Here is a 57058-nt window from a genome sequence, read left to right as displayed (position 1 = left end):
CGGCCAGAAGCATTTCGGCTGCCTTGCGGATTTGCCCGGAGTGCCCACGAACCGCCGGGCTGTAGGAACGCAGCTTGGCTTTTTTCGGGAAGACGTATTCGAATTTCTCGGCCGGGTTGGTCATGTCTTTCGGGATATCGACAACGACAGGACCAGGACGGCCGGATTGCGCCAGGTAGAACGCTTTCTTCATGACTTCCGGGATTTCCGACGCATGCTTGATCATGAAGCTGTGTTTCACGATCGGCCGGGAGATACCGATCATGTCGGTTTCCTGGAATGCATCGGTGCCCACCATGGTGCTCGGCACCTGGCCGGAAATGACCACCATCGGAATGGAGTCCATGTAGGCCGTGGCGATACCGGTGATGGCGTTGGTTGCGCCAGGGCCGGAAGTCACCAGTACTACACCGGCTTTACCGGTAGCACGGGCATAGCCGTCAGCCATATGGGTCGCAGCCTGCTCGTGGCGAACCAGGATGTGAGTCACTTCCGGCTCTTTGAACAGGGCATCGTATACATGAAGGAGAGCACCACCCGGGTACCCGTAGATATATTTGACGCCTTCGTCACGCAAAAAGCGGACGAGCATCTCACCGCCAGATAAAAGCTCCACGTTGTTCACCTCTAAAACGCCAGAATACCGCCCACATTGGGGACGGGTCTTAATAGGTTTACTTCTCAGCAGAGCATGAGCGACGGTGGTCGCCGACTACGTCAGCACTGACTGAGCAAGTATTGGGAGCGTCCCAAGTGTTGCGGGACTTTCCCACCCAGCGCGAGGTAACGCGTTGCGGGTGTAACAGGTCGGCGCGGATGTGCGCCTCATGCTCTGCTGAGCGGGCCTGCTTCTGGCAGTCCCTCTACAGCGGACTTTGGATTCTTCTGTTTCGCCCTCTGCAAGTCAAGCTGTCAATGTGCCTAATTCGAACTAAGCACATGAGAACGCAAGAAAAAATCGCCAAACGCGAGGTCAGATCAGTTGGATTGCGCAGTTTTGGCAAGAAATTGGCATGCGAACGCAGCGCCAGTTGCGGGCAGAGGGGATTTTCGGGGGAGACGAACGGTCACTACCGGCCTGCACCGGCAGTGTTCGCATCAGCGCGCAGCACTGATCAGCAGGTCGAATTCCTTGAGCAGGACCTGCAGTTGGCGATCCTTGCCGCCGAGGTTGCGACTGGCGAAGACCATTTCGGCCATCTCCTGGATACCCGAGGCATTCGGCAGCGGCAGACCCTGCTCAAGGATCATCTTCATGCGCGGCAGGAAGATCCACTGCAGCCATTGCTCGAAATCCAGGGTGTCGACCGAGAATGGCTCGACACTGGACAAGGCCTCTGCGCTGGGTGAAACCTCGTCCCACCAGCCCTGGACCCGCAACTCACGCTCGATCAGCAGTAACTGATCGGCGATCTTCGAAATACGTTCGTTCATCACAAGGTGACCTTGGCCTTCTGACGGGCCTGGGCAGCACCAGCAGCATCACCTTGCTGCTCGCGAGCCTGGGCGATCAAGCCCCAGAGGCTCGCCTGCAGGTCAGGACGGCCGTTGGCCAGCGTCAGGCCACGACGGGCGAACTGCTCGGCCTGTGGCGCGTCGCCCTGGGCCATGCGCACTTGCGCCAGGCGATAGAGCACCTGCGGTTCACGCGGGGCCACGCGCTGGGCACGCTCAAGGCTGGACGAAGCACCATTGAGGTCACCGCCGGCCTGTTGCTGCTGCGCAGTCGTGAGCAAGGCCAGGACCGGGCCATCCAGTTGCTCATCGGCGGACAAACCACCGCTGGCACTGCTGGCCGAGGGGATGCCGCTCGGCGTCGACGGCATGCTGTAACTAGTGCTTGGGGTCAGCGGACCGCTATCCACCGGGCCCGGAGTAATCGGCCCTGAACTGATCGGCCCCGGCGTGATCGGCTGGGTGCTGATCGGCGTCGAGGTGGTCGCGCCGGCGCCAGGAATCATCACCACCACGCCAGTGTCGCCCTGGGGAATGGCCTGGGTCTGTGCCTGTGCTGGGCGAGTCACCGTGGTTTTACGGAAGCCGCCATTGGCGGAGAGCCGCTCGCTGTTCGACACGGCAGTGCCGGAGTCAACCACCGGAATCGAACCTTGCTGCACAGTGGAACAGCCGCTGAGCAACGCCAGGGCGGTCACCGTCATCGCTGGAATAAACCACTTGTTCACTTGAAACCCTCTTTGCTTAATTCATCCAGCCCTTGACCCAATCCATCACCGACTCGCCGGTGGCGGGTTCGCTCCCGCCGCAGGCAGCGCCGGGAGGCGGCTCGCTGCCGCGAATATACGGCATCTGCACCGCGCCCGGGCAACTGGCATCCGAGCCCTGCCCGGTCCGCGAGTCGACCCAGGCCTGGACGATGTTGTCCGGCTGCGGCATATCCAGCGGCAACGGGTCGGCCTTGCGCATGAAACTGGTCCAGACCTGCAGTGCGCCGGTGGCACCGGTGAACGGCGTCTTGCCATTGTCGTCACGCCCCAGCCACACCACCGCCAGCAGGTCCTGACTGAAGCCGGCGAACCAACTGTCCCGCGAGTCGTTACTGGTACCGGTCTTGCCCGCCAGGGTCAGGGTCTTGGGCAGCACGTTATAGACCGAACTGCCGGTGCCTTCACGCATCACCCGCTGCATGGCGCTCTGGATCAGATAGATGGAAGCCGGATCAAAACGCTGCTGAATCTGGAACGGATAGCGCTTGAGCGGTTCGCCTTCGGCGGTCAACACGCTGCGAATCCCGCGCATCGGCGTATTGAAACCACCGTTGGCCAGGGTCTGGTACATGGTCGCCACTTCGATCGGGGTCAACCCGCCCGCCCCCAGCAACATCGACGGGAATGCCGGGAACTCACGGGTAACACCCAGTCGACCGAGGGTTTTCAAGACATTCGGCACACCCACTTCCAGACCCAGGCGCGCGGTCGACAGGTTGTAGGAATGAGCCAGGCCCTGATACAGGAACACCGTGCCGTGGGAGCGGCGATCATAGTTCTGCGGCTTCCACACCTGCCCATCAGCACCCTTCACCGAGAAGGCTTCGTCCGACAGCCAACTGGTCAAGGTGTACTGGCTCGGTTTCTCCAGCGCGGTCAGGTACACCGCCGGCTTGATCAGCGAGCCAATCGGCCGCACCGCGTCGAGCGCCCGGTTAAACCCGGCAAAACCGGCCTGTCGGCTGCCGATCATCGCCTGGACTTCGCCGGTTTCCGGATTGGTCACGACCATGGCCGCTTCGACTTCGTCGGAACCCTTGCGTCCGGCAAGGCGCTTGAAGGTGTCGTTGACCGACGCCTCGGCCTTCATCTGCAGGATCGGGTCGAAACTGGTGAAAATCCGCAGGCCCTCTTCGGTCAAGTCTTCGTCGCGATAATCCTCGCGCAGTTGACGCTTGACCAGATCGAGGAAGCCGGGGAACGAGCTGTCAGCCAGGCTGCCGCGCTTGGTCACGCCCAGCGGCATCTTTTTCGCCGCCGCGACCTGCTCGGCCGTGGCCACACCTTGTTGTTCCAACAGATCGAGGACCAGGTTGCGCCGCTCAAGCGCGCGTTCCGGGTAGCGTCGTGGGTTGTAGTAGGACGGCCCCTTGACCATGCCCACCAGCAGCGCCACCTGATGCAGCTTGAGTTCGGACAATGGCTGGCTGAAGAAGAACTGGCTGGCGAGGCCGAAACCGTGCACCGCCCGCTGGCCATCCTGGCCGACAAACACCTCGTTGAGGTAAGCCTCGAGGATTTCGCGCTTGTCGTAATGCAACTCGAGCAGCAACGCCATCATCGCTTCCGTCAGCTTGCGGCTGAGGCTGCGCTCGTTGGTCAAGTAGAAGTTCTTCACCAGTTGCTGGGTCAGGGTACTGCCGCCCTGGCGCATTTGCCCGGCCGAGGTGTTGACCCACACGGCCCGCGCAATCGATTTCGGTGAAACGCCGAAGTGGCTGTAGAAATCACGGTCTTCCACGGCCACCAGGGTTTCCAGGAGGAACGGTGGCACCTGATCGATCTTGATCAGGATCCGGTCCTCGAGGTTTTTCGGGTACAGCCCGCCGATCAGCAGCGGCTCGAGGCGCACCACCGAAAGTTTCGAACCGTTGGTCGCCGTCAGACCGGCCACGTAGTCACCGGAGAAGCGCACGCGCACCGGCTGTGCCTGCTCCATGCCTTCATAGAACTGGAAGCCACGGGTGTTCAGGTCGACGGTATTGCCGTTGACCGACGCCGCGCCCGGACCATTGGCCACGCTTTCACGGCGATAGCCCAGGGCATCGAGCTCGGTGAGGAAGTCGTCCTTGCTCAGCTTCTGTCCGACGAACAGTTCCAGCGGGCGGGCGTAAACCTTGGCCGGGATGGTCCAGCGCTTGCCGGAAAACTTCTCCTGCACCACGGCATCGAGGTACACGGCGAAGCCTGCCAGCACCACGAGGCCGACCAGACCGAGCTTCAGAGCCCAGCCTAGCCAAGGCCGCAGGCCATTGGAGGGACGTTTTTTTGCAGTACGGGGAGATCGGGTACGAGTCATGGCGGCGGATTATACGCACTTTATTCCTGATCAACATGAGCCCCGCGAGGTTTGCGTTGGCCCCGCATGCGGCCATAATGGCGCCCTTGAATTTTCCCAGACTCTGAAGGATCGCCCGTGAGCCAATCCCTGATCGCTGCGCTGCAAAACCCGGCCCTATACCCTCACCCGGTGGAGGGATTCCAGGTCATCGAAACGCACATCTCCTGGGTGCTGCTCACTGGCCCCTACGCTTATAAAGTGAAGAAGCCGATGAATTTCGGCTTCCTCGACTTCACTACCCTCGACGCGCGCGAGCATTTCTGTGGCGAAGAGCTGCGCCTCAACCAGCGCCTGACCCAGGACCTGTACCTGGAAGTACTGCCAATCACCGGCAGTGTCGAAGCACCACAACTCGGCGGCAGCGGCCCGGTGCTCGACTACGCCCTGAAGATGCGCCAGTTCCCCCAAAGCCAGTTGCTCAGCACCCTGCAAGCCAATGGCGAACTGACCACCGCCCACATCGATGCAATGGCCGAGCAAATCGCCCGTTTCCACCTCGATGCGCCACGGGTGCCGGCCGAGCATGAAGCGGGAACTCCGGACAGCGTCATGGCGCCGGTACGGCAAAACTTCGAGCAGATCCGCCCGTTCCTCAACGACAAGGCCGATCTGCTTCAACTCGACGCCCTGCAAGCCTGGGCCGAAAGCAGCTTCGAGCGCCTGAAGCCGTTGCTGGCCCAGCGCAAGGCGCAAGGCTTCATCCGCGAATGCCACGGTGATATTCACCTGGGCAACGCCACCCTGATCGATGGCAAGGTGGTGATTTTCGACTGCATCGAGTTCAACGAGCCATTTCGCTTCACCGACGTCTACGCCGACACCGGCTTCCTTGCCATGGACCTGGAAGACCGCGGCCTGAAGAGCCTTGCTCGGCGCTTCATGAGCCAGTACCTGGAGCTGACCGGCGACTACCAGGGCCTGGAGTTGCTGAACTTCTATAAAGCCTATCGCGCCCTGGTCCGTGCCAAGGTCAGCCTGTTCAGCATGCCCGCCGAGGCCAATCCGGTACAGCGCGCCACCACCCTGCGCCAGTACCGCAATTACGCCAACCTGGCGGAAAGCTACAGCACCATCCCCTCGCGCTTCATGGCGATTACCCACGGCGTCTCTGCCGTTGGCAAAAGCCACGTCGCCATGCGCCTGGTCGAGGCCCTGGGCGCCATTCGCCTGCGCTCCGATGTCGAGCGCAAGCGTCTGTTCGGCGCGCAGCAAGTCGCCAACGAACCGCACGCCGGCATCTACAGCGCCGAGGCCAGTGCCGCTACTTACTCTCGCCTGCACGAAATCGCTGGAGTGATCCTGCACGCCGGGTTCCCGGTGGTCATCGATGCGACCTACCTCAAGCGCGAACAACGCGACAGCGCCGCGCACATCGCCGAGGCCAAGGGCGCGCCGTTCCTGATCCTCGACTGCAACGCGCCACAGGCGGTGATCGAAAGTTGGTTGGCCCAGCGCCAGGCTGATCAGAATGATCCGTCCGACGCCACCCTGGCCGTGATCGCCAATCAACAAGCCACCCGCGAAGCCCTGACGCCAGCAGAGATTCTCTGCAGCAAGCGCGTGCAGACCAACGAAAGCGGAACCCTGGACACCGTCGTTGCGCAGATTCGCCAGCGCCTGCCCGGCCTGTAAGCATGATGGCGGCGTGAGGTCGCAACTGGCCTCACGCCCACCACACAGTGGCACTATACTGGCGTCATAAAATCAACGGATGACGCCCATGAGCCAGCCCAAACAGCTCGACACCCCGCTCTACGCCCTGCTGCACAAAGACGACATCGATGGATTCAACCGCGAACGTCCGCCGCAAGGCCCCATCGACATGGTCGGCGGTGACTTCCGCGGCCTCGACCTACGCACCCTGAATGCCGAAGGCATCGACTTTCGCGACGCTTACTTCCGCGCTGCCGACCTGCGCGGCATCGATTTTCGCGGCGCCTCCCTTGAAGGCGCCAGCCTGGCCCACGCGCAAATCTCAGGCGCGTATTTTCCGCCCGAGCTCTCGGCAGACGAGATTCTCATGTCGATGAATTTCGGTACTCGCCTGCGCTACCGCACCCGCTAACCCTCCCTGCTGTGTCCGGCGCAATCCTTGCCGCCGGACACATTGCGTCCCTTTAACGCCAACATCTGGCACATCGCCTTAGAAGCGTTTGCGTTCAAACCCACCAAAGAACCACGCTTTTCCTGCTGATGGCTACACTCCTCAGAGGTCCGCCCAACGCACTCTTCGCCCGTCGCAAGGAGGCTTGATGAATGACGAACTGCAACACCTGAAGAACCTCGGCAAGACATCTGCGCAATGGCTGCACGCCGTCGGCATTCACAGTGCTTCGGATTTGCGCCGTCTGGGGGCGGTGGATGCATACAGGGCGGTACGCACCCGCGGGTTCCGCGCTTCCAAGGTGCTGCTGTACGCCATCGAGGGAGCGCTGATGGACGTGCACTGGAATGACATCCCCGCAGAACGCAAGGAAGCGTTGAACAAGCAACTGGAAGCTATTTCATCACGCCACAAGAATTGATAGAGACCACCCGTACGCGGCACCGGCAAGAGTTTCAAACGAGCGTTTGGCGAAATCGAACAGAATTCAACAAACACTCGTTGACTTAGAAATGAGAATCGTTATGATTATCACAACTGATCGCGAGATCAGTCGATCTTCTGAAAGACCCTTGGTTCGGACTCTCAGATTATCTCCTCATTAGGCTAATCACGGTTATTTGACCCGGCTCTTGCCGGGTCTTTTTTTGCCTGGAATCTGACCCGGCGCCGTCGTTACTGGCGCATCTGCGCGCAGTAGTCCGGTGTTGGTCGAGCAGCGGTATACCAGGCGAAGTCCGCTGAACCCGGATCGAGCGCATCGCCCTTCTGCGCCAGGATCAGCACCCGTGGCGGCGGCGAGCCCAGATCCTGCACATGCAGCGGCACGCCGATATCCAGGCGGGCGTGATAGGCCCCGGCCAACAACATCGCCGGCGCGGGGGCTGCCAGCAAGCGCTCGGCCATATGCCGATCACGCTGTTGCTGTATGGCGAGCATCGGCGCCATCTGGCTCTCGGGCAACATTCCACAATGCGACTGACGAATCTGCGTCAGCAACACCTCGCTGACGGCGGGCGCAGTTGATCGCGGCCCTTCCATCACCGGTGGCTGACGATAGATTTGCCGAACCTGGGTCTTGGTCAGATTCGCTGCCAGCAAGGGATACGGTTGCGCCAGGGCGTAGCGAACGATCGGCCCATACAAGCTCCAGTCCCAACCCGACTGCCAGGCCAGCGCCTGCGGCAGATCCTGCGGCCATTGGTGCACGGGGGTACCGTGGACCTTGTCGACCGCGGCTTGCTGATTTTCGGTGAGCATTTCCAGCAACAGACTGCCTTGTACCCGCTGCTCCGCCAGCGCCTGCAACAACCACAGCTGCACCTGATGATGCTCTGGATTGTCGTGCTGTTCGCCGACAATCAGTCGAGGCTCGCCCGCCAGGCGTTCGACCAGCGCCTGCGGGCTCAACACCTGCCCACTGCGAAGATCGACAATCTCGCCACCTGGCACCTGCGCGACAGGTGCTACCACGTTTTGGCAAGCCGACAGCAGCAGCACCAGAACAATGACTAATCCACGCATGAATTCACCTCAGCGGGCAATGATCAGCGGATGCCCACGTTCCGGGTGCGCCTGCACCAGCACCTCCAGCCCGAAGACCGCCTTGAGTGACTCGGGGCGCAAGACCTGCTGCGGTGTATCCAGGGCATGTGGGCGCCCGTTGTCGAGGAGTAGGATGCGATCACAGTAGCGCGCCGCCAGATTCAGGTCATGCAGGATCACCAGCACCGCTGCGCCGTGATCGGCAAAGGCACGCACTGCTTGCAGGGTCGTATGCTGATGTAGCGGGTCGAGCATCGAGGTCGGTTCGTCCAGCAACAGCGTCTGCCCGGCCTCGCCCGGCCAGAGTTGCGCCAGCACCCGCGCCAGGTGCACCCGCTGGCGCTCACCGCCAGACAGTGCGGTGTAGCGACGGCCGCTCAAATGCCCGACGTCGGCAGCCTGCAGAGCGGCGACGATGATTTCGTCATCACGTTTGCGCCCGGTCTGATGGGGCAAACGGCCCATGCCCACCACTTCTTCGACGCTGAAAGCGAAGTCCAGGGTCGAGGTCTGCGGCAACACGGCGAGGCGCTGGGCCCGCTGCGCGCCGTCCCACTCACCGAGCTGGCGCTGGTCCAGCCAGACGCGCCCGTGATCGGCACGCAACTCGCCGCACAGGGCGCCGAGCAGGGTACTTTTGCCCGCGCCATTGGGCCCGAGCACGCCAAGCACCTCACCGGGCCGCACTTCAAGATTGAGGTCTGCCAGGACAATCTTGCGCCCACGACTGACCTGCACATTCTCCAACCGCAACATCAGGCGCGACCTCTGAGCAACAAAAACAGAAAGAACGGTGCGCCGATGAAGGCGGTGACGATGCCGATCGGCAACTCGGCCGGGGCCAGCGCCAGGCGCGCCAGCAGATCGGCGAACAACAGCAGGCTGCCGCCGGCGAGAATCGACGCCGGTAACAACACCCGGTGATCGGGGCCGGCCAGCAGGCGCACCAGATGCGGCACCACCAGCCCGACGAAGCCGATCATGCCCGCCGCGGCAACGGCAGCGCCGACTCCCAATGCGGTACAGAACACCAGTTCGCGCTTGAGCCGCTCGACATCGATCCCCAGGTGACTGGCCTCGGACTCGCCGAGCAGCAGCGCATTCAGAGCCTTCGCTCGACGCGGCAACCACAGCGCCACCGCCACCGTCACCAGCAGCAAGGGCCAAAGACGCTCATAGCTGGCACCGTTCAGGCTGCCGAGGTTCCAGAAGGTCAAGGTGCGCAAGGTGGCATCGTCGGCCAGGTAGGTGAACAGGCCCACCGCAGAGCCGGCCAGTGCAGTCAGGGCGATACCCGCCAGCAACATGGTCGCCACGTTGGTCTGGCCGTTGCGCCGCCCCAAGCGATAAACCAATGCGGTCACCGCCAGGCCGCCGAGGAAAGCGCAAATCGACAGTAGATAGGGACCCAGCGCGTCAGGCAGGCCACCCAACAAGGAGCCACCGACAATCGCGATGGCCGCGCCCAGCGCCGCTCCACTGGAGACACCCACCAGGCCGGGATCCGCCAACGGGTTGCGAAACAGCCCCTGCATGGCCACGCCGGACAGCGCCAGGACGCCGCCGACCGCCAGTCCGAGCAAGGTGCGCGGCAGGCGGATCTGGCCAAGAATCAACTCCGCCTGCTCCAGCCCTTGCGCGGGAAGCGGCACGCCGAGCAGACGCATGGCCGCGCGCATCGTGTCCAACAACGGCAAGCTAACCGGGCCGAGGGCCAGCGATAACCAGATCGCCAGCAACCACAGCAGGGTCAGGCCGACAAACAGCGAACGCGGCTTCACCAGAGTGGTCATTGAGTGGCGGCGGCCTTGGCGGACTCCGCCGGGTAGAAGCCGGCAGACAGCTTGACCAGGCTTTGCGGCAGGCGCGGCCCCAGGCCACCCACCAACAATGTCGGGTCCAGTTCCAGCACCCGCCCGGCCTTGGCCGCCGGCGTCGAGGCGAGGATCGGATTCTGTTTGAACAAGGCTGCGCGCGCGGTGTCACCGGTCAGCGCCCGGTCGGAAAACACCAGCACGTCCGGCGCCAATCCCGCCAGGGATTCGACCGAGAACGGCTTGTAGCCGCTGTGGGTCGCCAGGTTATGGCCGCCCGCCTGCTGCAGCAGCCAATCGGCAGCGGTGTCCTTGCCGGCAATCAACGGCTTGCCACCGGCATGACCCAGCAAGAGCAACACCCCCGGGGCCTTTTGCCGAGTCTGGGCCTGACTGACCCAGGCCTTCTGCTGCTCGAGCTGCTGTTGGTAACCCTGGAACAGGCGGGTGGCCTGCGCTTCATTACCCAGCAAACGGCCCAACTGATGTAGGTTTTTTTCCAGGGTCGGCAGGTCCGCTTGCGCCGAGAACAACTTGACCTGGACCCCAGCGGTACGAATCTGCGACACCACCGGCGGCGGGCCCATTTCTTCGGTGCCGATCAAAATCTGCGGGCGCAAACTCAATACGCCCTCGGCCGACAGTTGGCGCTGGTAACCAATGCTCGGCAAGGCCTTGAGTGACTCTGGATGCTGGCTCGTGGTGTCGACCCCCACCAACTTCGACTCGCCCCCCAGGGCCGCCACCCATTCAGACAACGCGCCTCCGGCACTGACCCAGCGTTGCGGCAATTCGGCAGCGGCGGCCACATGATTGACCAGAAGTCCGACACAGAGCGCAATAGCGCTGGTACTCAGGCGCATAACAGGGTTTCCTTTCAGGAGATTTCCCACACAATGACCGGCGTAATCTGTAAGCCCGGGCGAATCCTGCATTTGATAATTGTTAGCATTTGAACGTCAAGCACAGACACATTTGCTAACCAGCGTACTCGCCATTGACCCACGTCTTCGGCACTTGAGGATAGACATGAAGTTCCTTTGCAGCAGCGCGGAACTGGCCGATGCCAGCAGTCGTGGTTTTCAGATTGGCGAGAAGAACTTCTTCGCCGTGCGTCGTGAAGGACAGGTCTATGCCTACGAAAACCGCTGCCCACATCGCGGCATCAGCCTGGAATGGCAGCCGGACCAATTCCTCGATGCCAGCGCCAGCCTGATCCAGTGCGCCAGCCACGGCGCCCTGTTCCTGATCGAGAGCGGTGAGTGCGTGGCGGGGCCTTGCGCCGGCCAATCACTCACCGCCCTGGCGTGCCGTGAAGACGCCGCCGGCATCTGGGTGCAACCCTAGAGGTCAAGCAGCACCTGCAGGCGCCGATCAACGCGCACCTCCTCGGCATTCAGGCAGACGCCGTATGCCAGCACTTCAACCCCCGCCGTCTTGGCCTCGCGCAGGGCCGCGGCATAACCCGGATCGATTTCCACAGCCGGTCGCACTGCTTCGATGCCGGTCAGGTTGACGCAATACAGTTGCACCGCGCGCACCCCGTTGCGGGCCAGGCAAGCCAATTCACGCAAATGCTTGGCCCCGCGCTGGGTCACCGCATCCGGAAATGCTGCCACCGCTACGCCATCGAAGCCCAGGGTGACGCTTTTGACTTCAACGAACGCCGGGCCCTGTGGATAGTCGAGGCGAAAATCGATGCGACTGTTTTCCAGGCCGTAGGGCACTTCGCGCTTGAGCCCGGTAAAGCCGTTGAGCTCGTTGATCACCCCGGCACGCAGGGCCTCCTCGATCAGGGTATTGGCCCGCGCCGTGTTGACGCAGGCCAGGCGCCCTTGCGGGGTTTCGCTGATTTCCCAGGTCCCGGGCAACTTGCGCTTGGGGTCGTTGGAGCGGCTGAACCAGACTTGCCCGCCTTCAACCATGCAATTGAACATCGACCCGGTGTTGGGGCAATGAATGGTGAGCATCTCGCCGCCAACGGTTTCGATATCGGCAAGAAAACGCTTGTAACGTCGGATCAGCCGACCTTCTTCCAGAGGGGGATCGAAGCGCATCAGCCTTGCCAGCTCCGCAGACCGCGGGCAATCCGCTCCACCGCTTCGCGCAGACGCGGCAGGCTTTGGGTATAGGCGAAACGCACGTGATGCCCGGCCTGGTGCCGGCCGAAGTCCAGCCCCGGGGTGAAGGCAATGTGTTCGGTTTCGAGGAAATGCCGGCAGAAGGCAAAGGCATCGCCACCAAAGGCACTGATGTCCGCATACAGGTAAAACGCACCTTCCGGCTCCACGGCGATGCCAAAGCCCAGCTCGCGCAGGGCCGGCAGCAGAAAGTCGCGACGTCGGCCGAATTCGGCGCGGCGTTCTTCGAGGATGCTCAGTGTCGCCGGCTCGAAGCAGGCCAATGCCGCCTGCTGGGCCATGCTCGGCGCGCTGATGTAAAGGTTCTGCGCCAGCTTCTCCAGTTCGCTGACCGCACCTTGCGGCGCCACCAGCCAACCGAGGCGCCAGCCGGTCATGCCGAAATACTTGGAAAAACTATTCAGGACAAAAGCACTGTCGTCGACTTCCAGCACGCTGGCCGCATCGGTGCCATAGGTCAGGCCGTGATAGATCTCGTCCACCACCAGATGGCCGTTACGGCCCTTGATCGCCGTGGACAGGCCCGCCAGTTCGTCGCGAGTGAGGATAGTCCCGGTCGGGTTGGCTGGCGACGCCACCAGTGCGCCGACGCTGTCGTGGTCCCAGTAGCGCTCCACCAGGTCAGGGGTCAACTGGTAACGCACGTCGGGGCCGACCGGCACCAGTTGCGCCGCGCCTTCTACCAGCCGCAGGAAATGCCGATTGCACGGATAGCCCGGGTCGGCCAGCAGCCAGTGCTTGCCCGGATCCACCAGCAAGGCGCTGGCCAGCAACAGCGCGCCTGAGCCGCCGGGGGTGATGAGAATGCGCTGCGGATCGATGTTCAGGCCGTAGCGCTGCTGGTAGAACCCGGAAATCGCTTCACGCAATTCGGGAATGCCACGCGCCGCGGTGTAACGGGTTTTCCCCGCCGCGAGGGCGGCCTGGCCGGCCTTGATGATCGGCTCGGCGGTGGTGAAGTCCGGCTCGCCGATTTCCAGGTGAATCACGTCGTGGCCGGCCGCCTGCAATTCATTGGCGCGTGCCAGCAGGGCCATGACATGGAAAGGTTCGATAGCGCGGCTGCGCGCACTGTAGGGCTGAGCCATTAGCCTTCCTTCAACGGGGTAAAAGAAACGATTCTACCCAAGCACAGGAACGAGCGAGAACCTATTGCGGTCACAACACCAAGGTTCAGCGTCATGGAGCCCAAACGCAAGGCGCAGGATTGACTAAAATCATTATTTGATCAGGTCTCCAGAACCGCCAGACCAGGCTTTGCAACCCTTTGCAAGGCTTGGGGGCCGCAGCCTCGACATGAGGGAGTAGCGCGGCCGGATTTGATCTGGTAAGTTCGCCCGCTTGCAGTCGCAGGGCCGGCAGGTGTCGGTGATGGAGCAATCCTGCGCAATGGATTACAAGAGTAGAGGCGGTCCATTTCATGCCCACCCAAGCAAAGCAACAGCAGAATCAGGCAATCAGCGGCTTCGAACCTTACGTGCCGAAGGCTGGTGAAGAGTACATGGGCGCACCGATGCGCGCGCACTTCACCAAGATCCTGAACAAGTGGAAACAGGACTTGATGCAGGAAGTCGACCGTACCGTTGACCACATGAAAGATGAGGCAGCCAACTTCCCTGACCCGGCCGACCGTGCCAGCCAGGAAGAAGAATTCGCCCTCGAGCTGCGCGCCCGCGATCGCGAGCGCAAGTTGATCAAGAAGATCGACAAGACGCTGGAGCTGATCCAGGACGAAGAGTACGGCTGGTGCGAGTCCTGCGGCATCGAGATTGGCATCAAGCGCCTCGAAGCCCGCCCGACTGCCGATCTGTGCATCGACTGCAAGACCTTGGCTGAAATAAAGGAAAAACAGGTCGGCAAGTAATTCTCGACTTGAATGAAGAACGGAGCGTGCGAACGCTCCGTTTTTGTTTCTGCCGTCCTGCACACCCCGAAAAGTAGCTTCGCCGCCATGACCGCCAAAACCTCCCCCGCCTACATCGGACGCTTCGCCCCAACGCCCAGCGGCCATCTGCATTTCGGCTCGCTGGTGGCGGCGCTGGCCTCCTACCTGGATGCTCGTTCGGTCGGCGGGGGCTGGCTGCTGCGCATGGAGGACCTCGATCCGCCGCGCGAAGAACCTGGCGCCCAGGCGGCAATCCTCAAGGCCCTGGAAAGCTACGGCTTCGAGTGGGACGGCGAAATGATTCGCCAGAGCGATCGCCACGAAGCCTACGCGCAAGTCCTCGGTCAACTGTTCAACCACGGCCTGGCTTACGCCTGCACCTGCTCGCGCAAACAACTGGAGCCCTACCACGGGATCTACCCGGGCTTGTGCCGCAACGCCGGGCACGCCAGCGAAGACGCAGCGATCCGCTTGCGCGTCCCGGAGCTGGAATACCATTTCATCGACCGCGTGCAGGGCGAATACCGCCAACACTTGGGACGTGAGGTCGGCGACTTCGTGATTCGCCGCCGCGACGGGCTCTATGCCTATCAACTGGCGGTGGTACTCGACGACGCCTGGCAAGGCATCACCGACATCGTCCGCGGAGCCGACCTGCTCGACTCGACGCCGCGCCAGCTGTACCTGCAGGAGTTGCTCGGCCTGCCGCAACCGCGTTACCTGCACCTGCCGCTGATCACTCAACCGGATGGCAACAAGCTCGGCAAGTCCTACCGTTCGCCGCCGCTCACCGAAGATCAGGCCACGCCTTTGTTACTCCGCGCCTTGCGCGCCCTGGGGCAGAACCCCGACGTGGAACTGGCGGATGCCCCCCCCGCCGAACTGCTCAAGTGGGGCATTGCCCATTGGGACGCCGACCTGATTCCTCGCACCCTGACACTCCCCGAAGCGCAATTACGCTGACTAAGCTTGCAGGTTGGCGCCCATCCGTTACCATCGCCGCACGTTTTCGGGCACGCACACAATAAAGAGAGGCCGGGATGTACATCTATCGCTTGGTCCTGCTGCTGGTCGTGGGGATCTACCTGTTCTCCCCCGCCATCATGGACTGGTGGATCGACGCCACGGGCGCCTGGTATCGCCCGTATCTGCTGTGGCTGATCCTGATCGTCGTGACCTTCATCCTGCAGAGCCAAAAAGATGCCGATGAGCTTTAGCCTGACCCAGATGATCCTGATCAGCGCCGCGTACCTGGCGGTGCTGTTCGGTGTTGCCTGGATCAGTGAACGCGGAATGATTCCGCGGGCGATCATTCGCCACCCGCTGACCTACACCCTGTCCCTGGGCGTCTACGCCAGCGCCTGGGCGTTCTACGGCACGGTCGGCCTGGCCTACCAATATGGCTACGGCTTTCTGTCGAGCTACCTCGGGGTATCCGGCGCCTTCCTGCTGGCGCCGGTGCTGCTGTATCCGATTTTGAAGATCACCCGCACCTACCAGCTGTCATCCCTGGCCGACCTGTTTGCCTTTCGCTTTCGCAGCACCTGGGCCGGCGCACTGACCACCATCTTCATGCTGATCGGCGTCTTGCCGCTGTTGGCCCTGCAGATCCAGGCGGTGGCCGATTCGATCGGCATCCTGACCCGCGAACCGGTCCAGCATCGGGTGGCCCTGAGCTTCTGCGCGCTGATCACCCTGTTCACGATCTTCTTCGGTTCGCGGCACATTGCGACCCGGGAGAAACACGAAGGCCTGGTGTTCGCCATCGCCTTTGAATCGGTGATCAAGCTGATCGCCATCGGCGGCGTCGGCCTGTATGCCTTATATGGCGTATTCGACGGCCCGCAACAGCTGGAACTCTGGCTGCTGCAGAACCAGACCGCCCTCGCCGCCCTGCACACGCCGCTGCAGGAAGGTCCATGGCGCACCTTGTTGCTGGTGTTCTTTGCCTCGGCCATCGTGATGCCGCACATGTATCACATGACCTTCACCGAAAACCTCAACCCGCGCTCGCTGGTCAGCGCCAGCTGGGGCCTGCCGCTGTTCCTGCTATTGATGAGCCTGGCGGTACCGCTGATTCTCTGGGCCGGCCTGAAACTGGGCGCCAGCACCAACCCGGAATACTTCACCCTCGGCATCGGCATCGCCGCAAACAGCAAGGCACTGGCCTTGCTGGCGTACATCGGCGGCTTGTCCGCCGCCAGCGGCCTGATCATCGTCACCACCCTGGCGCTGTCCGGGATGGCCTTGAACCACCTGGTCCTGCCGCTGTACCAGCCGCCCGCCGAAGGCAATATCTACCGCTGGCTGAAATGGACCCGCCGGGCGCTGATCGTCGCGATCATCATGGCCGGCTACGGTTTCTATCTGATGCTCGGCGCCGAACAGGACCTGGCCAACCTCGGCATCGTCGCCTTCGTCGCGACCCTGCAGTTCCTGCCGGGCGTGCTGTCGGTGCTGTATTGGCCGACCGCCAACCGCCGCGGCTTCATTGCCGGCTTGCTGGCGGGGATCCTGGTCTGGCTGGTGACCATGCTGTTGCCGTTGGTGGGTAATCTGCAAGGCTTCTATATACCGCTGCTGAACATGATCTACGTGCTCGACGACACCAGCTGGCACATGGCGGCCATCGCCTCGCTGGCGGCCAACGTGCTGATGTTCACCCTGATCTCGCTGTTCACCAACGCCAGCAGCGAGGAAGCCAGTGCGGCCGAAGCCTGCGCGGTGGATAACGTGCGCCGTCCGCAACGCCGCGAACTGCATGCGGCCTCGCCCCAGGAATTCGCCACACAGCTTGCCAAACCACTGGGCGCCAAGACCGCGCAAAAGGAAGTCGAACAGGCCCTGCGCGACCTCTACCTGCCGTTCGACGAACGCCGCCCCTACGCCTTGCGCCGCCTGCGTGACCGGATCGAAGCCAACCTCTCCGGCCTGATGGGGCCCAGCGTTGCCCAGGACATGGTCGAAACCTTCCTGCCGTACAAGGCCGGCGGCGAAAACTATGTCACCGAAGACATTCACTTCATTGAAAGCCGCCTCGAGGACTATCACTCGCGCCTGACCGGCCTGGCCGCCGAACTCGATGCCCTGCGCCGCTATCACCGCCAGACCTTGCAAGAGCTGCCGATGGGCGTCTGCTCCCTGGCCAAGGATCAGGAGATCCTGATGTGGAACAAAGCCATGGAGGAGCTGACCGGGATCGCCGCGCAGCGCGTGGTCGGCTCGCGCCTGAGCACCCTCGGCGAACCGTGGAAGGAGTTGCTGCAGGGCTTCATCAATCTGCCGGATGAACACTTGCACAAACAGCACCTGACCCTGGAAGGCCAGACCCGCTGGCTGAACCTGCACAAGGCGGCCATCGACGAGCCCCTCGCCCCGGGGAACAGCGGCCTGGTGCTGCTGGTCGAAGACCTGACCGAAACCCAGATGCTCGAAGACAAACTGGTGCACTCCGAACGCCTGGCCAGTATCGGGCGCCTGGCCGCCGGGGTGGCCCACGAGATTGGCAACCCGATCACCGGCATCGCCTGCCTGGCGCAAAACCTGCGCGAGGAGCGCGAAGAGGACGGTGAGCTGACAGAGATCAGCGGGCAAATTCTCGAACAGACCAAACGCGTCTCGCGCATCGTGCAATCGTTGATGAGTTTCGCCCACGCAGGCAGTCACCAGCACAACGACGAACCGGTGTGCCTGGCCGAAGTGGCCCAGGACGCGATTGGCCTGCTGGCCCTGAACCGGCGCAATTTCGAAGTGCAGTTCTACAACCTGTGCGATCCCGAGCATTGGGTCGATGGTGACCCACAGCGCCTGGCCCAGGTGCTGATCAACCTGCTGTCCAACGCCCGCGACGCATCGCCCGCCGGCAGTGCGGTGCGGGTAAAAAGCGAAGCCAGCGAACACACGATCGATCTGATCGTCGAAGACGAAGGCAGCGGTATCCCGTCGAGCATCAAGGACCGATTGTTCGAACCCTTCTTCACCACCAAGGATCCTGGCGAAGGCACCGGTCTGGGCCTTGCACTGGTCTATTCCATCGTTGAAGAGCATTATGGACAAATCACCATCGACAGCCCGGCTGACATTCAAAGCCAACGCGGCACCCGTATCCGGGTGACCTTACCGCGTCATGTCGAAGCGACGTCCGCTGTGAACTGAGACCGTCGAGAGAATTGAATCAATGCCGCACATTTTGATCGTCGAAGACGAAACCATTATCCGCTCCGCCTTGCGCCGCCTGCTGGAACGCAACCAGTACCAGGTCAGCGAAGCCGGCTCAGTGCAGGAAGCACAAGAACGCTTCAGCATTCCCACCTTCGACCTGATTGTCAGCGACCTGCGCCTGCCCGGCGCACCGGGCACCGAGCTGATCAAGCTGGGCCAGGGCACACCGGTGCTGATCATGACCAGCTACGCCAGCCTGCGCTCTGCGGTCGACTCGATGAAAATGGGCGCGGTGGACTACATCGCCAAGCCCTTCGACCACGATGAAATGCTCCAGGCCGTTGCGCGGATCCTGCGCGACCGACAAACGGCGCAAAGCGTGGCCAGTGAACGTCCCGCCGGCAAGACGAGCAACGGCAGTGAAAAGCCGGGCGTCGACAACAGTAACGGCGAAATCGGCATCATCGGTTCCTGCCCACCTATGCAGGACCTGTACGGCAAGATCCGCAAAGTCGCACCTACCGACTCCAATGTGCTGGTCCAGGGCGAATCCGGTACCGGTAAAGAACTGGTGGCCCGCGCCCTGCACAACCTGTCGCGTCGGGCCAAGGCGCCAATGATTTCGGTGAACTGCGCAGCGATCCCGGAAAGCCTGATCGAGTCCGAGTTGTTCGGCCACGAAAAAGGCGCATTTACCGGCGCCAGCGCCGGCCGCGCCGGACTGGTGGAAGCGGCGGACGGCGGCACCCTGTTCCTCGATGAAATCGGTGAGCTGCCGCTCGAAGCCCAGGCCCGCCTGCTGCGTGTGCTGCAGGAAGGCGAAATCCGTCGTGTGGGCTCGGTGCAATCGCAGAAGGTCGATGTGCGCCTGATCGCCGCGACTCACCGCGATCTGAAGAGCCTGGCAAAAATCGGCCAGTTCCGTGAGGACTTGTATTACCGTCTGCACGTGATCGCCCTCAAGCTGCCGGCCCTGCGCGAGCGTGGCGCGGACGTCAACGAGATCGCCAACGCCTTCCTCGCTCGCCAGAGCGCGCGCATCAATCGCACCGACCTGAAGTTCGCCGCCGATGCCGAGCAGGCAATTCGTCACTACAGCTGGCCGGGTAACGTGCGCGAACTGGAAAACGCCGTCGAGCGTGCGGTGATCCTGTGCGAGAGCCCGGAAATCTCCGCCGACCTGCTGGGCATCGATATCGAGCTCAGCGACCTGGAAGAAGACGAATTCATCGGCCTGGCCCCGCAGCAGGGCAGCACCAGCAACGCCAGCCACGAGCCGACCGAAGACCTGTCCCTGGAAGACTACTTCCAGCATTTCGTCCTCGAGCACCAGGATCACATGACCGAGACCGAACTGGCCCGCAAGCTGGGGGTCAGTCGCAAGTGCCTGTGGGAACGCCGTCAGCGCCTGGGTATTCCGCGGCGCAAGACCGGTGTCGCCAGCGAGAGCTGAACGTTACCTGACGCTTGAGCGGGTAACAGTTGTAAATGTGAAAAAACTGTTACCGCAGTTTTTTCCGTAACAAAAGCCGGGGCTTACGGTAACGAAGCCCCGGCTTTTTTTGCCCTGAAAAAACCTGCCTAACCGGCCTGACCCCTTGTTTCATTGGCCTTCACAAAAGTTGGCACGGCTTCTGCTATATGTTTGGTACAAGAACAATAACAAGCAACGTACAAGACAATAAAAATAAGACGAATCGACTCACGCACAATAAAAACAAGACGGCGAGAGGCGTAGCTAACTGATTCTTTTGGAGAAGCGTTGCATTTGGGGCTTGCCCCGCAACCAGGCCGAGAACAACAAAAACTGCCCTAAGGCAGCGCCTGAACTGGTTGGATCGACAGATCATTGCAGCACAGCGATCAAAGCAATCCGTTTGCTCTTGGCTCCCGATTGGGAGGGTCATGCAGGAAAAACCTCATGACATGGGCGTTACACAAAAACAAGAAGCCCAAAACCATAATAAAAATAGAGCACGCAACTACTTCTGGGGGAGCTTCGGCTCCCCTTGTAGTTTCTGCGATTTACCCAGAAACCCAGTCCCTACCCCGCATGTGAAGCCTGTAGCTCAAGGCTCGACGCTTGTTCCTACACCATCCCTCGACTAAATGCTAGAATCCCCGCCCATCATGCGGTCATTCTTCGTTATGGCCGAACATTCCTTCAAACAGTGCATCCCATGCTGAAGAAGCTGTTCCAGTCATTCCGTTCTCCCGCGCGTCGTACGCAACACATCCGCAGCACGCCTGAAGTGCTCAACAGCGGCCAACATTCGCTGCAGCGCGCCCAGTTCAGCCGTTACGCGGTAAACATCGTCGAACGCTTGCAGAACGCCGGTTATCAGGCCTACCTGGTCGGTGGCTGCGTGCGCGACATGCTGCTCAATATCACGCCCAAGGATTTCGACGTCGCCACCAGCGCCACGCCGGAGCAGGTTCGCGCCGAGTTTCGCAACGCGCGAATCATTGGTCGTCGCTTCAAACTGGTGCACATCCACTTTGGTCGCGAAATCATTGAAGTCGCGACCTTCCGCGCCAATCACCCGCAAAACGAGGACGAGGAAGACAGCAACCAGTCCTCGCGCAACGAAAGCGGGCGCATCCTGCGCGATAACGTCTATGGCACCCTGGAAGAAGACGCGCAACGCCGCGACTTCACCATCAATGCCTTGTATTACGATCCGGTCAGCGAGCGCATTCTCGATTACGCCAACGGCGTGCACGACATCCGCAACCACCTGATCCGCCTGATCGGCGACCCGACCCAGCGTTACCAGGAAGACCCGGTGCGGATGCTGCGCGCCGTGCGTTTTGCCGCCAAGCTGAACTTCGGCATCGAGAAGCACACCGCCTCGCCGATCCGCAACCTGGCGCCGATGCTGCGGGAAATTCCTGCCGCACGTCTGTTCGAAGAAGTGTTGAAGCTGTTCCTTTCCGGGCATGCCGCCGACACCTTCGAAATGCTGGTCGACCTGCAATTGTTCGATCCACTGTTCCCGGCCAGCGCCGAAGCACTGGAGCACAACCCGACCTACACCCACACCCTGATCAGCGAAGCCCTGATCAACACCGACCTGCGGATCAAACAGAACAAGCCGGTGACTCCGGCCTTCCTGTTCGCTGCCCTGTTGTGGCCGGCGCTGCCAGCCCGGGTGTTGCGTTTGCAGGATCGTGGCATGCCTCCGATCCCGGCCATGCAGGAAGCCGCTCACGAACTGATCGCCGAACAGTGCCAGCGGATCGCCATTCCCAAGCGTTTCACCATGCCAATCCGCGAGATATGGGACATGCAGGAGCGCCTGCCACGGCGCAGCGGCAAGCGTGCCGACCTGCTGCTGGACAATCCGCGTTTCCGGGCCGGCTACGATTTCCTCCTGCTGCGTGAAAGCGCCGGCGAGCAGACCGATGGCCTGGGTGATTGGTGGACCGACTACCAGGACGCCAACGACAGCGAGCGCCGCGACATGATTCGCGACCTCAGCGGCAAGGAAGACGGTGCCAGTGGCGCACCGCGCAAACGTCGTCGCAGCGGTGGTGCCAAACGTAAACGCGCCGCTGGCGCACCGAGTGCGTCGGGCGAGTAAGGTCATGGAACGTATCTACATCGGCATGGGCAGCAACCTCGCGGCCCCCGCCGAACAACTGCGCAGCGCCGTCCAGGCGTTGGCGCAGTTGCCCCGCACCACCCTGGCCGGCGTCTCGGCCTTCTATCAAAGTGATTCCCTGCTGCCGGGCCAGCCGCGCTATACCAACGCGGTTGCCGCACTGGACAGCGAGTTGGCGCCACTGCAACTGCTCGATGCACTGCAGTCCATCGAAAACGACCAGGGCCGCGAACGCCTTGAACGCTGGGGCCCACGCACCCTCGACCTGGACATCCTGTTGTTCGGTGACCAACTCATCGACGTACCACGCCTCAAGGTTCCGCATTACCAGATGCAGGAGCGGGCTTTCGTGCTCTACCCCCTGGCCGAACTGGCCCCGGCGGACCTGCAACTGGCAGACGGGCGACTGTTACGCGACCTCCTGAGCGCCTGCCCGTTCGTCGGGTTGGAGCGCTTGCCGCCGGTTTGAAAGGGCCCGGCCGACAAGGCCGGCCTACCCCAAGCCCTGCTGAATCGCATCAGTAACGCCGGTAACACCTGCGCTGTCACCTTGCGGTAACACATCCAATTGACTTCCCGAGTTCTCCTCACGACTATAGGCGTCCCGCTGCCGCCAACACGGCACCAAAGGGCGCAATCCAGGCTTTTCAAGCACGACAAAAGAACGTGCGCCTGAGTAAATGAAGAATCACGCGCGTTACTCGCAGTAGTTTTCCAAGCGCCTGAACGAGGAACCATTTCATGCCAGCTATTACCCTCACCACCCTGCAGACCCTCAAGCAGAAAGGTGAAAAAATCACCATGCTGACCTGCTACGACGCCACTTTTGCCCACGCCTGCAATGAGGCCGGTGTTGAAGTGTTACTGGTGGGCGATTCCCTGGGCATGGTCCTGCAAGGTCATGACAGTACCCTGCCGGTCACCACCGCCGAGATGGCGTATCACGTCGCCTGCGTCAAACGCGGCAACAGCGACGCGCTGATCCTCGCCGACCTGCCATTCATGGCCAACGCCACCGTCGAACAAACCCTGATCAACAGCGCGACCCTGATGCAGGCCGGCGCGCACATGGTCAAGGTCGAAGGTGCGTTGTGGCTGGCCGAGTCGATTCGCCTGCTGGCCGAACGCGGCGTACCGGTCTGCGCCCACATGGGCCTGACACCACAGGCGGTGAATATCCTGGGAGGCTATAAAGTCCAGGGCCGCAATGAAAACCAGGCCCGCCAGATGCGTGCTGACGCTATCGCCCTGGAACAGGCCGGCGCAGCGATGCTGCTGCTCGAATGCGTGCCGAGCGAACTGGCCCATGAAATCACCCAGGCGGTGAAGATTCCGGTGATTGGTATCGGTGCCGGCAACGCCACCGACGGCCAGGTACTGGTCCTGCACGATATGCTCGGCCTGTCGCTGACCGGTCGCGCGCCGAAATTCGTGAAGAACTTCATGGCCGGCCAGGCAAGCGTCCAGGCCGCCTTGAGCGCCTACGTCAGTGAAGTCAAGGCCGCGACCTTCCCCGGCGCCGAGCACGGATTCTCCGCATGAATACTGTCAAGACCGTACGCGAACTGCGTGCCGCGGTAGCCCGTGCACGCAGCGAAGGCAAGCGCATCGGCTTCGTGCCAACCATGGGCAACCTGCACAGCGGCCACATGGCACTGGTGACCAAGGCGGCGCAGCGGGTGGATTTCGTGGTGGCGAGCATCTTCGTCAATCCGCTGCAGTTTGGCGCTGGCGAAGACCTGGACAAGTACCCACGGACACTGGCGGCCGATCAGGAAAAACTCCTGCAAGCCGGCTGCCATTTGCTGTTCGCACCGAGTGCCGAGGAAATGTATCCCGACGGCATGGCCGGCCAGACCCGCGTCAGCGTCCCGCACTTGTCCGAAGGCCTGTGCGGCGCCAGTCGCCCCGGGCACTTCGAAGGCGTGGCGACCGTGGTCAGCAAGCTGTTCAACATGGTCCAGCCTGACCTGGCGGTGTTCGGCCAGAAAGACTTCCAGCAACTGGCGGTCATTCGAGCGCTGGTGCACGACCTGAACATGCCGATCCAGATCATCGGCGAGCCGACTGTGCGTGCCGCCGATGGCCTGGCCTTGTCCTCGCGCAATGGTTTCCTCGACGAAGAGCAGCGGGCAGTGGCGCCGGTGGTGTATCGCACCTTGAGCAACATCGCCGAAGCCATCCGCCAGGGCGAGCGCGACTTCCCGGCATTGATCAGCGCCCAGTTGCAACAACTGGAAAGCGCAGGCCTGCGTCCGGATTACCTGGAAGTGCGTCACGCCCTGACCTTGCGCCCAGCCACGGCACAGGATCGCGACCTGGTGATTCTGGTGGCAGCGTTCCTCGGCACCACACGGTTGATCGACAACCTGCACCTGAACCTCGACACCCCCGCCTGATCATCGCCCATCTCAGGGGGAGCCTTGCTCCCCCTGATGCTTGTCGCCTGCCAAAGATCGCCATTCAGCCATATTGCCGCCTCCATGACCTTCGGGCACACTGCCCGCCGTTCGATTTCGACCAGAGAAAACACCCATGCACGCCATCATGCTCAAGGCCAAGCTGCACCGCGCCGAAGTGACTCACGCTGTGCTCGACTACGAGGGCTCCTGCGCCATCGACGGCGAGTGGCTGGACTTGTCCGGGATCCGTGAGTACGAACAGATCCAGATCTATAACGTCGACAATGGCGAGCGTTTCACCACCTACGCCATCCGTGGCGAAGCAGGTTCGCGGATGATTTCAGTCAACGGGGCCGCCGCCCACAAGGCCAAGGTCGGTGACCGAGTGATCATCTGTGCCTACGCCCACTACAGCGAAGCCGAGTTGCTCAACTTCAAGCCGCGCATGTTGTACATGGCACAGGGTAACGAACTGAGCCACACCAGCAATGCCATCCCGGTGCAGGTCGCCTGATCCTCTCCCGCACTGCGCAGACCGAAACCTCGCCTGCCTGGTTCTGTGCAGCGCCGACAAAGCCAAGACAGATCCGCCGGCGAGGTTTACTGTTGTCGCCCTGCACTATTTAATCGTCTATTCGCAGCTTTCACCGGACAACGCCTGTCGCCCGACAGCACATTCCGGTTTTTTCAGTGTCCTAAAGGCAGTTCAAGTAAAAGGAAACCCGCAGCGATGGCGTACTACCGCACTCCTCAAGACGTTACCGCTCTGCCAGCCTGGCAGGCGCTGAATGATCACCGCCAAGCCATGCAGGATTTCAGCATGCGCGAAGCGTTCAATGCCGACCCGCAGCGTTTCAACCAATTCACCCTGAGCAGCTGTGGGCTGTTCCTGGACTACTCGAAAAACCTGATCAGCACTGAAACCCGCAACCTGCTGGTGGGCCTGGCGAACGAAGTCGGCCTGCAGGACGCAATCAAGGCGCTGTTCAGCGGCGAAATCGTCAACGCCTCCGAAGGCCGCCCGGCCCTGCACACCGCCCTGCGCCGCCCGGTCGGCGACAAGCTGCTGGTCAATGGCGTCAACGTGATGCCGGACGTGCACAAGGTGCTGAACCAGATCACTGACCTGGTCGGCCGCATCCACGACGGCCTGTGGCGCGGCTACACCGAAAAACCGATCACCGACGTGGTGAACATCGGTATCGGTGGCTCGTTCCTCGGTCCGGAGCTGGTCTCCGAAGCGCTGCTGTCCTACGCCCAGAAAGGCGTGCGCTGCCATTACCTGGCGAACATCGACGGCAGTGAGTTCCACGAACTGACCATGAAGCTGCGCGCCGAGACCACGCTGTTCATCGTCTCGTCGAAATCCTTCAACACCCTGGAAACCCTGAAGAACGCCCAGGCCGCTCGCGCCTGGTACCTGGCCCAGGGTGGCTCGGAAGCCGAGCTGTATCGCCACTTCATCGCCGTATCGAGTAACAATGCGGCGGCGGTCGCGTTCGGTATCCGAGAAGAGAACATCTTCCCGATGTGGGACTGGGTCGGCGGCCGTTACTCGCTGTGGTCGGCCATCGGCCTGCCGATCGCCCTGGCCATCGGCATGTCAAACTTCAAGGAACTGCTGTCCGGTGCCTACACCATGGACCAGCACTTCCAGAGCGCTCCGTTCGAACAGAACATGCCAGTGCTGCTGGCCTTGCTCGGCGTGTGGTACGGCAACTTCTGGGGTGCGCAGAGCCACGCGATCCTGCCGTACGACCACTACCTGCGCAACATCACCAAGCACTTGCAGCAGCTGGACATGGAGTCCAACGGCAAGAGCGTGCGCCAGGACGGCACGCCGGTCTCCACCGACACCGGCCCAGTGATCTGGGGTGGCGTCGGTTGCAACGGCCAGCATGCGTACCACCAGTTGCTGCACCAGGGTACCCAGTTGATCCCGGCCGATTTCATCGTGCCGATCGTCAGCTTCAATCCGGTTTCCGACCACCACCAGTGGCTGTACGCCAACTGCCTATCCCAGAGCCAGGCACTGATGCTCGGTAAAACCCTCGGCGAAGCTGAGGCAGAGCTGCGTGACAAGGGCATGCCCGAAGACCAGGTGCAGAAGCTGGCCACGCACAAGGTGATTCCAGGCAACCGCCCAAGCAACACCCTGGTGGTCGAGCGCATCAGCCCGCGTCGCCTCGGCGCACTGGTGGCGTTGTACGAACACAAGGTCTTCGTGCAAAGCGTGGTCTGGGGCATCAACGCCTTCGACCAATGGGGCGTGGAGCTGGGCAAGGAACTGGGCAAAGGCGTCTACAATCGCCTGGTCGGCAGCGAAGAAGCACCGGCCGATGATGCGTCCACCCAGGGCTTGATCAACTACTTCCGCGGACGTCACCGCGGTTGATTTGACGGTAGTCCTGTAGCGAGTACCAGCCTTGCGGGCCGGGTGTGCCAACGAGCGATCGCGCTGTCGTTGGCACACCCGGCCCCGCAAGGCCCACAGCTAACAAGGAGCCGTCATGTTCGATATCAGCACCTTCCCCAAAGCCGACGCCGTGCGCCGGGCTGCACAACTGAGCCAGGACGACTATCAGCGTCTGTACCGCGAATCCATCGAACACCCCACTCAGTTCTGGGCCGAACAGGCCACCCGCTTCATTGACTTCAGCGCCCCCTGGCAAACCGTCCAGCGCTACAACCTGAAGACCGGTGAGGCCACCTGGTTCTCCGGCGCAATGCTCAACGTCAGCCACAACTGCATCGATCGTCACCTGGCAAAACGCGCCAACCAGACCGCGATCATCTGGGAAGGCGACGACCCCGCCGATTCGCTGCGTATCACCTATCAACAGCTGCACGATCACGTCTGCCGCCTGGCCAATGTGCTGAAAAGCCGTGGCGTGAAAAAAGGCGACCGCGTGTGTATCTACATGCCGATGATTGCCGAAGCTGCCTACGCCATGCTGGCCTGCTCGCGCATTGGCGCCGTGCATTCGGTGGTGTTTGGCGGCTTCTCTCCGGATTCCTTGCGCGATCGCATCCTCGATGCCGATTGCCGCACCGTCATCACTGCCGATGAAGGCGTGCGCGGCGGCAAGAAAATCCCCCTCAAGCGCAACGTCGACCAGGCCCTGCGCAGTTGCCCGGCGGTCAGCACGGTGGTGGTGATCCAGCGCACGCAAGGCGATGTCGATTGGGTCGAGGGTCGTGACCTCTGGTATCACCAGGCCAGCGCTGCTGCCAGTGCTCAGTGCCCGCCAGAACCGATGGGCGCCGAAGACCCGCTGTTCATCCTCTACACCTCCGGCAGCACCGGTAAACCCAAAGGCGTGTTGCACAGCACCGCGGGCTACTTGTTGCAAGCAGCGATGACCTTCAAGTACGTGCTCGACTACCGCGACGGCGAGGTGTTCTGGTGCACCGCCGATGTCGGCTGGGTGACCGGCCACAGCTACATTGTCTATGGCCCCCTGGCCAACGGCGCGACCACCCTGATGTTCGAGGGCGTGCCGAATTACCCCAGCAGCTCGCGCTTCTGGCAGGTCATCGACAAGCATCAGGTCAACATCTTCTACACCGCCCCGACGGCCTTGCGCGCGCTGATGCGCGAGGGCGCCGGCCCCTTGCAGAACACCTCGCGCAGCAGCTTGCGACTGCTGGGCAGCGTCGGCGAGCCGATCAACCCGGAAGCCTGGGAGTGGTACTTCAACGCGGTGGGCGAGCAGCGCTGCCCCATCGTCGACACCTGGTGGCAAACCGAAACCGGCGGCATCATGCTCAGCCCGCTGGTCAGCGCGCAACGGATCAAACCCGGCTGCGCAACCCGGCCAATGTTCGGCGTACAACCGGTGCTGCTCGACGAACAGGGCAAGGAAATCAGCGGCCCCGGCAGCGGCGTGCTGGCGATCAAGGCCAGTTGGCCGGCACAGATCCGCACGGTCTACGGTGACCCGCAACGGATGGTCGACACCTACTTCAAACCCTACCCCGGGTACTACTTCACCGGAGACGGCGCGCGCCGCGACGAAGACGGCGACTACTGGATCACTGGACGCATCGACGACGTGATCAACGTTTCCGGGCACCGCATCGGCACCGCCGAAGTCGAAAGCGCGCTGGTGCTGCATGACCGCATCGCCGAGGCCGCCGTGGTCGGTTACCCCCACGACGTCAAAGGCCAGGGCATCTACGCCTTCGTCACCCCGATGAACGGTGTCGAACCCGACGAGGCCCTCAAGCAACAATTGCTGGCGCTGGTGAGCAAGGAAATCGGCAGCTTCGCCAAGCCGGACCTGATCCAGTGGGCACCCGCCTTGCCGAAAACCCGTTCAGGCAAGATCATGCGGCGCATTCTGCGCAAGATCGCCTGCAACGAACTGGACAGCCTCGGCGATACCTCGACCCTGGCCGATCCCAGCGTGGTCGAGGGACTCATCGACAAGCGCTTGAACCCGTAAACTGGCGCGGTCAGCCACCGCGCTGCTACCCCTTTGTCACCACCGAGTTGTCATGGAATTCATCCGTACCCGTATCGAAACCCAGATCATGAGCCTCACCGGTCTTTCCCTGGGCAAGCTCGATCTGGAAAACCCCAAGGGCGACCCGGGCCTGTTCGGCCCGGACTCAATCAGCTGGCAAGTCCACGGCGACTTCAGCAGCATGCTGATTGGTGGCATCAGCGCCCTGATGCTGCAAGCCCTGCATCCGCTGGCGCTGGCCGGGGTCTGGGATCATTCGAACTTTCGCCAGGACATGCTCGGACGCCTGCGCCGTACCGGGCAATTCATTTCCGGCACCACCTTCGGCTCACGCCAGGATGCCGAGTGGCTGATCGAAAAAGTCCGCACCATCCACTTGCAAGTGGTCGGTACCGCCCCCGACGGCCGCGCCTATGCCGCCAGCGATCCGGACTTGCTGACCTGGGTCCATGTCGCTGAAGTCAGCAGCTTTCTCGCGGCCCATCTGCGCTACCGCAACCCGGATCTGACGCCCAGCGACCAGGACCGTTATTACGCCGAGATCGCCTTGATCGCCGAACGCCTGGGCGCCCGTGAAGTCCCTCGCTCGCGCCAGGAAATCGCCGACTACCTCGAGCGAATGCGCCCACAACTGCTGTGTGACGAACGCAGTCGCGAAGTGCTGCGCCTGCTGCTGAACGCACCCGCCCCCAGTCGCCTGGCCAAACCTTTTGGCGGGTTGATGATGCAGGCCGGTATCGACCTGCTGCCCGACTGGGCCAGCGCCATGCTCGACGTCAGCCAGAGCCCGTTGCAACGTAAGCTGATCCGCGCCAGCGTCAGGCGCAGCGCCCCCATGCTGCGCTGGGCGGTGCGCAACGGTTCGGTGCAGCGGGCCAGGCGCCGGATGGGTTTGTTGAAATGAATCTACGCGCAATCCTGTTAAACTCGCGCGCCAAATTCCCAGCAAGGCGCGCCCCATGTCTTCCTTGAACCAGGCGCTGCGCGCCGCACTCGATCATCGCCAGGACCTGCTCGCCGAGCTGCACCAGCAGGGCACCGACTGCTATCGCCTGTTCCATGGCAGCCAGGAAGGCGCCGGCGGCCTGACCATCGACCGATACGGCCCGCAACTGCTGGTGCAGAGCTTCCACCAGACGCTGCAGCGCGAAGACTTGTTGGCACTGCATGCGAGCGTCAATCAACACCTGCAACTGGACACTTTGCTAGTCTACAACGACCGTTCCCGGGGCAACTCGCGCATCGACCGTGAAGACAGCGTGTACCGCGCCGATGACGCCGCCCTTGCCGATCTGGTGGGCCATGAGTGGGGCCTGAACTACCGGGTCCGCGGCCGTCACGCCGGGCAGGATCCGCTATTGTTCCTCGACCTGCGCAATGCCCGTGGCTGGGTCAAGGCCCACAGCCACAACAAGAGTGTGCTGAACCTGTTTGCCTACACCTGCGGTGTCGGCCTCAGTGCTGCAGCCGGTGGTGCGCGCGAAGTGTGCAACCTGGACTTTGCCGAGGGCAACCTGGCGGTCGGCCGCGAGAACGGCCAGCTCAATCCGCAACTCCGCGAAATGCAGTTCGTGCAGTCCGACTACTTCCCGGCCATTCGCCAGCTGGCCGGGCTGCCCATCAGCCAACGTCGCGGGCAAAAGCTGCCAAGCTACCCACGCCTGGAACAGCGTCAATACGACCTGGTCCTGCTTGACCCACCGGCCTGGGCGAAAAGTGCATTTGGCACCGTCGACCTGCTGCGCGATTACCAAAGCCTGTTGAAACCGGCGCTGCTGAGCACCGCCGAAAATGGCGTGCTGATCTGCTGCAACAACCTGGCGAAAGTCGCCATGGACGACTGGCGCGAGCAGGTACTGCGCTGTGCAGAGAAAGCCGGGCGTCCGGTACGCGAGTGGCAAGCGCTGCCTCCAGCCGCTGATTTCCCCTCGATGGACCAACAGCCGCCGCTGAAAACCCTGATTTTGCAGCTCTGAAGCGTGTAGGAAGAATCTGAACAATCCTGATCGAGGTCATTGCTTCGGAACCAGAATCGCGTGCCATACTCCAAGGCACTTCCGATTCAGATAGATGAAGCCGCACATGCCCAAAGGATTGATTCGCGCCGTCGGCGCCTTGTTGACTGCTGTCGCCCTCTACAGCTTGCTGGGGTTTCTGATCTTGCCGGGGATCGCCCTGCGGATCGCCAATCAACAATTGGCCCATTACGCAGCGGTGCCAGCGAGCATCCAGCGCATCGAGCTCAATCCCTTCAGCCTTGAACTCACGGTGTGGGGCCTGAATATCGGCGAACCGGGCAAGGAGCAGGTGGCTTTTGAACGGTTATACGCCGACCTGCAGATTGACAGTCTGTGGACTCACGCCCTGCACCTGGCCGACGTGCAGCTGGACAAACCGAAAACCGAGATCCTGTTCAGCAAGGATGGCAGCCTCAACCTGACCCAACTGTTCAAGCTGCCCGCCAGCGAACCTACTCCCGTCGACCCACAGGCAAAACCGTTCCCGCTGCGCATCGATCGCATCAACCTGGCGGGTGGCAACCTGCACTTTGAGGACCTGCGTCCCAGCGAGCCGATCGAGTTTCTTTACGACGACCTCACTTTCGAGCTGAAAAATCTCAGCACGCTGCCTGACGACAACGCCGAAATGAACCTGGTGGCGATCGGCCCCAACGGCGGTCAGATCGACTGGAGCGGCAAGGTCAGCCTGGTGCCCATCACCTCCGAGGGCACCCTTAAAGTCACCGATGGCAAGATGAAAGCCTTCTGGCCCTACGTCCGCGACGCGGTGCCATTGGTGCTTGAAGACGGCACCGTCAGCCTCAGCACCGACTACACGCTGAACCTGAGCAAGGAAACCGAACTGCTGCTGAACAACACCTCGGTGAGCATCGCGCCTTTCGCCATCAAGGCCCCGGACGGACGGCCGCTGGCTCGCCTGGAACGTCTGGACATCAGCGAGACCACGGTCGACCTGGCCAGGCAGCAAGTGATCGTCGGCAAGATCCGCAGCCAGAAACTCGAAACCTGGGCCGCCCGCGAAGCCGATGGCCAACTCGACTGGCAGAAATTGTTCGCCAGCCAGCCGGCCAAGCCAGCCGCCAAAAAGGAGGCAACCACCGCACCGGCGGCTGCCGACTCACCTGCGCCCGCCGCCCCCAGCAAGCCCTGGCAGGTGCTGCTCAAGGACGTCGAACTGCGCAATTACCAGGTGCACCTGGCTGACCGCCAGGTGAAACCGGCCGTGACCCTGGAACTCGGCCCGCTGAACCTGGACCTGAAAAACTTCGACAGCCTCAACGGCTCGCCTTTCAGCCTCAAGCTCGAAAGCGGGCTGGGCAAGCAAGGCAAGATCCTCGCTGAAGGCGAGGTCAACCTGGCGCCGGTCAGCGCCAAACTCAATGTGCAAACCCGCGATATCGACCTGCGGGTGGCCCAGTCCTACATCAGTCCTTTCATTCTCCTGGAGCTGCGCTCCGGCATGCTCGGCAGCGACCTGGCCGTCAACCTGAAAAGCACCGAGCCGCTGGCATTCAGCGTCACCGGCAAGGCCCAGGTCGATCAATTGCACACCCTCGACACCCTGAAATCCCGCGACTTTCTCAAATGGCAAAAGGTCATGGTCGAAGGGCTGAATTATCAGCATGGCGACAGCCTGTCGATCGACCGGATCAACCTGCAGCAACCCTACGTGCGCTTCATGATCAACGATGATCGCACCACCAACGTCGATGACCTGCTGATCCCGCAACCGGCCGACAGCACCAGCAAGTCCACCGCGGGGGCAAAGCCGGCGGCCGGCCAGGACAAACCGCTGGGCATTCACATTGGCGCGATTGCCATCAACGACGGCTCGGCGAACTTCGCCGACTTCAGCCTGACGCCGAACTTCGCCACCGCCATCCAGCAACTCAACGGCCAGATCGGCACCATCGATAGCCGCCAGCAGAAACCGGCCAGCGTCGACGTCAAGGGCAAGGTCGACCGCTACGCTCCGGTGACCATCAAGGGCAGCGTCAATCCATTCGATCCGATGGCGGCGCTGGACATCGCCACCAGTTTCAAACGGGTCGAACTGACCACCCTCACGCCTTACTCCGGCAAGTTCGCCGGTTACCGGATCCGCAAGGGCCGGCTCAACCTCGACCTGCATTACCTGATCACCAAGGGCCAGCTCAAGGCGGAAAACAAAGTGGTGGTGGAGCAACTGGAGCTGGGCGAGAAAGTCGACAGCCCGGACGCGGTCAGCCTGCCGCTGAAGCTGGCGGTGGCCTTGCTCAAGGACGTCGATGGCAAGATCTCCATTGAATTGCCGGTGACCGGCGACCTCAACAACCCGCAATTCAGTGTGATGCCGATCGTCTGGCAAACCCTGCGCAACCTGATCGTCAAGGCGGCGGCTGCGCCGTTCAAATTGATTGGTGGGCTGATCGCCGGCGGTGGCTCGGAAGACCTCGGCACAGTGGCTTTCGCGCCTGGCTCCAGTGACCTGAGCAAGGACGCCGAAGGGGCACTGGTCAAACTCGCCAACGCCCTCAAGGAACGTCCGGCCCTGCGCCTGGAAATCGAAGGCACCGCCGCGCAAAGCAGCGACGGCCCGCTGATTGCCGAGCAGCGTCTGGAGCGGGAATACCAGTACAACTACTACAAGATCCTCCAGCGCCGCGGCGACAAGGTGCCGGCCCAGGCGTCATTGCTGCAAGTGCCTGAAAGCGAGAAAACCCCGCTGCTTGAAGGTATCTACCGCACCCGCCTGAAAGCTCAGCCACCGGCTGAATGGACCGATCTGGGCAAGGAAGAACGGACGGCGAAGATGCGTGAAGGGGTGATCAAGTTCTGGGCCTCCAGTGAAGTCCTCCTGCGCCAACTGGGCCAGGACCGCGCCAGCAGCATCAAGGATTATCTGGTGGACAAGGGCCAACTCGCTGATGACCGGGTGTACTTCATCGACGCCAACCTCGGCCAGGCCGAGAGCGATGGCAAGGTGATCACGCCGATGCATCTGGACGCTGAGTAATCGAGTTTCTCATCGCCAAATAAAACGGGCCCCGACAGGGGCCCGTGGAGCCACATCCCTGTGGCCAATCGCATGAATACTGGAACTGCGGCAGGTGGATAACTCGGCTCACCTGCCGCGCCTTCTCCCAGTCCAGGCGAGAAGCCTTGGCGATTACTCGGCTTTCAGGCCGTCAGCCGAAACGGCGGTGACGCCCTTGATGTTTTTCGCGATCCGTACGGCGGTGGCTTTCTGCGAATCAGTCACAGCGGTGGTCGAGGACAGCGATACCACACCTTTGTTGGTTTCTACCTTGATATCGGTGCCTGGGATGCCTTTCTCAGTCACCAGGTCAGCTTTGACCTTGGTGGTGATCCAGGTATCGGAAGTCGCTTCCTTGGCTTCGGTCATTTCACCGGCAGCCAACACCATAGGCGACTGAGTGGTTTGCGGGCTCTGTGCAAAGGCTGCGTTAGCCATGGTCAGGGTCAGAGCGGTAGCAGTTGCAGCAGCGATAGCGAGCTTCTTCATACGGGTAACTCCTGTTTTTTTTCAGAAAAACTGCTGTGTGCCATCTCAGCAGGGTTACCCGTAATATTGCGAAGGCTGTGCCAACTTCGAACTTATTAATAATTCCTTTAAAATCAATAGCTTAAGAATTCAGGCAAAACGCCGGATCATGCATTTTGCATGACCCGGCTAAACTTGACATGCAAGTTGCAGGTTTCAGCGCAGGCCTAAAGCCATGAAATGCTGCAAGTTTCTGCCAAGACCGAGATTCAGCTTTCGCTCGCGGTACAGCCTTTGGGTGAGAGGTCCGCGGCGACGGAGGTTGCACAGCTCCAGCCACCACTTCCAGTGCGCGACAGGGTGATGGTTTTGTTCAGGACCGGACCGGGCGCATTCAGTAGCGTGCAGCCAATAGTGCCGGCGCCTGCCGCTGCGGTACCCGTCGCCGTCAGCGTGCAATGGCTGGTGGTCGGTGGCGCACCGAGGCGCGCCAGGGTCGGGTCGTCACCTTGATTGATGACATCCTCGAACGGCACTTTCAGCGCGGCGATCTCCGTCAGCCCCGCCGTGACCTTGGCTCGCGCCTGATATTGGGAGTACAGCGGCAATGCGACAGTTGCCAGAATCCCGATGATTGCCACCACTATCAGCAACTCGATCAAGGTAAATCCCTTCGAAAGCTTCATGACTTCTGCTCCTTGCATGAGATGAAAGCAAATGCTCCCCAGCGCTCAAAGCACAGCCCATGCCAAGGCGCTGCCCCCTTGCAGGCGGGCGCTACAAGCCGCTGCCTGCTGAGTCGGGAGCCTGATAAACCGCACTAACTGACATTTTTTGTCACCGCAAAGCCGCCCACTCCCCTTATCCCTTGGCTAGGCTTGCGCACATTTGGCCAATCAAGGATTGATCCATGGCGAGCGCGACGAGCAGTACTTGTGTCTACACATGGGAAGGTATCGACAGAACCGGTAAAGCGCTCAGCGGTGAGTTGCGCGGTCAGTCCCCGGCCCTGATCAAGACCCGGTTGCGCCAGCAGGGCATCACCCCACGCAAGATACGAAAGAAATCCACGCCCTTGTTCAGCGTCCGCTCACGCATCACCCCCCACGACATCACGCTCTTCACCCGACAGTTGGCGACCTTGATCAAGGCCGGCGTGCCTTTGTTGCAGTCGTTCAGCATCATCGGCGAGGGCTTCGACCATCCCGGCATGCGCAGCCTGGTGGATGGCTTGAAGCAGGAGGTCGGCGGGGGCAGCAGTTTGTCCACGGCACTACGCCAGCAGCCTCGCTACTTCGACGAGTTGTACTGCAACCTGATCGACGCCGGGGAACAGGCCGGCGCGCTGGACAGCCTGTTGGAGCGCATCGCCAGCTACCGGGAGCGGCAGCAGCACCTGCGGACGAGAATCAGCAAAGCCATGACGTACCCGGTAGCGGTGGTGCTGGTGGCGGCTCTGGTGACCGGCATCTTGCTGGTGCAGGTGGTGCCGCAATTCGAATCAATGTTTGCCGGGTTCGGTTCAGAGCTGCCAGGTTTCACGCTGCTAGTGATCGGCCTTTCCGAATTCCTGCAGCGCTGGTACGGGCTGCTGCTCGGTGGACTGGGCGCCAGCGTAGTGGCCGCGCGCTTTGCCCACGGACGTTCACCCAGGCTACGCGACTGGCTGCAAAGGCAGTCCTTGAGGCTGCCGGTGCTGGGCAGTCTGCTGCGCAAATCGGCAGTCACCCGTTATGCGCGCACCCTGTCGATCACCTTTGCCGCCGGCGTGCCCCTGCTGCAGGCATTGACCGCCGTCGCCGGGGCCACCGGCAATGGGCGCTACAAATGCGCCGTGCTGCGCATCCGTGAGGACGTCGCCACGGGTATGCATTTGCATGGTGCAATGCAAGCCAGCGGGGTTTTCCCGCACATGGCCATTCAAATGACTGCCATCGGCGAAGAATCCGGCGCATTGGACGCCATGCTCGACAACGTCGCGAGCTACTATGAAACGCAAGTCGACACCCTGGTCGATCAACTCACCAGCCTGATGGAGCCGCTGATCATGGTGGTGCTCGGTGTGATAGTCGGTGGCCTGGTGATTGCCATGTACCTGCCCATTTTCCAACTTGGCTCTGCGATCTGAACATGCCCTTGAGTGAATTCCTGACCTTTTACCCGACCGCCTTCGTCATCGTTGCCCTGATTCTCGGACTGGTGATCGGCAGTTTTCTCAACGTGCTGGTCTGGCGCCTGCCGAAAATGCTCGAACGCGATTGGCGCCAGCAGGCGCGCGACGTCCTTGGGCTCGCCGAAGAAGTGGCGCAGTCGACCTATAACCTGATGCTGCCTCACTCCCATTGCCCACACTGCGCCCACCCGCTGCGTGCGCGGGACAACATTCCGCTGCTCAGTTATCTGTGGCTGCGCGGGCGCTGCGCCCATTGCCAGGCGCCGATCAGCGCCCGCTACCCGCTGGTCGAACTGGCCTGCTGCCTGGTGTCGGGATTCGTCGCCTGGCACTTCGGCTTCGGCTGGCAGGCTGGCGCCATGTTGCTGATCAGTTGGGGCTTGTTGGCGCTGAGCCTGATCGATGCCGATCACCAGTTGCTGCCGGACGTGCTGGTACTGCCGTTGCTGTGGCTGGGGCTGATAGTCAACGCCGGCGAACTGTTCGTACCGCTAACGGACGCGCTATGGGGTGCAGTTGGAGGCTACCTGAGCCTTTGGACGGTGTATTGGCTGTTCAAGCTGCTCACCGGCAAGGAAGGCATTGGCCACGGCGACTTCAAGCTGCTGGCGCTGCTGGGGGCGTGGGGAGGCTGGCAAGTGCTGCCGCTGACCATCCTGCTGGCGTCGCTGGTGGGGGCGGTGCTCGGGTTGCTCTGGCTGCGCCTGAACAGGGTGAGTGCGGCTAGCCCGATCCCGTTTGGCCCCTATCTGGCAATTGCCGGCTGGATTGCGCTGCTCTGGGGTGGTCAAATAACCGACTTCTATTGGCACTTTGTCGGCTTGAAATGAATACCCCTGTGGAAAAACCCTGGATTCTTGGCCTCACCGGCGGCATCGGCAGCGGCAAAAGCGCGGCGGCGCAGCACTTCATCGACCTGGGCATCCATACCGTCGATGCCGATCACGCCGCCCGCTGGGTGGTCGAGCCTGGACGCCCGGCCCTGGCGCAGATTGCCGAACACTTCGGTGACAGTGTGCTGCAGGCCGATGGAGCGCTCGATCGGGCAGCGCTGCGGCAGTTGATCTTCGATATCCCCGACGAACGCCGCTGGCTGGAAAAACTCCTGCATCCGCTGATTGCCGGGGAAATCGCCGCGCACCTGGCGCGCGCGCAATCGCCCTATGCGATCCTCGTTTCACCCCTGCTGATCGAGTCCGGGCAGTACGCCATGACGCAACGGGTGCTGGTAATCGATGCGCCGCAGGATTTACAGATCCAACGCACCTTGCAGCGCGATCAGACCAGCGAGCAGCAGGTCCAGGCGATCCTCAAGGTCCAGGCCAGCCGCGAAGATCGCCTTCGCCATGCCGACGATGTGCTGGTCAACGACCGCGACCTCGCCTGGCTGCACGGCGAAGTCGAGCGCCTGCATCACTTTTACCTAACTTTGCGTGGAGGCCAGTCATGAGCCAACCCCTGACCGTCGAATGCCCAACCTGTGGCGCCCCTGTCGAGTGGACAGCCAGCAACATCAACCGGCCCTTCTGCTCGGACCGCTGCAAACTGATCGATCTCGGGGCCTGGGCCGCCGAGGAACACAAGATCCCGGTCAGCCCGGATGCCGAGGACGACCTGTTCAGCGACGACCTCGAACCTCGCCACTAAGGCCGCATGAACGGATAATCCTCGCCGTCATCGAGGTTCTCGGCGAGAAATTGCAACTCGTCGGCCAGGTCCTCGACACTGCGCAACGCCCTGCTCTGTTGCACCACCGCACTGAGCAGGGCGCGCAGACTCAACCCCGGTTCGAAACCGGCAGCCTCAGCCGCCGCCAGGCTGTCGCTCACCTCTTGTCGCGCCCACTGATACACGCCCATGCCGATGCTCCCCACGGTTTTTTCGCAGCATAGGTTTGGCTGCCTGGGCGGCCCTTGATCAGGATCAACGCTTGTCATCGTCCTTCCACGGTGCCGACAGGTACCGCGTGCGGTTGAAGGTTTCCAGCCATTCAGGGCAGAACACCACCAGCGCGCTGATGACCATGCCGTTGATAAAGGCTTCGGGGAAGATGATCAGCCACAGGTAGCCGACAAAATCCTCCAGCCATTCCGGCAGGGCGAAACGCTCGTCGAACCACAGCACCCCCAATCCCAACAACAGGCACAACAAAGCCGACAGAGCTGCAGCAAAGAACCCCGAACAGAAGATGTAGACGAAGGGATTACGCGGCTGAGCGCGCTCGACCAGGATCGCGCAGCTTTCCGTGACCAGCACCGGCAAGGCAATCAGCAAGGCGCCATTGACGCCCATGGCCGCCAGGTCCTGACGGCCCAGCAACACCAGGCCAATTTGCGCCACCAGTCCACCGACCAGCGCCAGCGGCCAGTCCAGCAGCAAGGTCACGGCGGTCATGCCGATAAAGTGGTAGGACACCCCGGTGTCGAAATCGCGGCGCACCAACCACAGCATGAACAGGGCGAACACCGTGCCGAACAGCAGGTGCTGGCGCCGGCTGTCGCTGAACAACTCGACCCAGGGCGCTCGCGCGGCGGCCCAGATCAGCACCGGGACGTAGATCAGCCAACCAACTACCAACGTTTCCGGCGACAGCAACTGGGCAGTGATCATTCTTCAGCCAACCGAACTGCAGAGCAGGCTTTCACATCGGACTCCTTGCCGAACGTCAGAGGCCTTGAGTCTACACCCGCCTCGTCGACCTCAGGCCCAATGCCTGGAATCAGTCATGACCGCCTCATGCTCGGCGAACAATCCCGGCAATTCGACCTTGAGGAAGTCCACCCAGGTGCGCACCTTGGCATCGAGGAAGTGCCGCGACGGATACAGAGCGTAGACATGGCGTTCGCGCGCCCGCCAGTTCGGCAGCAGGCGTACCAGAGTGCCATCACTCAGGGGCCGGGTTGCGGTGTAGAACGGCAGCAGGCTGATGCCCATGCCCGCCTCGGAGGCCTTGACCATCGACTCGGCGACGTTGCACTGAAAGGTCTTGGTCGGGCTGATGGTGTATTCGTCGTGCCCGTCATGCAGCTGCCATTGATCGCTGTACAACGGATCGACCATGCGCAGGCAGCGATGCTCGTCCAGCGCCAGCGGGTGCTGCGGTACGCCGTGGCGCTGCAGGTACGCCGGGGCCGCGCAGGGCACGCTGTAGATCTGCCCGAGGGTCTGGGCAACCCGTTGCGAATCCTCCAGCTCATGGGCGATGGAAATCACCACATCGTGCCCCTCCTCCAGCGGATCGGGGTTGCGTTGCGACAGCGTCAGCTCGAACACCACGTCCGGGTACAGCTCGCCGTAGCGGGCGATCAGCGGCGTGATCAGCACACCAAGGCCATTCATGCTGTGCACCCGCAGCCGTCCGCTGGGCTTTTGATGGGCGCCGCGAGCCTCCTCTGTCGCTTCTTGCATATCCTCGAGTATTTGCCGGCTGCGCTGCAGGAAGCGCTCACCGGCCTCGGTCAGACTGAGCCGGCGGGTAGTACGCTGTAACAGCCGCGCCTGCAGGTGTTGCTCCAGATCCGCGACCAGGCGCGAGACTTGAGCTGTGGATAAGTCGAGCGCATCGGCGGCGGCAGTGAAACTGGCGCAATCCACCACGCGGACGAACACCCGCATGCTGTTGAGTAAATCCACGGCCCCTCCCAGGGTTGAGACTGTTACGTTTCCTGTAAGACTGCATCAGGCTTTCGCCTCTTTATCGGCTGCTGGCGACGATCGAAAATGACTCCATCGAATTCAATTCAGGAGCACATCACGATGAAAGCCTTGCTCAGCCTGTTCCTCACGGTGGTCGCCACTTCGGCCCTGGCCGCCGGTAATGAACCCGCCGCCACGCCTTATGATCCGGCACAGCCGCTGGACATAGCCCGGGTGATCTCCATCAGCGACACCTCCAATGCCTGCGGCGTAGTACCCTCCACCATGGTTTACGTGGACCCTCAAGGGCAGACCCACCGGGTAACTTATCAGGTCATGGGCACCTGCAGCGGCGCATGAGAGGGTCGAGGTGCAGCCGAGGCCGTATCAAGGTTATTACCTTCGATGTAACGCAGGGTTCTGGGCAGACACGTTGCGCTTAGCCGGCGGGCTTTTTCTCGGTGCTGGATTGAACATCAGGCCCCGTGCGCCGCACCCCCAGCAAAAAGTGCGTGAGCATGCCGAAAATCAGCCCCCAGAATGCCGCGGACAAGCCGAACAACGACATGCCCGAGGCCGTGGCGAGAAAGGTCACCAGCGCCGCCTCGCGGTCATTCGGCACTGCCATGGCACCGGTCAGCGCTCCGGCAATTGCGGCGAACAACGCCAGGCCGGCGAGCGCCGCGATCAACTCCCTGGGAAAGGCCGAGAACAGCGAAACCAGAGTCGCGCCGAAGATTCCCAGCACCAGATAACACAACCCGCCGACGACACCGGCCACATAGCGTTTGCGCGGATCCTCGTGGGCCTCGCGGCCAGTGCAGATGGCTGCGGTAATCGCCGCCAGGTTCAGGCCGTGACAGCCGAACGGCGCGAGCAAGGCCGAGCCCAGGGCACAGCTGGCAATGATCGGACTGGCCGGGGTCGAATAGCCGCTGGCACGCAACACTGCCATGCCCGGCACAAACTGCCCGGTCAAGGCCACCATCACTAATGGCAAGGCGATGTTCAAGGTGGCGCTCAGGCTGAACTGCGGCGTGATCCACACCGGCGTGGCAAAGCCGACTACCAGGGCATCACGGTGCAAGTCGCCACTGAAAAAGGCAATCGAACAGCCCACCAGCAGCACCATCAACACCGCGTAACGCGGCATCACGCGCTTGCACAGCAGGTAGGTGGTAAACATCGCCAGTACCAGCAGGGGCTTGCCTTGCAGTGAGACAAACAAGCCGGTGCCGAAGCTGAACAGAATCCCCGCCAACATGGCCGCGGCAATCGCCGCCGGCAGTTTACTGATGATCCGATCGAACGCGCCGCAAACCCCGATCAGCAGGATAATCAGGCTGCTGACCAGGTACGCCCCCACCGCCTCTGCCATCGAAATCCCCGGCAGCAACGCCACCAGCAGGGCCGAACCCGGCGCCGACCAGGCGATGATCACCGGTACCCGGTAACGCAAGCTCAGGCCGATCCCCAGCAGCGCGCTGCCGATGGAAATCGCCCAGACCCAGGATGAGAGCACTTCCCGAGACAAATGCGCAGCGTCAGCCGCCTGGAAAATAATCACCAGCGGACCGGCATAGGAAATCACCGTGGCGATGAATCCGGCGACCGCGGCCGACAGGGAAAAGTCTCGCGATAGTGCACGCATGGTTCAGGTACCGCTCGGCGACAGGTTGGCGGGCATGCCTTTGACGGTGCGTTGGCTGCTGATGGCGAATACCGTCATCGCCAGCGCCGCGACCGCCCCGGGCAAGGCGAACGCTATGAAATTGGCTTGCAGCGGCAGATTGATGCCCAGCAAGGCCCCGCCCAGCAACGGGCCGACGATCGCCCCATTGCGCCCGATGCCTGACGCCCAGCCCAGGCCGGTGGAACGAATGGCCATCGAATAGAACTGCGCGGCGCAGGCATACAGCAGGATCTGCGAACCAATGGTGGTGGCGCCGGCAATAGCGATCAGCAAATACAGCAGCGCCATCGGGCTATTGAAGCCCAGCAGGGTGATCGAAACTGCCGCGATGGCAAAGAACACCGCCAACACCCGCGGCAGGTTGAGCTTGTCGCCAAGCACTCCGCCACCTACCGCGCCGAAGATCGCTCCAACATTCAGCACCAGCAGAAACGACAGGCTGGAACCCAGGCTATAACCGGCATTGGCCATCAATTTCGGCAACCAGGAACTCAAGGCGTAGACCATCAGCAGGCAGCAGAAAAACGCCAGCCACAGCATCAGCGTGCGCAGCGCCCGACCCTCGCGAAACAGTTGCAGGACTGGAGTCCCGCTGCCCTTCACTTCATTCATCTGCAGTTCATCATTGGCTTGGGCGACGTAGCCCGGGTCAACCCGTTGCAGCACCTGGCGCGCCTCTTCGATACGACCCTGACGCAGCATGAACCCCACCGATTCGGGCAGGAAGTACATGATCAGGGGCAGCAGCAACAGCGGCAGTATTGCCACGTAGAACACCGACTGCCAGCCGAAACGGGGGATCAACACGATACCGAGCCCGGCAGACAGCATACCGCCCACCGAGTAACCACTGAACATGATTGCCACCAGGGTGCTGCGGATTTTTTTCGGCGCGTACTCGTTCATCAGCGCCACCACGTTGGGCATGACCCCGCCAATCCCCAGGCCGGCAATAAAGCGGCAGATGCCAAATTCGCCGGGATTGCGCGCGAAGCCGTTGAGCACGGTAAATCCGCTGAACAGGATGACGCACAGGGTGATGGCTTTCTTGCGCCCGATGCGGTCCGACAACGGGCCGAAAAACAGCGCGCCGAACATCATCCCGAACAGCGCATAACTGCCCAGCGCGCCGGCCTGCAGCGGGCTCAGGCCCCATTCCTGCATCAGCATCGGCAGCACCACGCCGTAGATCACCAGGTCGTAACCATCGAAGATGATGATCAGGGCGCACCAGAACAGCACCCTCCAGTGAAAACGATTGAAACGAGCGTTATCGATAACCTTGTGTACGTCGATCGTGCGCATGGCATCTGTCTCTTGTTGTTGTTTTTTTAACAGCCTCGGTCACACGGCAAGCGTGCGGGTGACCGAGGGTAATGGCGTCGTAGACGAGCCAATATCCGCTTTGCGCAGATCGCTATCCGTTTTGTGCAGTGGTTGCTGGCAGAAAAAACGCTCCGTTGCAACTATCAGAACTGATAGCACGCTGGTCGGAAAACACCTGCAACCCCAGTCAAACCAACTAGAACTCCTACTTGACTGAAGGGATCGGTTTTTCAAAGTGACAGGGTCAGTAGTTCATGACGATGAGCGGAGCCCGCACCCTCAGGACGATTCCACCCCGCTTAGAGTAGGGATACGCCATGCGCCGCTACCGCCGACTGACCACCCTCCTGCCCTGCGCAGCCGCCCTGCCCGCTTCGCTCCTGCTGCTTGTCAGCCCCACGGTGCAGGCGGCGTGCACGCTGATCGCGAGCCCCGGTGACAGCAGCTATACCTGCGACAGTGGCACCAGCGGCCCGCTGACGGACCTCACAGGTAACAACAACCTGTCTTTTCCTGCCAGTGGAACGGGCGTGGTCAACGGCAATGTCACGTTCGGCCCCGGAGCAGATACAGTCGTGATGGACTCCGGCGCTGTCACCGGTACGCTGGACCAGGGCGATGGCAACGATAGACTGGTGATCAGCGCCGGACAGATAGGCGATGTTCTGCAGGGCAACGGCATAGACGACTTCAGAATGGACGGCGGGCAGATTCAGTCACTGGCACAGGGCGATGGCCGCGACACCTTCCTGATGACCAGAGGCAGAATCATCGAGGCCTTCCTCGATGGGGATGTGGCAAAGATGACTGGCGGCCGAATCGGTCGCGTGGACATGAAACTCGATAACAACCTATTCGACATGTCCGGGGGCAGCATTGATGGCAATCTCGTCACCGCCTTCGGCCAGGACACCATCATCGTCTCTGGCGGCAGCATCGGCGGCAACATCAGTACCAGCGGTGGCGATGACAGCATTACGGTAACGGGCGGCGTGATCAGCGGGCAGATTCGCGCCAGCGTCGGTAACGACAAGCTCATCTGGCGCGGTGGTGGACAGATCAACTCCGCCATCCTGATGGGCGACGGCGACGACACCGCACTGCTCGGCAACCTCGACGAAAGCCTGCTGGCCGCCACACCATCGGTGGATGGCGGGCTGGGCAATGACCGCCTGACCTTCGACAACACCCGCTCGGCGGGCGCCGGACGTTATGTCGGCTGGGAATCGGTGAGCCTGGAAAACCAGTCGCACTTCACCCTGGCCGGTGACTTTTTCCTCGGGGACAGCGCCAGCTCAACCGGGGTTTTTTCCATCGATGGCAGCAGCACCCTGGCCGTCAGCCAAGGCGCCATTCGCCCCTACACCGCTGGTCAGCGGGTCACCGTGAACAATGCCGGGATCATCGACATGACCAGCGGCAGCAGCGTGGCGAGCGATTCCCTGACCGTGCACGGCGACTACGTCGGGAGAAACGGCCAACTGCGTCTGCAAACCGAACTCGGCGACGACAACTCGGCCAGTGACAAGTTGGTGGTGTCCCAAGGCACCATCAGCGGCAACACCCAACTGGCCATCACCAACCTCGGTGGCCTGGGGGGCCTGACCCGGCAGAACGGGATCGAAGTGGTGCAGGCGCAGAACGGTGCAACCAGCAGCAACAATGCCTTCGCCCTGACGCGCTCATTGTCGGCCGGCGCCTATCAGTACTACCTGTTCAAAGGCGGCGTCATTGCCGGCACGGAAAACAACTGGTACCTGCGCTCGTCGGTGGTCGCCGTGCCACCGCTGAGCGTGCCCCCCGTAGTGCCGCCACCGGTGGTGATACCGCCAGCGCCAGCGCCCATCGTCCAACCGGTACCGGTGGTCGATGCGGATGAGCCTGCGGTCGAGCCGCCCACCGCGCAGCCCGTTGCACCGCCCGAGCCCGCGCCGGCTGCGCCTGTGCAAACCGTGGCCGAGACCTCACCGACACCGGCCACCAGCACCCCTCCGATCCCCACCGCGGTGGCCGGCGCCGAGCCGATTCCGTTGTATCGCATCGAAGTACCGGTCTACTCGGTGGTGATCCCGGCGGCGCAATTGCTGACCCTGCAAGCCCTGGGCACCTTCCACGAACGCCAGGGCGAGCAAAGCCTGTTGACGGAAACCGGCGCGGTCTCAGCTGGCTGGGGTCGGGCGTACGGCAGTGACCTGCAGAAAAGCTGGACGGGCACCGCCTCGCCAAGTTTCGATGGTTCGCTGCAAGGTTTCCAGATCGGGCATGACCTGTACGCCGCGCAGACCCGTGGCGGGCAGCTGCAGCGGTTCGGTTTCTTCGTCGGCCAAAGCCATCTGCAAGGTGATGTCGATGGCTTTGCCGAAGGCTTCCAGGACCGCCGCTCGGGCCGGGTGAAGCTCGATGGCGATCACGTGGGTGGTTACTGGACCCTGATTGATCCGACGGGCTGGTACCTCGACGCAGTGGCCATGTGGTCACGCCTGGACGGTGACAACCGCTCCGATCGCGGGGTGAAAATGGACACCGAAGGCCATGCCGTCGCGCTCTCGGTGGAAGCCGGTTACCCGATTCCCGTGGCGCAAGACTGGGTAGTCGAACCCCAGGTGCAGGTGATCAACCAGCGTATTGACCTGGACAAGCAGAACGACGGTATTTCCGAGGTCAAATTCGACTCGCAGGATTACTGGACCGGCCGCCTCGGCGCGCGGCTCAAGGGCCGTTACATCGCTGGAGACATCCCGCTGGAACCCTACCTTCGAGCCAACCTGTGGAAGACTTTTGGCGGGTACGACACGGTGACCTATGATGATGTCGACCGAATCAAGACCGAGCATAAATCAACCTCCGCAGACTTGGGCGTGGGCCTGGTAGCCAAGCTGTCGCCAAGTGTCAGCACCTATATAAGCGCCAACTACTTGAGCAATCTGGACAGCAATGATCTGAAAGGCGTCTCCGGTACTCTGGGTGTTCGCATCAGCTGGTAGACGTGCCAAGCCTCATCAATGCATCGCAGTATCGCCCGTCAGCCGACCGCTGCCGGGCTTTTGAAAAGTTTGTGCCTGCACGACAAACTGTTTCTTTGCGGTCGCAATTGAACGCTAAGCTTGGCCTATGGATGACTCAGATTATTTACGCCTGCTGACCATCGCGGCCGAGCAAGCCAACGCGTTCCTTTCCAATGCCCGCAAATGGGAGCGTGAGCGTTGGGTCTGCCAACGTCTGCTACAAGGCTTGAACATTCCCTACCGTGCCGACGAGTTCAGCCCGGCGGGCGAACCACCGGATGTACTGTTTCGCGAAGCCAATTTCGAAGTGTTCTTCGTGCTCGACGAAGGCCGCCGTCTCAATGACGAGTGGCGCGATGAACTGCAGCGCCGGCGCAGTGCGTTCTCCCTGAGCCAACTGGTGCGCCGCGAGGCCAAGCCCAAACGCATTCCGGCCAACGAATTCCTGTTGCGCCTGGCACCGACCCTGCGCAAGAAAGCCCACAACTACAAAGAGCGCGGCATGGACCTGGGTGAGCTGGACATCATTGCCTTCGCCAGCCTGAAGCGCGAAGTGCTGGACCTCAACAGCCACTTTCCGCCACCCACCGAGTACCTGCGCCAGGGTTGGCGCTCACTGTCGTTGGTCGGCCCGACGTTCGCCCGGGTGTTGTTCGCCCACCCCGACGCACCGGATTTTTTACGCAGCAACCTGGGGCGCAGCATTGTCTTCGATGTCGGGATCAGCTTGTAGCCCAAGGCAGGATGGCGCTCCCGCCAGCCGAATGTTACAAAAGCGCAATCATTCCCCGGGATGACATGCACCGTTCAACGCCCGCAGACAAAACCCTGTAACGTCTGCGCATTCAGCAACGTCTATCCCTGACGAGGCCTTTATGACCAGCCGCCTGAACCCCGAAGACCAGAAGCATGTCGAAGCTTACCTGCAACTGTCCCAACACCGTGTCGAGCGCCGGCCCTTCCGGCCGTGGATGCTCCTGGTGCTGGTGCTGGCGGTGACCATTGGCCTGGGCCTCTTGAGCCGACTTATCAGTTACCTGACGCTATGAGCTGCGTGGCGCTCGCTCGGGTAACTGCACCGATTTCCTTTAGCCTTGCGAGATATCCCCATGACTCATCGTATTGTCATCGTTGGCGGCGGCGCCGGCGGTCTGGAGTTGGCTACCCGTCTGGGTAAGACTCTGGGCAAGCGCGGCACGGCCAGCGTGATGCTGGTCGACGCCAACCTGACCCACATCTGGAAACCGTTGCTGCATGAAGTCGCCGCCGGCTCCCTCAACTCCTCCGAAGACGAGCTCAACTATGTCGCCCAGGCCAAATGGAACCACTTCGAGTTCCAGCTGGGACGCATGAGCGGGCTCGATCGTGCGGGGAAAAAGATCCAGTTGGCAGCCACCTACGACGAAAACGGCCTGGAGCTGGTACCCGCCCGCGAAGTGCCCTACGACTCGCTGGTGATTTCGGTGGGCAGTACCACCAATGATTTCGGCACCCTGGGCGCCGCCCAACACTGCCTGTTCCTCGATACCCGCAAACAGGCCGAGCGCTTCCACCAGCAACTGCTCAACCATTACTTGCGCGCTCATGCCGGGCAGAATGACCAGGTCGAGCAAATCAGCGTGGCCATCGTCGGCGCGGGTGCCACCGGGGTCGAGTTGGCCGCCGAGCTGCACAACGCCGCCCATGAGCTGGCGGCCTATGGCCTTGACCGGATCAAACCGGAAAACATGCACATCACCCTGATCGAAGCCGGACCACGGGTGCTGCCGGCCCTGCCGGAGCGAATTGGCGGGCCTGTGCATAAAACCCTGGAAAAACTCGGGGTGAATGTCATGACCAACGCCGCGGTCAGCGAAGTCACGGCCGACAGCCTGATTACCGCCGACGGCAAGACCATCAACGCCAGCCTGAAAGTCTGGGCCGCCGGGATTCGTGCACCAGGCTTCCTCAAGGACATCGACGGCCTGGAAACCAACCGGATCAACCAGCTCCAGGTGCTGCCGACCCTGCAGACCACCCGTGACGAGAATATCTTTGCCTTCGGCGACTGTGCGGCCTGCCCGCAGCCCGGCACCGATCGCAACGTGCCGCCGCGCGCCCAGGCCGCGCACCAACAAGCATCGTTGCTGGCCAAATCGCTGAAACTGCGGATCGAGGGCAAGCCCCTGCCGAGCTACAAATACACCGACTACGGCTCGCTGATCTCGCTCTCGCGTTTCTCGGCTGTGGGTAACTTGATGGGTAACCTGACCGGCACCGTGATGCTCGAAGGCTGGCTGGCGCGGATGTTCTACGTGTCGCTGTACCGCATGCACCAGGTGGCGCTGTACGGGCCTTTCCGTACGGCAATGCTGATGCTGGGCAGCAAGATTGGTCGCGGCACCGAGCCACGGCTGAAGCTGCACTAAGACCTTAGGGCCTCTTCGCTGGCAAGCCGCCAGCTCCTACAGGACCATATACTGTAGGAGCTGGCGCCCGCTTGCGGCTTGCCAGCGAAGCTTTTCACAAGCACCACAAAAATCCAGGACAAAAAAAATCCTCGTATCTTTCGATACGAGGATTTTTAATATGGTCGGGGTAAGGGGATTCGAACTCCTGACATCCTGCTCCCAAAGCAGGCGCGCTACCGGACTGCGCTATACCCCGGTAAAAAAAAGGCACCCTTGAAGGCGCCTTCTTCGATCAGCGCTTTTGGCCTCTGATCTTAAGATTCGATCCCAGCCGAAGCTGGTTTCAAAAATGGTGGGTCGTGTGGGATTCGAACCTACGACCAATTGGTTAAAAGCCAACTGCTCTACCAACTGAGCTAACGACCCAAAAATGGTCGGGGTAAGGGGATTCGAACTCCTGACATCCTGCTCCCAAAGCAGGCGCGCTACCGGACTGCGCTATACCCCGGTTTGAAATTGGCTCCGTGACCAGGACTCGAACCTGGGACCCAATGATTAACAGTCATTTGCTCTACCGACTGAGCTATCACGGAACTACACATTTCAATTACAACATTTGAAGCTTTGTAACATCCTCTTTGGCTTCTCCGTATCGCTACGTTGTTGCCTCTGAGGCGCGCTATTCTACAATCTTAAAAACCCCTGTCAACCCCTAAATTTGCTTTTAAGACAATGATTTGCGACTTCTTTCAGATTCCTTCCTGGGGAGGAGAAACCCTTGGGGTGACATACTGCGGGGCGCACTTTACAAGCCTTTTCCTTACAGTTCAACACCCTAAGAAAAAAAAGGCCCCGCAACGCGGGGCCTGTTCATTTACTGCACAACGATCGCTCAGTTGAAGACGATTTCGTCGTTGGCCACGGTGGCTGTCACGCTGCTGCCTGGCATGAAGCTGCCGGACAGGATCAACTGCGCCAACGGGTTTTCGATCCAGCGCTGGATCGCTCGTTTCAGCGGACGTGCGCCATAGACCGGGTCGTAACCCACCGCAATCAACTTATCCAGCGCCTCGCTGCTCAGCTCCAGCGTCAACTCACGCTCGGCCAGACGGCTGCGCAGACGACCCAACTGGATTTCGGTGATGCCGGCAATCTGATCGCGAGCCAGCGGCTCGAAGATCACCACTTCGTCGATCCGGTTGATGAACTCCGGACGGAAGTGGGTCGACACCGCATCCATCACCGCTGCACGCTGCGCTTCCCGATCACCGACCAGTTCCTGGATCTGCATCGAGCCCAGGTTGGAGGTCATCACGATCACCGTGTTGCGGAAGTCCACAGTGCGGCCGTGACTGTCAGTCAGGCGACCGTCTTCCAGCACTTGCAGCAACACGTTGAACACGTCCGGATGCGCCTTTTCGACCTCATCCAGGAGGATCACCGAGTAAGGCTTGCGACGCACCGCCTCGGTCAGGTAACCGCCTTCTTCATAACCAACATACCCTGGCGGTGCACCGATCAGACGCGCCACCGAATGTTTCTCCATGAACTCGGACATGTCGATGCGCACCATCGCCTCTTCAGTATCAAAGAGGAACTCAGCCAGCGCCTTGCACAACTCGGTCTTACCCACACCGGTCGGGCCGAGGAACATGAACGAACCGCTTGGCCGGTTCGGGTCGGACAACCCGGCGCGGGAACGCCGTACCGCGTTGGCAACTGCCACCACCGCCTCGTTCTGGCCGATGACTCGTTGGTGCAACAGGCTTTCCATCTTCAGCAGCTTGTCGCGCTCGCCTTCGAGCATTTTCGACACCGGGATGCCGGTCCATTTCGACACGACTTCGGCAATCTCTTCTTCCGTTACCTTGCTGCGCAGCAACTGGTTCTCACTCTTGCCGTGCTGGTCGACCATTTGCAGGCTGCGCTCCAGGTCCGGGATGACCCCGTACTGCAACTCGGCCATACGGCTCAGGTCACCTTTGCGGCGTGCGGTTTCCAGTTCCTGACGCGATTGCTCGATCTTCTGCTGTATTTGCGCAGAGCCCTGCACTTCGGCTTTTTCCGAAGTCCAGATTTCTTCCAGGTCGGAATATTCACGTTCCAGACGAGCGATCTCTTCCTGCAGTTTCTCCAGGCGCTTGATTGCCGCTTCGTCATCTTCTTTCTTCAAGGCCTGGGATTCGACCTTGAGTTGGATCAAGCGACGCTCCAGGCGGTCCAGCACTTCCGGCTTGGAGTCGATTTCCATGCGGATGCGGCTGGCCGCTTCGTCCACCAGGTCAATCGCCTTGTCGGGCAATTGACGATCGGTGATGTAGCGATGGCTCAGCTTGGCCGCCGCAATGATTGCGCCGTCGGTGATCGCCACCTTGTGGTGAACCTCGTAGCGTTCTTTCAGCCCACGCAGGATCGCAATGGTGTCTTCTTCACTGGGCTCATCCACCAGCACTTTCTGGAAGCGCCGCTCGAGGGCCGCGTCCTTCTCTATATATTGGCGGTACTCGTTGAGCGTGGTCGCACCGACACAGTGCAGTTCACCGCGCGCCAGGGCCGGCTTGAGCATGTTGCCGGCGTCCATCGAGCCTTCGCCCTTGCCGGCGCCGACCATGGTGTGCAGTTCATCGATAAACAGGATGATCTGCCCTTCCTGCTTGGACAGTTCGTTGAGCAAGCCTTTGAGGCGTTCCTCGAACTCACCGCGATACTTGGCGCCAGCAATCAGCGCGCCCATATCCAGCGACAGCAGGCGCTTGCCCTTGAGGCCGTCCGGCACTTCACCGTTGATGATGCGCTGGGCCAGGCCTTCGGCAATCGCGGTTTTACCCACGCCAGGCTCACCGATCAGCACCGGGTTGTTCTTGGTCCGGCGTTGCAGGACCTGAATGGTCCGACGAATTTCGTCGTCACGGCCGATCACCGGGTCGAGCTTGCCGTCCTCGGCGCGCTTGGTCAGGTCGACGGTGTATTTATCCAGCGCCTGGCGCGACTCTTCGGCGTTCGGGTCATTCACCGCCTCACCGCCACGCAGGTTATTGATCGCATTCTCCAGGGCTTTCTTGCTGACGCCCTGGCCCAGCAACAACTTGCCAAGTTTGCTGTTCTCGTCCATGGCGGCCAGCAGCACCAGCTCACTGGAAATGAACTGGTCACCTTTCTGCTGGGCCAGGCGATCGGCCTGGTTGAGCAGGCGCGCCAGGTCCTGCGACATGTTCACGTCGCCGGTGGGATTCTGGATTTTTGGCAGTTGGTCGAGCTCTTTGCTCAACGCCGTGCGCAGGCTGTTGACGTCGAAGCCCACTTGCATCAGCAGCGGTTTGATCGAACCGCCCTGCTGTTCCAGCAGCGCTTGCATCAGGTGCGCCGGTTCGATGCCCGGATGATCGAGGCCAACGGCCAGGGATTGGGCATCGGATAAGGCTAACTGTAATTTACTGGTTAAACGGTCTATACGCATGAGTCACCTTCCTTTTGAGCAGGCCGGAGCGATGGACACACCTAAATAGAGAAGCCTGCCAGATACCCCACTAGATGCGGTCGATTCTGGAAGATTCAAGGCAACCGGCGTTGATGCAGGTCAGAAGAGTCTAGCGTTCGAGCCAGATAAGAGAGGCGAATCGACCGGTGCGAGGCGCACGACGGTAGGAAAAGAAGCGCGGATCGGTCACGGTGCAGAATCCGCCGCCGTACACGGCCGTGACGCCGCAGGCCGCCAGGCGCACTCGGGCCAACTGATAGATGTCGGCCAGGTACTTGCCGGCGTTGTGGCTTGGGACGAAAGCCTGTTCCGATTGCGGATGCTGCGCCATAAAGGCTTCGCGCACTTCGGGGCCGACCTCGAAGGCTTGCGGGCCAATGGCCGGGCCGAGCCAGGCCATCACGTTCGACGGCTCCACGGCCAGGCAGTCGAGCGTCGCTTCCAGCACACCGGCTGCCAGCCCTCGCCAACCGGCATGAGCCGCCGCCACGCGAGTGCCGGCGCGGTCACAGAACAATACGGGCAGGCAGTCCGCCGTCATGGCCGCGCAGGCAATACCTGGCGTATCCGTCCAACTGGCGTCGGCGGTGGCCACCACTGCCGGATCGGCATGCGCCACGGCAATGCCGTGTACTTGCTGCAACCAGGCGGGCTGGATGGCGAAATGATCGGTAAGACGACGGCGATTCTCGGCGACGTGTGCCGGGTTGTCGTCAACGTGGTCGCCGAGATTGAGGCTGTCGAACGGCGCCAGACTGACGCCGCCCGCACGGGTGGTGACGCAGGCTTTGACTCCGGCCGGCGCGGGCCAGTCAGGAATCAGCCAGTCACTCATCCGATGAACGCCTCGCGGTCTTGCTTGAGCAGGGTCAGCAGCCAGACAAAATCTTCCGGCAACGGCGATTCCCAGCTCATGCGCTGACCGGTGGTCGGATGATCCAGTTCGAGGAAACGCGCGTGCAGCGCCTGACGCGGGAAATGTTTCAGCGACTCGACCATGGTCACACTGGCAGCCGGCGGAATGCGGAAACGACCGCCGTAGGCAGGGTCTCCGACCAACGGGAAGTTGATGTGGGCCATGTGCACGCGAATCTGGTGGGTACGGCCGGTTTCCAGCTTGACCCGCACATGGGTGTGGGAGCGGAAGCGTTCGAGCACGCGATAATGGCTGACCGCCTGCTTGCCGCCTTCCATCACCGCCATGCGCTGGCGTTGCTGACCGTGACGACCGATCGGCGCGTTGATCTTGCCACCGGCAGTCACCACGCCAATCACGATGCATTCGTAGATCCGGCTGACACTGCGGCTCTGCAGCTGGGCCACCAGTTGCGTCTGCGCCTGAATGGTCTTAGCCACCACCATAAGACCGGTGGTGTCCTTGTCCAGGCGGTGCACGATACCGGCACGCGGCACATTGACGATGTCCGGCACGTGATGCAGCAGGGCATTGAGCAAGGTGCCGTCAGCGTGGCCGGCGGCAGGATGCACCACCAGTCCGGCAGGCTTGTTGATCACCAGGATGTCGTCATCTTCATAGACGATGTCCAGGGCAATGTCCTGGGCGACCCACTCACCCTGGGCTTCCTGCTCGGCAGTCAACTCGAGGATGGAGCCACCGTAGACCATGTCTCGCGGGCGGATAACCGCTCCATCCACAGTCAGGCGGCCGTCTTTGATCCAGGCGGAAAGGCGCGAGCGCGAGTGCTCGGCGAATAATTGTGCGGCGACTTGATCGAGGCGTTGGCCGCCCAATTCGGACGGCACCTCTGCGCGAAGTTCAATTTTATCGGACATGCTCAGACTAGGCGTCGGCACAGCCTTTGGTTTCGGCTGCGCGCTTGTGGTTAAATACGGCGTCTTTTGCCCCGAGGCTTTTCAACGGGGTGCTCATCATAACAGGACGGCTCCGCTCAAGACAGCGACCGTCATAGGGACGCAAGCCGCCATGCAAGTGAAACACCTGCTGCTGATCGCCATCCTCGCATTGACCGCTGCTTGCTCGTCGAAGGAAGTCGTAGACGAAAACCTCAGCGAAGTCGAACTGTACCAGCAGGCTCAGACCGATCTGGACAACAACAGCTACACTGCGGCCACCGCCAAGCTGAAGGCCCTGGAGTCGCGTTATCCGTTCGGTCGCTATGCGGACCAGGCCCAACTCGAACTGATTTATGCGAACTACAAGAACGCCGAGCCAGAGGCTGCCAAATCAGCTGCCGAGCGTTTCATTCGCCTGCACCCACAACACCCGAACGTCGATTACGCCTACTACCTCAAGGGCCTGACCTCGTTCGACCAGGACGTTGGCCTGCTGGCGCGCTTCCTGCCGCTGGACATGACCAAGCGTGACCCGGGTGCTGCACGCGACTCGTACAACGAATTCGCCCAGCTCACCAGCCGCTACCCGAACAGCCGCTACGCACCTGACGCCAAGCAGCGCATGATTTACCTGCGCAACCTGCTGGCTTCCTACGAAATCCACGTTGCCCACTACTACCTGACTCGCCAGGCCTACGTGGCCGCGGCCAACCGCGGTCGTTATGTGGTGGAAAACTTCCAGGAAACCCCATCGGTCGGCGACGGCCTGGCGGTGATGGTCGAGGCCTACCAGCGCCTGCACCTGGACGAACTGGCCGGCACCAGCCTCGAAACCCTGAAGCTGAACTATCCGAATCACCCAAGCCTGGTCGACGGCCAGTTTGTCCCGACCGTCGCCGAAGCCGACAACCGCTCCTGGCTGAGCAAGGCAACCCTGGGCCTGATCGAGTCCCGTCCGCCGCTGCCGCCGGGAGAAACCCGCGCCAACCAGGACATCATGAAACAGTACCAGGATGCCAAGGACGCCATTCCTGCCGAGCTCAAGCCGAAGGACAGCGACGCGGTCGAAGAAGAAGAGCATGAGGCGGCGGGTTCCAACGATGACCGTTCCTGGTTCAGCTACATGACGTTCGGCGTGTTCGACTGATACCGCCGTCACGCAAAAGGGAGACTTTCGAGTCTCCCTTTTTTATTTCCGCTGTTTTATTGCACTGTGCGCTGGGTCAGTCCTTGGCTAAACTGCGCAATCACTCGTCGGAAAGCCGCCCACCATGCTTCGTTTACTGTTCTGGATTGCCCTGATTGCCGCTGCAGTATGGTTCTGGCGCAAATTCAAGCGCCCCGCCAACACTCACTCTCACACGCCCGGCGAGCAAAGCGCCGCACCAATGGTGCGTTGCGCCCATTGCGGCGTGCATTTGCCTCGCGATCGAGCGCTGAGCCTGCAACAACAGTGGTACTGCAGCCAGGCCCATCTGGAGCAAGGGCCGCATTCGCGCGACTCCTGAAACCCAGGCGCTGGTGACAATCAAGAGTTCGATCAAGCCCGAGGTGGCTTTGCAACCTTGGGCCAGCCACTAACGTTAGCCCACGGATGGACACGACGTTGAAGACCTCTCGGCACAGCCTTTCTCCCCCTCCCCTGCACCGGCGCCTGCTCGGTGATTCGCTGCCCATGCGCAGCCTGCGCAAGCAAATTGACCAACTGGCCCGCAGCCAGGCTCCGGTGTACATCAGCGGTGAATCCGGCAGTGGCAAGGAGCTGGTTGCGCGCCTGATTCACGACCAGGGCCCGCGCGCCGGGCAGCGTTTTGTCCCGATCAATTGCGGGGCGATTCCTGCCGAACTGATGGAGAGCGAGTTTTTCGGTCATTGCAAAGGCAGCTTCAGCGGTGCCGTCGAAGACAAGCGCGGACTTTTCCACGCAGCCAACGCCGGCACACTGTTCCTCGATGAGGTCGCCGACTTGCCGGTCCACATGCAGGTCAAATTGCTCAGGGCAATCCAGGAAAAAGCGATACGACGGGTCGGTGAGCAGCACGAAACCGCCATCGACACGCGAATACTCTGCGCGACCCACAAGAGCCTGGATGGCGAAGTGCTTGCTGGGCGCTTTCGCCAGGACCTGTACTACCGCTTGAACGTGATCGAGGTGCGCGTCCCGCCGCTGCGCGAGCGTCGTGAGGACATCGAGATGCTGGCTGGCCAGGTGCTTCAACGCCTCGCCCGCGACAGTGGCCGGCCCTTGGCGTGGCTGCAGCCGCAAGCCCTGAAAGCGCTGAAGGACTACGGCTTTCCGGGAAATGTGCGCGAACTGGAAAACATCCTCGAGCGCGCGCATACGCTGTGTGAAAACACCCGGATCGAAACCAGCGACCTGCGCATGGGGCAGAGTCATAACCACGCCGGGCAGCGGATTGCCGACATCGAGAAAATCGACGATCTGCAACACTACCTGGCGTCGATAGAGCGCCAGGTGCTGCTGCAAACCCTCGAAGAAACCCGCTGGAATCGCACCGCGGCGGCCCAGCGCTTGAGCCTGTCGTTTCGCTCGATGCGTTATCGCCTGAAAAAACTGGGCCTGGATTGAGCCGCCGACTCAGATCCGCCCAGTCGGCGCGTAGGGCGCAGGATCGATCACCGGCTCGCGCCCCAGCAGCACATCGGCAAACAGCTGGCAGGAGGCCGGAGCGAGCACGAGGCCATTACGGTAATGTCCGCAGTTGAGCCACAGCCCCGCAACGCCAGGCACCTCACCGATGTAAGGCACGCCCTCTGGTGAGCCCGGGCGCAATCCTGCCCAATGCCCGACCACTTCGGCCTCCGCCAGCGCCGGAATCAACTCCACCGCCGAGGCCTTGAGGCTTTGCAGCGCCTCAGTTGTCGGTGTCTTGTCGAAACCTTCATGCTCCAGGGTGCTGCCGATCAGGATATGTCCGTCGCGACGGGGAATGGCATAGCGGCCCTTCGCCAGAACCATGCTCGGTAGAAAATCCGCAGCGCATTTGTAGAGAATCATCTGGCCCTTGACCGGCTCGACCGGCAACTCCAGCCCCAGGGTCGCGAGCAGATCGCCACTCCAGGCGCCGGCGGTCAGCACCACCTGATCGGCATGAATCGCCCCCTGCGAACTTTCCACACCCAGCACCTTGTCACCGTCACGGATAAATCCGCTGACTTCGCACTGCTCATGCACAGTTACGTTGGGCATTGCCAGCAGGGCCGCCTTGAGCGACTTCACCAAACGCGGATTGCGCACGTTGGCAACGTCGGCCATATAGATCGCCCGGGAGAAACAGCCCCCCAACACCGGCACCGCGTCATGGGTAGCCGAGATATCCACAG

At 61.6% G+C, this 57058-nt stretch carries 51 protein-coding genes, 4 tRNA genes and 1 pseudogene (2 of these 56 only partly in view); 31 read left to right on the top strand and 25 right to left on the bottom strand.

Annotated elements, in window-relative coordinates:
* The 4 genes from ACZYR5_RS26985 to mrcB all read right to left on the bottom strand — a co-directional run.
* Window positions 1–616, bottom strand: the 5' end (the start) of a protein-coding gene (locus tag ACZYR5_RS26985) for an acetolactate synthase 3 large subunit (RefSeq protein ID WP_489092403.1). Its footprint begins 1109 nt before the window's first position; the window shows 616 of its 1725 coding nt (coding positions 1–616); it begins with the start codon at window positions 614–616; its stop codon lies beyond the left edge, outside the window.
* Between the two features lie 482 nt (window positions 617–1098).
* A complete protein-coding gene (locus tag ACZYR5_RS26980; protein WP_489092402.1) occupies window positions 1099–1434 on the bottom strand; it encodes a YqcC family protein in 336 nt (111 codons plus the stop codon).
* On the bottom strand, window positions 1434–2183 hold the full coding sequence (locus ACZYR5_RS26975) for a tetratricopeptide repeat protein (RefSeq protein ID WP_489092401.1): 750 nt from the start codon (window positions 2181–2183) through the stop codon (window positions 1434–1436). Before ACZYR5_RS26975 ends, ACZYR5_RS26980 begins: the two co-directional genes overlap by 1 nt.
* A 16-nt stretch (window positions 2184–2199) precedes the next feature.
* Window positions 2200–4524: a penicillin-binding protein 1B gene (gene mrcB / locus ACZYR5_RS26970; RefSeq protein ID WP_489092400.1), complete on the bottom strand. Its 2325-nt coding sequence runs from the start codon at window positions 4522–4524 to the stop codon at window positions 2200–2202.
* Window positions 4525–4641: 117 nt separating this feature from the next.
* Here mrcB and ACZYR5_RS26965 point away from each other — a divergent pair, with 117 nt between their 5' ends.
* From ACZYR5_RS26965 to ACZYR5_RS26955, 3 genes are all read left to right on the top strand, one after another.
* Complete coding sequence (locus tag ACZYR5_RS26965) at window positions 4642–6198, top strand: bifunctional aminoglycoside phosphotransferase/ATP-binding protein (RefSeq protein ID WP_489092399.1); 1557 nt, start codon at window positions 4642–4644, stop codon at window positions 6196–6198.
* Between the two features lie 88 nt (window positions 6199–6286).
* Window positions 6287–6631 (top strand): pentapeptide repeat-containing protein, encoded by a 345-nt coding sequence (locus tag ACZYR5_RS26960; RefSeq protein ID WP_489092398.1) that lies wholly within the window; start codon window positions 6287–6289, stop codon window positions 6629–6631.
* 187 nt (window positions 6632–6818) lie between these two features.
* On the top strand, window positions 6819–7091 hold the full coding sequence (locus ACZYR5_RS26955) for a TfoX/Sxy family protein (RefSeq protein ID WP_007971093.1): 273 nt from the start codon (window positions 6819–6821) through the stop codon (window positions 7089–7091).
* Between the two features lie 254 nt (window positions 7092–7345).
* Here the strand turns inward: ACZYR5_RS26955 and ACZYR5_RS26950 are convergent, their stop codons facing one another.
* Genes ACZYR5_RS26950 through ACZYR5_RS26935 form a run of 4 tightly spaced genes read right to left on the bottom strand, consistent with a single transcriptional unit; the run spans window position 7346 to window position 10892 of the window.
* Complete coding sequence (locus ACZYR5_RS26950) at window positions 7346–8194, bottom strand: ChaN family lipoprotein (protein ID WP_489092397.1); 849 nt, start codon at window positions 8192–8194, stop codon at window positions 7346–7348.
* A gap of 9 nt (window positions 8195–8203) precedes the next feature.
* On the bottom strand, window positions 8204–8971 hold the full coding sequence (locus ACZYR5_RS26945; protein WP_489092396.1) for a heme ABC transporter ATP-binding protein: 768 nt from the start codon (window positions 8969–8971) through the stop codon (window positions 8204–8206).
* A complete protein-coding gene (locus ACZYR5_RS26940) occupies window positions 8971–9954 on the bottom strand; it encodes a FecCD family ABC transporter permease (RefSeq protein ID WP_489092409.1) in 984 nt (327 codons plus the stop codon). Before ACZYR5_RS26940 ends, ACZYR5_RS26945 begins: the two co-directional genes overlap by 1 nt.
* Before the next feature lie 50 nt (window positions 9955–10004).
* A complete protein-coding gene (locus tag ACZYR5_RS26935) occupies window positions 10005–10892 on the bottom strand; it encodes a heme/hemin ABC transporter substrate-binding protein (RefSeq protein WP_489092395.1) in 888 nt (295 codons plus the stop codon).
* A gap of 166 nt (window positions 10893–11058) precedes the next feature.
* On the opposite strand from ACZYR5_RS26935, the gene ACZYR5_RS26930 reads away from it, so the two are divergent.
* Window positions 11059–11376, top strand: coding sequence for a Rieske (2Fe-2S) protein (locus ACZYR5_RS26930; protein ID WP_489092394.1), 318 nt, complete (start codon window positions 11059–11061; stop codon window positions 11374–11376).
* On the opposite strand, the gene sfsA is transcribed toward ACZYR5_RS26930, so the two are convergent.
* Complete coding sequence (gene sfsA, locus ACZYR5_RS26925) at window positions 11373–12086, bottom strand: DNA/RNA nuclease SfsA (protein WP_489092393.1); 714 nt, start codon at window positions 12084–12086, stop codon at window positions 11373–11375. The two genes, ACZYR5_RS26930 and sfsA, sit on opposite strands and share 4 nt — an antisense overlap.
* Window positions 12086–13258, bottom strand: a complete 1173-nt coding sequence (locus ACZYR5_RS26920) for a pyridoxal phosphate-dependent aminotransferase (protein ID WP_027617894.1) — start codon at window positions 13256–13258, stop codon at window positions 12086–12088. Before ACZYR5_RS26920 ends, sfsA begins: the two co-directional genes overlap by 1 nt.
* A 332-nt stretch (window positions 13259–13590) precedes the next feature.
* On the opposite strand from ACZYR5_RS26920, the gene dksA reads away from it, so the two are divergent.
* The 15 genes from dksA (at window position 13591) to ACZYR5_RS26845 (ending at window position 33708) form a co-directional block, all read left to right on the top strand.
* On the top strand, window positions 13591–14034 hold the full coding sequence (dksA, locus tag ACZYR5_RS26915) for an RNA polymerase-binding protein DksA (protein WP_489092392.1): 444 nt from the start codon (window positions 13591–13593) through the stop codon (window positions 14032–14034).
* An 87-nt stretch (window positions 14035–14121) separates the two neighbouring features.
* Window positions 14122–15018 carry a tRNA glutamyl-Q(34) synthetase GluQRS gene (gene gluQRS, locus ACZYR5_RS26910; RefSeq protein ID WP_489092391.1) on the top strand — a complete coding sequence of 299 codons (897 nt, stop codon included), beginning with the start codon at window positions 14122–14124 and terminating at the stop codon, window positions 15016–15018.
* Window positions 15019–15095: 77 nt separating this feature from the next.
* Window positions 15096–15272: a hypothetical protein gene (locus ACZYR5_RS26905; RefSeq protein WP_003176118.1), complete on the top strand. Its 177-nt coding sequence runs from the start codon at window positions 15096–15098 to the stop codon at window positions 15270–15272.
* Window positions 15256–18210: a sensor histidine kinase gene (locus ACZYR5_RS26900; protein ID WP_489092390.1), complete on the top strand. Its 2955-nt coding sequence runs from the start codon at window positions 15256–15258 to the stop codon at window positions 18208–18210. The genes ACZYR5_RS26905 and ACZYR5_RS26900 overlap by 17 nt, the downstream gene beginning before the upstream one ends.
* Before the next feature lie 22 nt (window positions 18211–18232).
* Window positions 18233–19669: a sigma-54-dependent transcriptional regulator gene (locus ACZYR5_RS26895; RefSeq protein ID WP_489092389.1), complete on the top strand. Its 1437-nt coding sequence runs from the start codon at window positions 18233–18235 to the stop codon at window positions 19667–19669.
* A gap of 727 nt (window positions 19670–20396) precedes the next feature.
* Window positions 20397–21800: a polynucleotide adenylyltransferase PcnB gene (locus ACZYR5_RS26890; RefSeq protein WP_489092388.1), complete on the top strand. Its 1404-nt coding sequence runs from the start codon at window positions 20397–20399 to the stop codon at window positions 21798–21800.
* Between the two features lie 4 nt (window positions 21801–21804).
* Window positions 21805–22290, top strand: a complete 486-nt coding sequence (folK, locus tag ACZYR5_RS26885) for a 2-amino-4-hydroxy-6-hydroxymethyldihydropteridine diphosphokinase (protein WP_489092387.1) — start codon at window positions 21805–21807, stop codon at window positions 22288–22290.
* Between the two features lie 272 nt (window positions 22291–22562).
* A complete protein-coding gene (gene panB / locus ACZYR5_RS26880) occupies window positions 22563–23363 on the top strand; it encodes a 3-methyl-2-oxobutanoate hydroxymethyltransferase (protein ID WP_489092386.1) in 801 nt (266 codons plus the stop codon).
* Window positions 23360–24220 (top strand): pantoate--beta-alanine ligase, encoded by an 861-nt coding sequence (panC, locus tag ACZYR5_RS26875; RefSeq protein ID WP_489092385.1) that lies wholly within the window; start codon window positions 23360–23362, stop codon window positions 24218–24220. Before panB ends, panC begins: the two co-directional genes overlap by 4 nt.
* 136 nt (window positions 24221–24356) lie before the next feature.
* Entirely contained in the window at window positions 24357–24737 is a 381-nt protein-coding gene (gene panD / locus ACZYR5_RS26870; RefSeq protein ID WP_489092384.1) for an aspartate 1-decarboxylase, read from the top strand.
* Window positions 24738–24953: 216 nt separating this feature from the next.
* Window positions 24954–26618 carry a glucose-6-phosphate isomerase gene (gene pgi, locus ACZYR5_RS26865; RefSeq protein WP_489092383.1) on the top strand — a complete coding sequence of 555 codons (1665 nt, stop codon included), beginning with the start codon at window positions 24954–24956 and terminating at the stop codon, window positions 26616–26618.
* A 115-nt stretch (window positions 26619–26733) separates the two neighbouring features.
* Window positions 26734–28671 carry an acetate--CoA ligase gene (gene acs, locus ACZYR5_RS26860; protein ID WP_489092382.1) on the top strand — a complete coding sequence of 646 codons (1938 nt, stop codon included), beginning with the start codon at window positions 26734–26736 and terminating at the stop codon, window positions 28669–28671.
* A 52-nt stretch (window positions 28672–28723) separates the two neighbouring features.
* Entirely contained in the window at window positions 28724–29596 is an 873-nt protein-coding gene (locus ACZYR5_RS26855; RefSeq protein ID WP_489092381.1) for an oxygenase MpaB family protein, read from the top strand.
* A 55-nt stretch (window positions 29597–29651) separates the two neighbouring features.
* A complete protein-coding gene (locus ACZYR5_RS26850) occupies window positions 29652–30668 on the top strand; it encodes a class I SAM-dependent rRNA methyltransferase (protein ID WP_489092380.1) in 1017 nt (338 codons plus the stop codon).
* A gap of 94 nt (window positions 30669–30762) precedes the next feature.
* On the top strand, window positions 30763–33708 hold the full coding sequence (locus tag ACZYR5_RS26845) for a DUF748 domain-containing protein (RefSeq protein ID WP_489092379.1): 2946 nt from the start codon (window positions 30763–30765) through the stop codon (window positions 33706–33708).
* A gap of 153 nt (window positions 33709–33861) precedes the next feature.
* Here the strand turns inward: ACZYR5_RS26845 and ACZYR5_RS26840 are convergent, their stop codons facing one another.
* Entirely contained in the window at window positions 33862–34218 is a 357-nt protein-coding gene (locus tag ACZYR5_RS26840) for a BON domain-containing protein (RefSeq protein ID WP_489092378.1), read from the bottom strand.
* 248 nt (window positions 34219–34466) lie between these two features.
* Complete coding sequence (locus ACZYR5_RS26835) at window positions 34467–34883, bottom strand: pilin (protein WP_489092377.1); 417 nt, start codon at window positions 34881–34883, stop codon at window positions 34467–34469.
* Between the two features lie 224 nt (window positions 34884–35107).
* Between ACZYR5_RS26835 and ACZYR5_RS26830 the strand changes: the two genes are divergently transcribed.
* From ACZYR5_RS26830 to yacG, 4 genes are read left to right on the top strand one after another with little or no spacing between them, the layout of a single operon-like run.
* Window positions 35108–36325 carry a type II secretion system F family protein gene (locus ACZYR5_RS26830; RefSeq protein ID WP_489092376.1) on the top strand — a complete coding sequence of 406 codons (1218 nt, stop codon included), beginning with the start codon at window positions 35108–35110 and terminating at the stop codon, window positions 36323–36325.
* Window positions 36326–36327: 2 nt separating this feature from the next.
* Complete coding sequence (locus ACZYR5_RS26825) at window positions 36328–37200, top strand: prepilin peptidase (RefSeq protein ID WP_489092375.1); 873 nt, start codon at window positions 36328–36330, stop codon at window positions 37198–37200.
* Entirely contained in the window at window positions 37197–37820 is a 624-nt protein-coding gene (gene coaE, locus ACZYR5_RS26820) for a dephospho-CoA kinase (protein WP_489092374.1), read from the top strand. The genes ACZYR5_RS26825 and coaE overlap by 4 nt, the downstream gene beginning before the upstream one ends.
* Window positions 37817–38017 (top strand): DNA gyrase inhibitor YacG, encoded by a 201-nt coding sequence (gene yacG, locus ACZYR5_RS26815; RefSeq protein ID WP_027617875.1) that lies wholly within the window; start codon window positions 37817–37819, stop codon window positions 38015–38017. The genes coaE and yacG overlap by 4 nt, the downstream gene beginning before the upstream one ends.
* Here yacG and ACZYR5_RS26810 read toward each other — a convergent pair.
* The 3 genes from ACZYR5_RS26810 to ACZYR5_RS26800 form a co-directional block, all read right to left on the bottom strand.
* The gene (locus ACZYR5_RS26810) at window positions 38014–38229 is read right to left on the bottom strand and encodes a hypothetical protein (RefSeq protein WP_489092373.1); all 216 of its coding nucleotides are present in this window, start codon (window positions 38227–38229) and stop codon (window positions 38014–38016) included. The two genes, yacG and ACZYR5_RS26810, sit on opposite strands and share 4 nt — an antisense overlap.
* Before the next feature lie 64 nt (window positions 38230–38293).
* Window positions 38294–38980, bottom strand: a complete 687-nt coding sequence (locus ACZYR5_RS26805; protein ID WP_489092372.1) for an energy-coupling factor ABC transporter permease — start codon at window positions 38978–38980, stop codon at window positions 38294–38296.
* A gap of 90 nt (window positions 38981–39070) precedes the next feature.
* Window positions 39071–40003, bottom strand: coding sequence for a LysR family transcriptional regulator (locus ACZYR5_RS26800; protein WP_489092371.1), 933 nt, complete (start codon window positions 40001–40003; stop codon window positions 39071–39073).
* A gap of 123 nt (window positions 40004–40126) precedes the next feature.
* On the opposite strand from ACZYR5_RS26800, the gene ACZYR5_RS26795 reads away from it, so the two are divergent.
* Window positions 40127–40366 carry a DUF2790 domain-containing protein gene (locus ACZYR5_RS26795; RefSeq protein WP_489092370.1) on the top strand — a complete coding sequence of 80 codons (240 nt, stop codon included), beginning with the start codon at window positions 40127–40129 and terminating at the stop codon, window positions 40364–40366.
* Between the two features lie 79 nt (window positions 40367–40445).
* Here the strand turns inward: ACZYR5_RS26795 and ACZYR5_RS26790 are convergent, their stop codons facing one another.
* Window positions 40446–41657: a benzoate/H(+) symporter BenE family transporter gene (locus ACZYR5_RS26790; protein WP_489092369.1), complete on the bottom strand. Its 1212-nt coding sequence runs from the start codon at window positions 41655–41657 to the stop codon at window positions 40446–40448.
* Window positions 41658–41660: 3 nt separating this feature from the next.
* On the bottom strand, window positions 41661–43004 hold the full coding sequence (locus ACZYR5_RS26785; RefSeq protein WP_489092368.1) for an aromatic acid/H+ symport family MFS transporter: 1344 nt from the start codon (window positions 43002–43004) through the stop codon (window positions 41661–41663).
* A gap of 338 nt (window positions 43005–43342) precedes the next feature.
* Between ACZYR5_RS26785 and ACZYR5_RS26780 the strand changes: the two genes are divergently transcribed.
* From ACZYR5_RS26780 to ACZYR5_RS26765, 4 genes are all read left to right on the top strand, one after another.
* Complete coding sequence (locus ACZYR5_RS26780) at window positions 43343–46009, top strand: autotransporter family protein (RefSeq protein ID WP_489092367.1); 2667 nt, start codon at window positions 43343–43345, stop codon at window positions 46007–46009.
* Window positions 46010–46136: 127 nt separating this feature from the next.
* The gene (locus tag ACZYR5_RS26775) at window positions 46137–46763 is read left to right on the top strand and encodes a DUF1780 domain-containing protein (protein ID WP_095166529.1); all 627 of its coding nucleotides are present in this window, start codon (window positions 46137–46139) and stop codon (window positions 46761–46763) included.
* A 142-nt stretch (window positions 46764–46905) separates the two neighbouring features.
* Window positions 46906–47079, top strand: coding sequence for a DUF3094 family protein (locus tag ACZYR5_RS26770; protein WP_033866070.1), 174 nt, complete (start codon window positions 46906–46908; stop codon window positions 47077–47079).
* Between the two features lie 60 nt (window positions 47080–47139).
* Complete coding sequence (locus tag ACZYR5_RS26765; RefSeq protein WP_489092366.1) at window positions 47140–48438, top strand: NAD(P)/FAD-dependent oxidoreductase; 1299 nt, start codon at window positions 47140–47142, stop codon at window positions 48436–48438.
* A 161-nt stretch (window positions 48439–48599) separates the two neighbouring features.
* Here ACZYR5_RS26765 and ACZYR5_RS26760 read toward each other — a convergent pair.
* The 7 genes from ACZYR5_RS26760 to rluD all read right to left on the bottom strand — a co-directional run bounded on the left by ACZYR5_RS26760 (window position 48600) and on the right by rluD (window position 53692).
* Window positions 48600–48676, bottom strand: a tRNA-Pro gene (locus tag ACZYR5_RS26760).
* 94 nt (window positions 48677–48770) lie between these two features.
* Window positions 48771–48846: transfer RNA gene (locus ACZYR5_RS26755), tRNA-Lys, on the bottom strand.
* A 5-nt stretch (window positions 48847–48851) separates the two neighbouring features.
* Window positions 48852–48928 (bottom strand) — tRNA-Pro (locus ACZYR5_RS26750).
* Window positions 48929–48937: 9 nt separating this feature from the next.
* Window positions 48938–49013, bottom strand: a tRNA-Asn gene (locus ACZYR5_RS26745).
* A gap of 299 nt (window positions 49014–49312) precedes the next feature.
* Entirely contained in the window at window positions 49313–51877 is a 2565-nt protein-coding gene (gene clpB / locus ACZYR5_RS26740; protein WP_489092365.1) for an ATP-dependent chaperone ClpB, read from the bottom strand.
* A gap of 130 nt (window positions 51878–52007) precedes the next feature.
* Window positions 52008–52733, bottom strand: coding sequence for a peptidoglycan editing factor PgeF (pgeF, locus tag ACZYR5_RS26735; RefSeq protein WP_489092364.1), 726 nt, complete (start codon window positions 52731–52733; stop codon window positions 52008–52010).
* Window positions 52730–53692 (bottom strand): 23S rRNA pseudouridine(1911/1915/1917) synthase RluD, encoded by a 963-nt coding sequence (rluD, locus tag ACZYR5_RS26730; protein WP_489092363.1) that lies wholly within the window; start codon window positions 53690–53692, stop codon window positions 52730–52732. Before rluD ends, pgeF begins: the two co-directional genes overlap by 4 nt.
* Window positions 53693–53843: 151 nt before the next feature.
* Between rluD and ACZYR5_RS26725 the strand changes: the two genes are divergently transcribed.
* The 3 genes and pseudogenes from ACZYR5_RS26725 to ACZYR5_RS26715 all read left to right on the top strand — a co-directional run.
* Complete coding sequence (locus ACZYR5_RS26725; protein WP_489092362.1) at window positions 53844–54860, top strand: outer membrane protein assembly factor BamD; 1017 nt, start codon at window positions 53844–53846, stop codon at window positions 54858–54860.
* A 124-nt stretch (window positions 54861–54984) separates the two neighbouring features.
* On the top strand, window positions 54985–55221 hold the full coding sequence (locus tag ACZYR5_RS26720; protein ID WP_489092361.1) for a PP0621 family protein: 237 nt from the start codon (window positions 54985–54987) through the stop codon (window positions 55219–55221).
* 137 nt (window positions 55222–55358) lie between these two features.
* A pseudogene (locus ACZYR5_RS26715) lies at window positions 55359–56303 on the top strand (sigma-54 interaction domain-containing protein); the annotation flags it as partial.
* A 9-nt stretch (window positions 56304–56312) separates the two neighbouring features.
* On the opposite strand, the gene thiO reads toward ACZYR5_RS26715, so the two are convergent.
* A protein-coding gene (gene thiO, locus ACZYR5_RS26710) for a glycine oxidase ThiO (protein ID WP_489092360.1) crosses the window boundary here: on the bottom strand, window positions 56313–57058 show its 3' portion. Its footprint extends 355 nt past the window's final position; the window shows 746 of its 1101 coding nt (coding positions 356–1101); the start codon falls outside the window, past its right edge; its stop codon occupies window positions 56313–56315.

The organism is Pseudomonas sp. F007 (assembly GCF_057814275.1).
The sequence above is the reverse complement of the archived record's forward strand: the minus strand, read 5'-3'. Positions and strand labels throughout refer to the sequence as shown.

Coding starts and splice junctions, on each gene's coding strand:
- pgi (WP_489092383.1), top strand. CDS start 24,954: ATGGCGTACTACCGCACTCCTCAAGACGTTACCGCTCTGCCAGCCTGG.
- pgeF (WP_489092364.1), bottom strand. CDS start 52,733: ATGAGTGACTGGCTGATTCCTGACTGGCCCGCGCCGGCCGGAGTCAAA.
- sfsA (WP_489092393.1), bottom strand. CDS start 12,086: ATGCGCTTCGATCCCCCTCTGGAAGAAGGTCGGCTGATCCGACGTTAC.
- coaE (WP_489092374.1), top strand. CDS start 37,197: ATGAATACCCCTGTGGAAAAACCCTGGATTCTTGGCCTCACCGGCGGC.
- yacG (WP_027617875.1), top strand. CDS start 37,817: ATGAGCCAACCCCTGACCGTCGAATGCCCAACCTGTGGCGCCCCTGTC.
- ACZYR5_RS26955 (WP_007971093.1), top strand. CDS start 6,819: ATGAATGACGAACTGCAACACCTGAAGAACCTCGGCAAGACATCTGCG.
- ACZYR5_RS26785 (WP_489092368.1), bottom strand. CDS start 43,004: ATGCGCACGATCGACGTACACAAGGTTATCGATAACGCTCGTTTCAAT.
- ACZYR5_RS26770 (WP_033866070.1), top strand. CDS start 46,906: ATGACCAGCCGCCTGAACCCCGAAGACCAGAAGCATGTCGAAGCTTAC.
- ACZYR5_RS26720 (WP_489092361.1), top strand. CDS start 54,985: ATGCTTCGTTTACTGTTCTGGATTGCCCTGATTGCCGCTGCAGTATGG.
- ACZYR5_RS26890 (WP_489092388.1), top strand. CDS start 20,397: ATGCTGAAGAAGCTGTTCCAGTCATTCCGTTCTCCCGCGCGTCGTACG.
- gluQRS (WP_489092391.1), top strand. CDS start 14,122: ATGACCGCCAAAACCTCCCCCGCCTACATCGGACGCTTCGCCCCAACG.
- ACZYR5_RS26810 (WP_489092373.1), bottom strand. CDS start 38,229: ATGGGCGTGTATCAGTGGGCGCGACAAGAGGTGAGCGACAGCCTGGCG.
- ACZYR5_RS26795 (WP_489092370.1), top strand. CDS start 40,127: ATGAAAGCCTTGCTCAGCCTGTTCCTCACGGTGGTCGCCACTTCGGCC.
- ACZYR5_RS26830 (WP_489092376.1), top strand. CDS start 35,108: ATGGCGAGCGCGACGAGCAGTACTTGTGTCTACACATGGGAAGGTATC.
- ACZYR5_RS26950 (WP_489092397.1), bottom strand. CDS start 8,194: ATGCGTGGATTAGTCATTGTTCTGGTGCTGCTGCTGTCGGCTTGCCAA.
- ACZYR5_RS26780 (WP_489092367.1), top strand. CDS start 43,343: ATGCGCCGCTACCGCCGACTGACCACCCTCCTGCCCTGCGCAGCCGCC.
- ACZYR5_RS26905 (WP_003176118.1), top strand. CDS start 15,096: ATGTACATCTATCGCTTGGTCCTGCTGCTGGTCGTGGGGATCTACCTG.
- ACZYR5_RS26945 (WP_489092396.1), bottom strand. CDS start 8,971: ATGTTGCGGTTGGAGAATGTGCAGGTCAGTCGTGGGCGCAAGATTGTC.
- ACZYR5_RS26725 (WP_489092362.1), top strand. CDS start 53,844: ATGCAAGTGAAACACCTGCTGCTGATCGCCATCCTCGCATTGACCGCT.
- clpB (WP_489092365.1), bottom strand. CDS start 51,877: ATGCGTATAGACCGTTTAACCAGTAAATTACAGTTAGCCTTATCCGAT.
- ACZYR5_RS26835 (WP_489092377.1), bottom strand. CDS start 34,883: ATGAAGCTTTCGAAGGGATTTACCTTGATCGAGTTGCTGATAGTGGTG.
- folK (WP_489092387.1), top strand. CDS start 21,805: ATGGAACGTATCTACATCGGCATGGGCAGCAACCTCGCGGCCCCCGCC.
- ACZYR5_RS26845 (WP_489092379.1), top strand. CDS start 30,763: ATGAAGCCGCACATGCCCAAAGGATTGATTCGCGCCGTCGGCGCCTTG.
- rluD (WP_489092363.1), bottom strand. CDS start 53,692: ATGTCCGATAAAATTGAACTTCGCGCAGAGGTGCCGTCCGAATTGGGC.
- ACZYR5_RS26790 (WP_489092369.1), bottom strand. CDS start 41,657: ATGCGTGCACTATCGCGAGACTTTTCCCTGTCGGCCGCGGTCGCCGGA.
- ACZYR5_RS26855 (WP_489092381.1), top strand. CDS start 28,724: ATGGAATTCATCCGTACCCGTATCGAAACCCAGATCATGAGCCTCACC.
- panB (WP_489092386.1), top strand. CDS start 22,563: ATGCCAGCTATTACCCTCACCACCCTGCAGACCCTCAAGCAGAAAGGT.
- mrcB (WP_489092400.1), bottom strand. CDS start 4,524: ATGACTCGTACCCGATCTCCCCGTACTGCAAAAAAACGTCCCTCCAAT.
- ACZYR5_RS26920 (WP_027617894.1), bottom strand. CDS start 13,258: ATGGCTCAGCCCTACAGTGCGCGCAGCCGCGCTATCGAACCTTTCCAT.
- ACZYR5_RS26765 (WP_489092366.1), top strand. CDS start 47,140: ATGACTCATCGTATTGTCATCGTTGGCGGCGGCGCCGGCGGTCTGGAG.
- ACZYR5_RS26900 (WP_489092390.1), top strand. CDS start 15,256: ATGCCGATGAGCTTTAGCCTGACCCAGATGATCCTGATCAGCGCCGCG.
- ACZYR5_RS26935 (WP_489092395.1), bottom strand. CDS start 10,892: ATGCGCCTGAGTACCAGCGCTATTGCGCTCTGTGTCGGACTTCTGGTC.
- ACZYR5_RS26960 (WP_489092398.1), top strand. CDS start 6,287: ATGAGCCAGCCCAAACAGCTCGACACCCCGCTCTACGCCCTGCTGCAC.
- ACZYR5_RS26980 (WP_489092402.1), bottom strand. CDS start 1,434: ATGAACGAACGTATTTCGAAGATCGCCGATCAGTTACTGCTGATCGAG.
- panC (WP_489092385.1), top strand. CDS start 23,360: ATGAATACTGTCAAGACCGTACGCGAACTGCGTGCCGCGGTAGCCCGT.
- ACZYR5_RS26775 (WP_095166529.1), top strand. CDS start 46,137: ATGGATGACTCAGATTATTTACGCCTGCTGACCATCGCGGCCGAGCAA.
- dksA (WP_489092392.1), top strand. CDS start 13,591: ATGCCCACCCAAGCAAAGCAACAGCAGAATCAGGCAATCAGCGGCTTC.
- ACZYR5_RS26805 (WP_489092372.1), bottom strand. CDS start 38,980: ATGATCACTGCCCAGTTGCTGTCGCCGGAAACGTTGGTAGTTGGTTGG.
- panD (WP_489092384.1), top strand. CDS start 24,357: ATGCACGCCATCATGCTCAAGGCCAAGCTGCACCGCGCCGAAGTGACT.
- acs (WP_489092382.1), top strand. CDS start 26,734: ATGTTCGATATCAGCACCTTCCCCAAAGCCGACGCCGTGCGCCGGGCT.
- ACZYR5_RS26895 (WP_489092389.1), top strand. CDS start 18,233: ATGCCGCACATTTTGATCGTCGAAGACGAAACCATTATCCGCTCCGCC.
- ACZYR5_RS26840 (WP_489092378.1), bottom strand. CDS start 34,218: ATGAAGAAGCTCGCTATCGCTGCTGCAACTGCTACCGCTCTGACCCTG.
- ACZYR5_RS26930 (WP_489092394.1), top strand. CDS start 11,059: ATGAAGTTCCTTTGCAGCAGCGCGGAACTGGCCGATGCCAGCAGTCGT.
- ACZYR5_RS26825 (WP_489092375.1), top strand. CDS start 36,328: ATGCCCTTGAGTGAATTCCTGACCTTTTACCCGACCGCCTTCGTCATC.
- ACZYR5_RS26850 (WP_489092380.1), top strand. CDS start 29,652: ATGTCTTCCTTGAACCAGGCGCTGCGCGCCGCACTCGATCATCGCCAG.